This is a genomic window from Micromonospora sp. NPDC005257 (genome assembly GCF_042872445.1).
Lineage (GTDB): Bacteria > Actinomycetota > Actinomycetes > Mycobacteriales > Micromonosporaceae > Micromonospora.
In genome coordinates this window covers 111723-168233 of sequence record NZ_JBIAKL010000002.1, presented here as the reverse complement: position 1 = coordinate 168233, position 56511 = coordinate 111723, and the positions used below count along the sequence as shown (strand labels likewise).

The following is a 56511-nucleotide window of genomic DNA, read 5'->3' as shown; positions in this document are numbered from 1 at the left end:
TCCGGCTCGGCGCGCGGGTCCGGCCGGGACACTTCTCGCAGACCCACGACCGGCCGGAGCTGATGGCCAAGACGCTCGTCGAGGTGCTGTGGCGCGGCGACGACCACCGGGCCGGCATGGACCGGCACGCGGCCATGGCGGCGCTGTCCCGGTACGAGCTGGCCGCGCAGGGCGACCAGCGGTTCGGCACGCTCTCCGGCGGGCAGCAGGCCCGGTTCCTGGTGCTGCTGCTGGAACTGTCCGGGGCCACGCTGCTGCTGCTCGACGAGCCCACCGACAACCTCGACCTGGCCTCGGCCGAGGCGCTGGAAGCCGGCCTGACGGCGTTCGAGGGGACGGTGGTCGCGGTGACCCACGACAGGTGGTTCACCCGCACCTTCGACCGGTTCGTGCTGTTCCGCGGCGACGGCGACGTGGTGGAGACGCCGGAGCCGGTCTGGGACGTCGGGTGATCGGCCAGGACCTGGCCGAGCGGCTGTGCGCGGTGGACGGCGTGGTCGCGGTGGCGCTCGGCGGCAGCCGCGCCCGCGGCGACCACCGGCCCGACTCCGACTGGGACCTGGGCCTCTACTACCGCGGTGAGCCCGACCTGGCCGGGCTGCGCGCGGTGGCCGCCTCGGTCGCCGACGGGCCGGTGGACCTCACCGCCCCGGGCGGCTGGGGCCGTGGGTCGACGGTGGCGGCTGGCTGCGCGTCGGCGGCGTGCCCGTGGACTGGATCTACCGCGACCTGGACCGGGTGCACCGGGTCTGGGCGGACTGCCGGGCCGGCCGCTACAGGGTCGAGGTGCAGGCCGGGCACCCGCTCGGCTTCTACTCGCACGCGTACGCCGGGGAGGTGGCGCTCGGGCGGGTGCTCGGCGACCCGACCGGCGAGCTGACCGCGCTGCGGGCCGAGACCGTCGACTACCCGCCCGCGCTCGGCGCCGCGCTGGTCGCCGGTGGCTGGGAGGCCGGGCTGCTGCTCGACGGCGCCGCGAAGGGCGCGGCCGGAGGTGACTCCGGCTACGTGGCCGGCTGCCTGTTCCGGGTGGTCGGGGTGCTCGTCCACGCGCTGCACGGCCGGGCCGGACGATGGCTGGTCAACGAGAAGGGCATGATCGCCTCGGCCGGGCGCCTGCCGGGAGCGCCGCCGGAGTTCGCCGAGCGGGCGCAGGCACTGCTGGGCGCGGTGGGGCGTACCCCCGAGGAACTGGCGGCCACGATCGGCGCCGCCCGGGTGCTGGCCGCCGAGGTGCTGGGCTGAGGTGCTCGCCCGTTGGGCGCCCGGCCCGCGGGCATAGAGTGGATCTCGTGAGTGAGATGACCTATCGCCGGCTGGGCGACTCCGGGCTCGTGGTGTCAGTAGTCGGTATCGGCTGCAACAACTTCGGCCGCAAACTCGATCTCGACGGCACCCGGGCGGTGGTGGACGCGGCGCTCGACGCCGGGATCAACTTCTTCGACACCGCCGACATCTACGGCGAGCCGCAGGGCGCCTCCGAGGAACTGCTCGGGCAGGCGCTCAAGGGCCGCCGCGACGACGTGGTGGTGGCCACCAAGTTCGGCATGGCCATGAACGGCGCGAACGGGCCGGACCACGGCGCCCGGGGCGCCCGCCGCTACATCGCCCGCGCGGTCGAGGCGTCGTTGCGCCGGCTCGGCACCGATCACATCGACCTGTACCAGATGCACGAGCCCGACCCGGGCACCCCGATCGACGAGACGCTCGCCGCGCTGGACGACCTGGTGACCGCCGGGAAGGTGCGCTACCTGGGCAACTCCAACTTCGCCGGCTGGCAGATCGCCGACGCCGACTGGACCGCGTCGTCGCAGGGGCGCACCCGGTTCATCTCCGCGCAGAACCACTACTCGCTGCTGGAACGCGGCGTGGAGGACGAGGTGATCCCGGCCTGCGAGCGGTTCGGCCTCGGCATGCTGCCGTTCTTCCCGCTCGCCAACGGGCTGCTCACCGGCAAGTACACGCGCGGCGAGGCGGCCCCGGCGGGCAGCCGCCTGGCCGGTGGCGGCCGGTACGCCGAGCGGCTCGCCGCCGCGCGCTGGGACGTCATCGAGGCGATCGAGGCGTACGCGGCCGAGCGCGGGATCAGCATGCTCCAGGTGGCCATCGGTGGCCTGGCGGCGCGTCCCGCGGTGACGTCGGTGATCGCCGGTGCCACCACCCCCGAGCAGGTGAGGGCGAACGCCGAAGCCGGCACGTGGCAGCCCACCGACGAGGACCTGGACGCCCTGGACGCCATCCTCTGACGTCCCTGCCCGCGCGGACGCGCCCGCCTGCGCGTCGGGCCCGCGCGCGTTCGGCCCGTCCGCGCGTTCGGTCCGCCCGCGCGTTGGGTCCGCTCGCGCGTCGGGCCCGCTCGCGCGTCGGGCGTGCGCTCGCGCGTTCGGTCCACCCGTGTTCGGTCCGCCCGCGCGTCGCAGGTGCGTCCGCTCGTCGGCGTGCGAGCGTCGGGGCTTGCCCCGGCTCGGCGGGCGTGCGCACACCGGGGCCGCCCGCGCGCGCAGGCACCCATGGCGTTCCACTCAGAGGCAGCGCCCACGATGGGTGGAACGGTATGGGTGTCAAGGAGGCATTGAGACACTCATGGCGTTCCACTCGTCGCCAGATTCAGTCGCGGGTGGAACGCCATAGGTGTCTGCGGGCGGCCTCCTGACGCCCGTGGTGTCTCGGCCGGCCCGGCCCGGCCCGGCCAGACACCGGGTGGCGGTGGCCGGGCCGGGGGCGCGGCGGGGCGAGACTCGGGGCTGCGGGCTGCGGGCGGCGAGCTGGAGGGTGCGGAGGGCGGCGAGCCGAGGGCGCGGATCAGTGGTTTGCTGCGGTGGCACGACGTTCGGCCAGGGCCTGGCGTACCAGGGCGACAGTGGCGTCGGGTCGGCGTAGCACGTCGTCGGCGGTGAACCGGAGTACGACCCACCCGGCCGCGCGCAGCGCGTTCAGGCGCGCCACGTCCCGCCGGAAGTTTGCCCGCTCCCGGTGGTGGTCGCCGTCGTACTCGACCGCGAGGCGGAGAGCCGGCCAGGCCAGGTCCACCCGGGCCACGAAGCGTCCGCCGGCGCGCACCTCGTGCTGGGCGGTGAGCGGGCCGAGACCGGCGTCGAGGAGGAGCAGCCGCAGTCGCGTCTCCATCGGGGACTCGCTCAACGGCTCGGCCAGCGCCAGCACCTCGCGCAGCAGCGGAGCGCCCGGCCAGCCCGGCCGGTCGGCGGCGTAGGCCCGCAGGGCGGGCAGCTTCACGACCCGGCGACGCAGCAGCGCGTCGACGGCGACCAACGCCTCGGCGAGTGAGCCCTGTCGGCCCAGGTCGAACGCGGTACGCAGCGGGGTGGTGACCGGCAGACCGCCGACGAGGGTGCGGTCCCGCTCCGGCAGCGGCGACCGGACCAACCGCAACCGTGGGTGCGGTCGCAGTCGAGCAGCAGTCGGCAGCAGCACGGTGACCGGCGCGTCGCGGGTGAGCACGTCCGCGCCGAACAGCCAGGCGGCGCTGCGCCCCGCCAGCACGCCACCCGGAGGCAGGCGCAACGCCACCGCCTCGCACCACATCCGGTGGTCGTCGGCGCGGTGTCCGTCCCGGTGCACGTACACGTCCGGCAGCAGGCGGATCCACGTCGGCCCGCGCAGCATCGTCCAGGTGAGCAGCCCTTGGGAGACGGCGCGGCCGCCCCGGAACGGCAGGATCGCAAGGTTGCGCGGAACGCGGGCGGGAACGGACATCCGGGCAGCGTGTCGTGAGGAGACGGTCACCCGCTGTCCCAATCCGGCGGACGGCTGGTTCCTGGAAAAACCTCACCCGGCCTTCCGTACGGGCGGGAGGCGTCGTACGGTAGGCCGCAAGTAACCCACGGGAGCCCGGTGCGGACCGGGCTGAGAGGGGGGCTGGGAGCCCCCGACCGTCGAACCTGATCCGGGTAATGCCGGCGCAGGGAGGAGCGTTGCCGTGCTGTCCCTGGGACGACTGCATCTCGTCACCGACACCCGGCCGGGGCGTGACCCGCTCGCCGTGCTGCGTGCCGCCCTGCCGGTGGCCGGCGCCGAACTCGTCGTGCAGGTGCGCGTGGAGGACGACGCCACCGACCGGGAGGCGTACGAGCTGGCGTGCCGGGTGGCGCAGGAGTGCCGGCCGTACGGGGCACAGTGCCTGGTGAACGACCGGCTGCACGTGGCGCTGGCGGTGGGCGCCGCCGGTGGCCACGTCGGCGCGGACGACCTGCCCGTGGCCGCCGCGCGCCGGGTGCTCGGCCCGGACGCCGTGCTGGGCGCGACCGCCCGGGAGCCGGTGGGCGCCCGCGCGGCGGTGGACGCGGGCGCGAGCTACCTGGGCGTGGGCCCGTGTCACGTCACCACGACCAAGTCCGGCCTGCCGGATCCGATCGGCCCCGAGGGGGTACGCGCGGTCGCCGAGGCGGTGGGCGTGCCGATCATCGCGATCGGTGGGGTGACCGCCGCGGGTGTGCCGGCACTGCGGGCGGCCGGGGCGTACGGGGTGGCGGTGGTCGGCGCGCTCAGCACGGCCGCCGATCCCGCACACGCCGCGGCCGAGTTGATGCGGGCGCTGACGTGGTGAGAGAGGGCCCTTCCGCTACCGGAGGCGTTGACAGAGGGCCCGACGTGGCGGTGGTGGGCGCCGGGCCGGTCGGACTCGCCGTCGCGTGGCGGTGCGCGCAGCGCGGACTGCGTGTGGTGGTGCACGACGACCGGCCCGGTTCGGGCGCCTCGTCGGTGGCCGCCGGGATGCTCTCGCCGGTCGCCGAGGCGTACTTCGGTGAGCACGAGCTGACCGCCCTGCTCGTCGGGTCCGCCGCCCGCTGGCCCGGTTTCGCCGCCGAGCTGGCCGAGGCGAGCGGCGTCGACCTCGGCTACCGCACCGAGGGCACGCTCGTCGTCGGGCTCACCGCCGACGACCTGGCCGAGGCGGGGCGGCTGTGGTCGTACCAACGGGGTCTGGGACTGCCGATCACGCCGCTGCGCCCCTCGGAGCTGCGCGACCGCGAGCCGGCGCTGGCGCCGCGCGTGCGCGGTGGCGCGGTGGCCCCCGGCGACCACCAGGTCGACCCGCGCCGGCTGGTCGCGGCGCTGCGCACGGCCGCCGGACGGGCCGGGGTGGAGCTGCGCCCGGCCCGCGTCGGCGCGCTGTCCGAGGTGGACGCCCGGGTCACCGTGGTCGCGGCCGGTTGCGGCGCGGCGGCGCTGACCGGTCTGCCGGTCCGCCCGGTGAAGGGCCAGGTGCTGCGGCTGCGCGCGCCCGGTGGCGGTCCGCCGGCCTTCCGGCACGTGATCCGGGGGTACGCGGACAGCGAGTCGGTCTACCTGGTGCCCCGGGACAGCGGTGAGGTGGTGGTCGGGGCGACAGTCGAGGAGCGCGCGGACACCGAGGTCACCGCCGGCGGGGTGCTGACGCTGCTGCGCGCCGCCGCGGAGCTGGTGCCGGAACTCGTCGAGTACGAGCTGGTGGAGGCCGTCGCCGGGCTGCGCCCCGGTACGCCGGACAACGCGCCGATCATCGGGCCGCTGCCCGGACGGCCGGGGGTGCTCGTGGCCACCGGGCACCACCGGCACGGCATCGTGCTCACCCCGGTCACCGCCGACCTGGTCACCGAGCTGATCGTCACCGGCGAGCCGGATTCCGCGCTCGCCCCCTTCACCCCGGACCGCTTCGGGAAGGAGCGCACGTGGAACTGATCGTCAACGGCACCGGCCGCACGCTGCCCGACGGTGTCACGGTCGCCGAGGTGGTGCGCGCCGTCACCGACCGGGAGCGCGGGCTCGCGGTGGCGGTGAACGGCGAGGTGGTGCCGCGCGGCGGCTGGTCGGCGAGCGTGCTGCGCGACGGCGACCGGGTCGAGGTGCTCAGCGCCACCCAGGGCGGGTGAGCGGCATGTCCACGCTGGAGATCGGCGGGGTCACGTTCGGCTCCCGGCTCGTCCTCGGCACCGGCGGCGCGGCCAACCTGCACGTGCTGGAGCAGGCGATCCGTGCCTCCGGCACCGAGCTGGTGACGCTGGCGCTGCGCCGGGTGGACACCACGCCCGGCGGGTCGGGCGGGCTGCTCGACCTGGTGGAGCGGTGCGGCGTACGGCTGCTGCCGAACACGGCCGGCTGCCGGACCGCCGTGGAGGCGGTGAAGACGGCGCACCTGGCCCGGGAGGCGTTCGACACCGACTGGGTGAAACTTGAGGTGATCGGCGACGAGCGCACGCTCCTGCCCGACGGGGTGGAGCTGCTGCGCGCCGCCGAGGAGTTGGTGGCGGACGGGTTCACGGTGCTGCCGTACACCTCGGACGATCCGGTGCTGGCGCGGCGGCTCGCCGACGTGGGATGCGCGGCGGTGATGCCGGCCGGCTCGCCGATCGGTTCCGGGCTGGGCATCGGCAACCCGCACCACATCCGGCTGATCCGGCAGTCGGTCGACGTGCCGGTGGTGCTCGACGCGGGCATCGGCACCGCCTCCGACGCGGCGCTGGCGATGGAGTTGGGCTGCGACGCGGTGCTGCTGGCCAGCGCCGTGACCCGGGCCGCCGACCCGGTGGCGATGGCCACGGCGATGCGCTACGCGGTCGAGGCCGGCCGCCTCGCGTACGGCGCGGGCCGGATCGCCCGCCGCTTCCACGCGCTGGCCTCCACCCCCGACGACGGACGGCCCGACCTGTGACCGCCGCCCGAGCTTTGGACGATCTTGGTACGGGGGCGCACTCCAAGGGGCGGCCAGATATCAAGAACTACACCGGCCCGACCGGGGTCGTGCTGCTTACCGATCGAAGGGTGGCCCGGGGGGCGCTCGTCGATGTGGTGGCGCACGCGGTGGGCGGGGGAGTGCGGTGGGTGGTGCTGCGGGAGAAGGACCTGCCCCGCGCCGAACGCCTCGCGCTCGCGGTCGACCTGCGCGCGATCCTCGCCGAGGCGGGCGGCACGCTGATCGTCGCCGGACCCGATCCACTCGACGGGGACGCGGTGCACCTGCCCGCCGCCGGCCCGTACCCGCCGCCCGTCGTCGGACTGGTCGGCCGATCCTGCCACGACACCGCCGAGCTGGCCCGGCTCACCACCGAGCACTACGCGACGCTGTCGCCGGTCTACGAGACCCGCACGAAACCCGGCTACGGCCCGGCGCTGCAACCCGATGGACTACACGAGCTGATCGCGGCGAGCCCGGTCCCGGTGCTCGCCCTCGGCGGCATCGAAACCCCGGCGCAGGTCACCGCAGTCGTCGAGGCAGGCGCCACAGGAGTAGCAGTGCTGGGCGCGATCATGCGCGCCCAGGACCCCGCCGAAACCGCCACCACGCTGGGCAGAGCCTTCCAGGAGGCGGTCACCGCAACCACCGGAGAAGACAAGTGACGCCGAGAACAGTCCTCACCATCGCCGGCTCCGACTCCGGCGCGGGAGCAGGCATCCAGGCCGACCTCAAGACGTTCGCCGCGCTCGGCGCGTACGGCACCAGCGTGCTCACCGCCGTCACCGCGCAGAGCACCCGGGGTGTGGACGCCGTCCTGCCGCTGCCCCCGCAGACGGTGCGCGACCAGATGGACAGCGTGCTCGGCGACTTCGACGTGCGTGCCGTGAAGACGGGGATGCTCGGCACGCCGGCGGTCGCCGACGCGGTGGCCGAGGCGGCCCGGGGCGGGCGCCTGCCGCACCTGGTCGTCGATCCGGTGCTGGTCGCCACCAGCGGGCACCGGCTCGGCGTGGTGGAGGCGGTCGAGCGGCTGCTGCCGTACGCGGTGGTGGCGACACCCAATTGCGCGGAGGCCGCTGCCCTCACCGGAGGCCCGGTGGGCACCGTGGCGGAGATGGTCGCGGCGGCCGAGGCGCTCGCCGCGCGCGGACCGGCGTTCGTCGTGGTGACCGGCGGCGACGTGGACGCCGACGGCGAGTCGGTGGACGTGCTCGCGGGCGGCGGAACCACGCGCCTGCTGCGCGCGCCCCGGGTGGACACCCGGCACAACCACGGCACCGGCTGTTCGTTCTCGGCCGCCGTCGCGGTCCGGCTCGCCGCGGGCGACGCGGTGCCGGTCGCTGTGGAGGCCGCCAAGGAGTACGTCACCCGCGCGCTGACCGGCGCGCAGGGCTGGGAGCTGGGCGCGGGCCGCGGGCCGCTCGACCACTTCGGCTGGTCCGCATGAGCGACAGGAGGCTGTCATGCAGGCACGTCGCAAGGTGTACGTGGAAGGGTCACGCCCCGACATCCGGGTGCCGTTCGCCGAGGTGACGCTGACCGGGGACAACCCGCCGGTACGGCTCTACGACACCTCCGGTCCCGGCTCCGACCCGGAGGTGGGGCTGCCCGCGCTGCGCGGGCCGTGGATCGCCGAGCGCGGCGACGTCGCCCCGGTACGCGGCGCCGGCACGCCGCTGGCGGGGGACCCGTCCGACTCAGCTCGCCCACGCGCGGGCCGGGATCGTCACGCCGGAGATGGAGTTCGTGGCGATCCGTGAGTCGGTGTCACCGGAGTTCGTCCGGGACGAGATCGCGGCCGGTCGGGCGGTACTGCCGCTGAACGTCAACCACCCGGAGTGCGAGCCGGCCATCATCGGCAAGGCGTTCCTGGTGAAGGTGAACGCCAACATCGGCACCTCGGCGGTCACCTCGTCGGTGGCCGAGGAGGTGGAGAAGCTGACCTGGGCGACCCGGTGGGGCGCGGACACCGTGATGGACCTGTCCACCGGCAAGCGCATCCACGCCACGCGCGAGGCGATCGTGCGGAACGCGCCGGTGCCGATCGGCACGGTGCCGATCTACCAGGCGCTGGAGAAGGTCGGCGGTGACCCGGTGAAGCTGAGCTGGGAGGTGTTCCGCGAGACGGTCATCGAGCAGGCGGAACAGGGCGTCGACTACATGACCGTGCACGCGGGCGTGCTGCTGCCGTACGTGCCGCTGGCCGTGGACCGGGTCACCGGGATCGTCTCCCGGGGCGGCTCGATCATGGCGGCCTGGTGCCTGGCGCACCACGAGGAGAACTTCCTCTACGCGAACTTCGCCGAGCTGTGCGAGATCCTGGCCCGGTACGACGTGACGTTCTCCCTCGGTGACGGCCTGCGCCCCGGGTCCATCGCCGACGCCAACGACGAGGCGCAGTTCGCCGAGCTGCGCACGCTCGGCGAGCTGACGAAGGTCGCCTGGGAGCACGACGTGCAGGTGATGATCGAGGGCCCCGGGCACGTGCCGATGCACAAGATCAAGGAGAACGTGGACCTCCAGCAGGAGTGGTGCCACGAGGCGCCGTTCTACACGCTCGGACCGCTGACCACCGACGTCGCGCCCGCGTACGACCACATCACCTCGGCGATCGGCGCGGCGATGATCGGGATGTTCGGCACCGCGATGCTCTGCTACGTCACCCCGAAGGAGCACCTCGGGCTGCCCGACCGGGACGACGTGAAGGCGGGCGTGATCGCATACAAGATCGCCGCGCACGCGGCCGACCTGGCCAAGGGGCACCCCGGCGCGCAGGCGTGGGACGACGCGTTGTCGAAGGCCCGGTTCGAGTTCCGCTGGTCCGACCAGTTCAACCTGGCGCTCGACCCGGAGACCGCGCGGGCGTACCACGACGCGACGCTGCCCGCCGAGCCCGCGAAGACCGCGCACTTCTGCTCGATGTGCGGGCCGAAGTTCTGCTCCATGAAGATCACGCAGGAGCTGAAGGACTATGCCGCGCGGGGGCATGCGCGGCAAGTCGGAGGAGTTCGTCGCCTCCGGCTCACGGGTCTACCTGCCGCTGGCCTGAGCGAGGCCGGGGCGGGCCGTCACGATCCGGCCCGCCCCGGCCGCCGTTCAGTCGCGGTGGTGCCGCCCGGTACGCAGCGAGCGGGAGTCGTCGGCGTTGTCGTCCGAGGCGAGACCGGCAACCCAGTCGACGTACTCGTCGTCGGCGGCGGCATCCGGCTCGGCCGTACCGTCGGCCGGCTCCGGGTCGGCCTTGGGCCGGTTACGCCGGAACAGGCCGCGCCGGGTCTTCGTCTTCCCGGCGGGCACGTCGACGTCCTCCGGGCCGGCGTGCCGCCCGCGCCGCAAGTCCGGCTCGCTCGCCTCGGGCAGCGCGGTGTCGGCACCGGCCTCGGCCGGTACGGCGGTCGCCGGCTCCGGTCGGGCGACCGGCAGTGCGGCTTTCGCCTCCGGCCGGGAAACCGGCCCGGCGGGACGGGCGTTCGTGGCGAGCGCGTCCCAGCCGGCGCTCGCGCCCGGCTCGGGCAGACCCCGATGGCGGGGCCGCGGCGCCGGCTCGGCGGGGGTGGTCGCCTCCGCGCCGTCCCGGGTCGGTGCGTCCGGTTCGGCGGTGACGCGCTGCGGGCGGCTCGCCCGGGTGATCGGCCAGGCCGGTCGTACCTCGCCGGGCGCGCCGGCGACCTCCTCGAACATCGGGAACCGGGGCCGGGACGACGGGACCGGCGCCGGGTCGTCGTCGAAGAAGAAACTGCTCCGGGTACGCCCGGCCGATGCGTCCTCGCCGGCTGGGGAGCCGGTGCGGGGCGCCGGGCCGCCGAGGGAACCGTCGGGAGTGCCGGAGTTCACGCGGCCCGGCGTCGAGGCCGCGCTCGCGTCGCCCCGGGCCGGGTCCGCGGCCGGTGGGATCGGGGCGGTGTTCGCGGCGTCCGGGGCCGGGCGGCCCGGCCCGCCGGTCACCGTCGGCGGGACCGCGGTCGAGCCGGACCGCGCGCTGGTGGCCGTGGGCGCGGCTTCGGTCCGTCCGCCCGGCACGTCCGGCCTGGCGGCGGCCGGGTTGCTCGGCGTGGTGCCGGCCGGGTTGCTCGGCGTGGTGCCGGCGGGGCGGCTCGGCGTCGTCGGCATGGCGTCGGTCTGCTCGGCCGGCGTCGTCGGTGTGGCGTCGGCCGGGGCGGCGTCGGCCGGGGCGGTGTCGGGTGCGGCCGGGCCGGCGGCGCGTGGCCCGGCCTTCGGGGTGCGGCCGCGCCGGGAACGGGCGGAGCGACCGGTCCCGGCAGTGGACTCGGCCGGTGGCACGGCGGCGGTGGTGCCGTCCGCGTCGGCCGGGACCGGTCCGGCGAGGTCACCGCCGTCCGTCCGCGGGCCGGGGACGTGGCTCTCGGTGGTGCCGCCGGTGGCCGGCGACGCGTCCCCGGCTGTGGTGCCCGGGGAGGTGGCATCCGCGGTGCGGGGTGCGGTGGAAGCGTCGGCGGGTGACACCGGCCCGTCGGTGGACCGGCCGGCGCGGGTACGCCGGGGCCGGGTCACCCGTGGCGTGGTCGCCGTCGGTTCCTGAGCCGGCCCGGCATCGCCCCTCCCGGCGGCCGTGCCGGCGGTGCTGTCCGCGTGGGCCGTGTCCGTGCCGCTGTCCGCGCCCGGTCCCGCGCCCGAACCCGGGATCGGGCGGCCCGCGGCGAGGACGTCGATGGCCGAGGTCCGGCGCCCCGGGGGCAGCAGCCCCGGCATGGGCTGGCCGTGGGTCGTCCTGTCAACGGTGGCCGGACGGTCGCCCGCCGGCTGATCGGCGGTGGGCAGACCGGGGACGGCGGGCCGGTCGGCGGCGGGAAGATCGGCGCCGACCGGCGCCGACGTCGTGGTCGAGCCGCCGGGCTCCGGCCAGTTCCAGTGCGCGGGCGCGGCGGCGCCGCTCGTCACCGGAGGTGTGGGCGGGGCGGCCGGCGCGACCGGGGTGGACGAGTGCGGCAGCGGCGCGAGGATGTCGGTGGCCTCGACGGCATCGGGGTCACCGGTGACGGTGACCGGTCGCGGCAGCATCGTGGTGGCGGTCGAGCCGAGCGCGCCGGCGATCACGGCGATCAGCGCGCCGTAGTAGGGCGCGACCTGGTAGCGGTCGGTGGCCGAGCCGGGACCGGCGGTCAGGTAGGCGAACGCGACGAGCACCGGGCCGGCTGCCCCGGCCGCGCCACCGACCAGCGGCGGCCACCCGGCCCGGCGGGCGAGCACGCCGACCGCCCCGCCGGCGAGCAGGGCGAGCACGGGCAGCAGCAGCATGGACAGGCGTTGGGCCGCCGCCGCATCCAGCCAGGAGGGTTCGAGCACGCCGAGCCGTACCGTGGCCAGCGGGCGGCTGGAGACGATCGTGGGCGCGACGGAGAGCAGCGCCAGCAGCCAGACGATCCCGGCGGTGATCGCCACCCCCCAGCCGAACGGCGGCTTGAGCAGCACGGCGATCGCGGCGCCCGCCCCGACCACCGCGCCGAGTGCGGCGCAGATGCCGGCGGCCCAGGCCGGGTCGACGGAGCCGCCCAGCTCGGCCGCGCGGGCCGGCTGCATGCACAGCGGGGCGACCACCATCGCGCCCAGCGCGCCGACACCGGCGACGGAGAGCAGTTCGGTGGTGCCGGCGGGACCGTCGTCGCGGCGGGCGATGCGCTCGGTGAGGACGGCTCCGGCGACCGTGGCGACAGCGGCGAACCAGCCCACCCAGACGAGCTGGGCGGGCCACCGGTTTGCCGAGACGTCGACGAACGCGCCGTCGAGGCGTACGACTCCGAAGCCGTACGCGATGCCCAACTGGCCGGCCCCGGCCAGTACGCTCACGCCGAGCGCCGTGAGCAGCAGCCTGCCCCACGTCCGAAAGGCCATGTCCGGCACGTTACGGCCCGGTGACCCCGATCGCCACCTTGCCGCCGCGCGGCGCGGCGAACCCGCCGGCGTGGCTACTTCAGCTCGACCAGGCGCGCGAGGTATGTGGTGTCGCCGACATTCGTGAGCATGTGCACCGCGCCCGGATCCCGGTAGACCACGCCGCCGGTCGGCTCGTCGGCGTCGATGGTGGCGCCGTCGATCGTCTGCACCACGTTCTTCGCGCCCTGGATCGCCACCACCAGGTACGGGTGGTCGTGGCGGTGCAGCGGCTGCCGCTCACCCGGCTCCAGCCGGATGTGCCAGACACGTACCCGGTCGTTCTCGTACACGATCTCCTGGCCCACCGGCCCGAGTTCGAGGTCCGCGGAGAGTTCGGTCATCGTGGTCCGTCCAGTCGGGGGAGCACCTCGGCGGCGATGAGCTCCACGTGGTCGAGGTCGTCGAAGTCGATCAGGCGCAGGTGCACCCGGGTGGCCCCGATCGCGGCGAACTCGCCGATCCGGTCGACGAGCTGGGCGGGGGAGCCGACCACCGGGTCCTCCGGCGGCAGCGCGCTCGTGACGTGCAGCGGCGCGGCCCGGCGCTGCGCCTCGGCGTCGGTGCGCCCGATCGCCACCACGATGCCGGCCGAGAGCGTCAGCGGCGCGCGGCCGGTATCGGCCCGCCCGACGCGGTCGCATGCCTCCCGCACCCGCTCGTACGCGGCGGCGGTCTCGGCCACGCTCTTGAACGGCATGTTGAACTCGTCGGCGTAGCGGGCGGCCAGCTCGGGCGTGCGCTTGGGTCCCCGACCGCCGACGATCACCGGCGGGCCGGGCTGCTGCACCGGCTTGGGCAGCGCGGGGGCGTCGGCCAGCCGGTAGTGCTCGCCGGTGAAGCTGTACGTCTCGTCGGACGGGGAGCGCCACAGCCCGGTGACGATCTCCAGCTGCTCGGCGAGCCGGTCGAAGCGTTCGGCGACGGGCGGGAACGGGATGCCGTACGCGGTGTGCTCGCGCTCGTACCAGCCGGCGCCGATGCCCAGCTCGACCCGGCCGCCGCTCATCCGGTCGACCTGGGCGACCATGACCGCGAGCGGCCCGGGGAGCCGGAACGTGGCGGACGTGACAAGCGTGCCGAGCCGGATCCGGGAGGTCTCCCGGGCCAGCGCGGCGAGCGTCAGCCAGGCGTCGGTGGGGCCGGGCAGCCCCGGCTCGTCCCCCATGGCCCGGTAGTGGTCGGCCCGGAAGAAGCCCTCGAAGCCGGTCTCCTCGACCAGCCGGGCGAACCGGAGCTGGTCGTCGTAGTCCGCTCCGCGGTGGGGTTCGGTGAACACCGAGACCCGCATGGTCACCGTCCTCCCACGGGTACGCCCGGGGCGTCCCGCTCCATCAGCAGTTCGTGCAGTTCGGCGCTGATCCGCGCGACGTCGGCCAGGTGTTCGTGGCGACCCAGCGTGCGGGGCCGGGGCACGTTCACCTCGACCACCTCGCGGATGCGCCCGGGGCGCGGGCTGAGCACGACGACCCGGTCGGCGAGCAGCACCGCCTCGTCGATCGAGTGGGTGACGAAGACGATCGTCGCCTTCGTCTCCATGTGCACCCGCTGGAGTTCGCCGGAGAGTTCTTCCCGGGTGAGCGCGTCGAGGGCGGAGAACGGCTCGTCCATGAGCATCACGCGGGGCGAGCCGATCAGCGACCGGCACAGCGACACGCGCTGCTGCATGCCGCCGGACAGCTCGTGCGGGAGGCGCTTCTCGAAGCCGCCCAGCCCGGCCATCTCCAGCAGATTGCGGGCCCGGTCGCGGTGCTCGGCGCGGCGCCAGCCGAAGATCTCCACCGGCAGCAGCACGTTGTCCAGCACCGAGCGCCAGGGCAGCAGCGCCGGCCGCTGGAACAGCATGGCCACGTCGCGTCGGGGTTTCGTGATCGGCTTACCGGCCACGGTGATCTCACCGTCGGTGACCGGCAATAGGCCGGCGATCATGCGCAGCAGCGTGGACTTGCCGCAGCCGGACCGGCCGAGGACGGCGACGAACTCACCTTCGGCGACGTCGAGGTCGATGCCGCGCAGCGCCTCCACCCGTCCCGAACGGCCGTCGAAGGTGCGGGACACCCCGGACAGTCGAATCATCTCCCGCCGGCTCCCTTCCACATCGTCTCGTCCACGTCGTCTCGAACGCGAGCCGGGCTAGCGTAGCGGGGCGGTGTGCTTATAGCACCGTCCGGGGTGGACGTCAGTCCACTTTCCGTCACGCAACTTCGTTTCCGTTCCGAAACCGGGACGGCGGCGGGAGGTCATCTGCCTTCTCGTACTCTGTTGCGCGCGAAGAGTCCCCTCACGACGGCCCAGTCGGCCCAACTCAGCTGCCGACCCCGTCGGACCCACGACCCGACCGGCGAAGAAGTCCTGGTCGGAAAGGACATGGTGCACTGATGAGAAGGCTGACCCGTACGGTCGCCGCCGCGGCTCTGGCGACCGCCCTCGCCCTGGTGGGCGGCTGCAGCAGCGACTCGGACAAGTCCGAGAGCGGCGGCGGCAACGGCGCGGCGCTGGAGAAGGTGACGTACCTCACCTCGTTCGGCAACTTCGGCCGTGACTCCTACGCCTGGGTGGCGAAGGACAAGGGCTTCTTCAAGGAGGCCGGGTTCGACGTCGACATCAAGCCCGGCCAGGGCACGGGTGGGGTGGTTCAGGTCGCCGGTGGGCAGGCGGACTTCGCCCCGGTCGACCTGACCGGCGCCATCCTCCAGCTCGCCAACGGCCAGGCCCAGGGCTTCGTCGCGGTGGCGGCGATCCAGCAGCGCACCATGGCCGCCATCGCCTCGGTCGAGGGCAAGAACATCGCCACCCCCAAGGACCTCGAGGGCAAGAAGCTCGCCGACACCCCGACCTCCGTCGTGCGCAACCTCTTCCCGACGTACGCGCGGCTCGCCGGCATCGACGCCAGCAAGGTGACCTGGGTCAACGGGGAGGCGCAGACGCTGATCGGCATGCTGGGTTCCGGATCGGTGGACGGCATCGGCCAGTTCGTCGTCGGCCAGCCCACCATCGAGACGGTCACCAAGAAGAAGGCCGTCCTGCTGCCGTACAGCAACGTGATGCAGGACCTCTACGGCAACGTGCTGGTCACCTCCACCAAGAACGCCAAGGAGAAGCCGGAGATGGTGAAGAAGTTCACCGCCGCGCTGCTCAAGGGCCTGGAGTACTCCCTGGCCAACCCGGACGAGGCGGGCGAGATCCTGAAGAAGAACGTGCCCGCCGCCGTCCCGGCCGCGGCCTCCGCCGAGCTGAAGCTGATGGCCGCGTACGTCCGGTCGAGCAACTCCGGCACCGCTATCGGCACGCTCGACAGTGGCCGGGTGGCCAAGAGCATCGCGCTCCTGCAGGGCGCGGGCGCCATCAAGCAGAACCTCACCCCGGACCAGATCATCGACTTCAACCTCGCGCCGAAGGCCTGACCGGCCCGCTCGGGCCAACGGGGTGCGACCCGCCGGACACCCCGGTGGGGCGCACCCCCTTCGCGTGCCGGTCGACCGACCGGCGCAGAGAGGAGGACACGTTGACACAGTTGACCGAGGCCCGGCCGGAGGTGCCGCAACCGCGCCCGGCCGCCGCCCGGCGTGGGTTCGCCGTACGCCCGGCCGCGGTCGGGCTGCCGGCGCTCGGCCTGGTGATCGCGGTGGCCGCCTGGTGGCTGGTCACCTCGGGGCTGAGCCTGGTGCACCCGGCGGCGCTGCCGCCCCCGCAGGCGGTGGGGGAGTCGCTGCTCGGGACCACCGAGGTGCTGGTGCCCGCGTTGGGCATCACCACCTGGATGACCCTGTTCGGCTTCCTGCTCTCGTCGGCAGCCGGCGTGCTGATCGGGATGGCGCTGGCCGCCTCCAGCCGGGTGGAGCGGATGTTCGCGCCGCTGCTGGTGGCGGTGAACGCGGTCCCGAAGATCGCGTTCGGGCCGCTGCTGGTGGTGGCCGTCGGCTGGGGGCAGAAACCCATTCTGACCATGGTGTTCCTGCTCTGCTTCTTCCCGATCGTGCTCTCCACCGCCACCGGGCTGACCACCACCCCGGCGGACCTGGCGGAGCTGGGCCGGTCGCTGAACGCCTCGTGGTGGCAGTCGTTCCGCAAGGTGCGTTTCCCGGCCGCGCTGCCGCAGATCTTCGTCGGGCTCAAGGTGGCCATGCCGCTGGCCGCGATCGGCGCGGTGATCGGCGAGTTCTACTCCGACCGCCCGGGTCTGGGCTACCAGATCCTGCAGTACAACGGGGTTGGCGACACCGCCACCGCGTGGGCGGCGATCGTGCTGGTGGCCCTGATGAGCATCGTGCTATACGCCGCGCTGAGCCTGGTCGAGCGCCTGGCCCTGCCCTGGGTCCGGGCCACCACCTCAGCCCGCTGAGAGCGCGGGGGCCGGCCACGACAGGCGTGGCCCCACCGCAACCGGCGCGGGGATCAAGCCTGTCCGCCCGGAGCCGGTTGCGGTGGGGCCACGCCCCCCACGGCGACTAACCCGCGAGCCGCCAGCGACCACCACGGGCCACGAGCGTCGTCAACGCCTGCGGCATCAACCCGGAGTGGTTGTCCGGCGTCATCCGGATCGGTCCGGACAGCCCGTCGAGCTGGGAGGTCTCCAGCACGTCGCGCAGCGCGTCCCGGTCGACCTTGCCCGGCTCGCCGCCGGCCCGCTGCTCGGCGTCGGCGATCAGCTGGACCGCGTCCGCGGCGAACGAGGAGAAGCCGTTGTAGCCACCGAACCGGGCGGTGTAGTCCTGGAACCACTGCCGCCGCGCGGCCTTGGCCGGGGTGGTGGCGATCACGTCGTCGATCACCATGGTCTGGGTGAAGATCAGCGTCGCCTCCTCGGTGGATCGGGCCGACGGGCCAAGGAAGAGGTCACCGGCGGCCGAGGAGTCGAAGAACAGCGACCCGCGGAACTTGCTCTGCCGGGCGGTGGTGGCGGCGAGCGTGGCCTGCTCCGGCGTGGTCCACAGGACCAGCGCCTGCGGCTTGCGCTCGATCAGCTCGTTGATCTGCGTGGTGACCTCGGTGTCGGTGGACCGCACCGACTGGTTGCCGACCAGCTTCACGCTGGTCTTGCTCAGCTCGCGGCGCAGGGCGGTGAGCCCTTCCTGGCCGTAGCCCTCGGCGCTGTGCAGCAGCGCCACCTTGCGGACGTTGCGCCGGTCCAGTTCGGCGGCGAGCGCGGCGGCGCTGTCCGCGGCGTTCGGGGCGAGCTTGAAGACATATCGCCGCTCGGCCACCGGCTCGGTGACGGCGCTCGACGACGCCAGTGCGATCGTCGGAATGCGCTTCTCACCGATCGTGCGGGCCGCACCGACGGCGCATTCGTTGCAGCCGCCCATGATGACGGCGCTCACCCGTGAGTCACTGCTGAAATCATTGATGTTCCGCAAGGATTCCGCGGCGTCCGAGCGGTTGTCCTTGACCCTCAGATCGATCTTCCGGCCGCCCAGCGCGCCGGAGGCGTTCAACTGCTCGACCTTCAGTTCCAGAGCCCGTTGGTAGACCTTGCCGACGGGCGCCGAAGCGCCGGAGAGCTCCAGATCGGCGGCGATCACGATGGGGCTGGTGTCCTGCGGATCCCCGCCGATCCCGCAGCCGGTGAGCGTGGTGGCCAGCACGGCCGATGCGAGCGCCGCGATGCTCGCGGAGCGGATGGGGCTCAACTCAGTCCTCCAGGTGCGGCGCGGGCCGACGCCCGATCACCGCCGCTAGTCCGTCCTCAGTGGAGGAACGGGATTGGTGTGCCGTACGGTGTGCGCGAAGCCTGCAAAACCTTGCCAATGCCGGGGCCTGTGGTCAAGCCGGGGCCCGGAGTCCTGTTTCGGGACGGCTATCCCACATGCTGGGGACACGGAACATTAACCGACAATTACTGCACAGAAGCGCTCGACCACTCTGGAGTGACATCCCCTGTTCAGGGGGTTGGAGAAAAGAAGGTATTAGGTGATCGGGTCCCGGGTTGCGCCACCCCCGACCGTTTCCTGCCCCACTGCGGCTTCCCAAAAACGATCTCGTCTGATGAAATCGCGGCCGTGCCGCGTGCGGCGCTGGCCGCTGCACCAGGCACGGGTCAGTGGGTCGCGCGTGGAAGAAACGACGGAGGCGATGTCGTGAGCACCGGACCTACGACCCTGCCCGGGAGCCCAAACGCCGAACAGCGGAACCGCCGACGGCGCCTGCCCAGGCTGCGCGACGCGCGGATCCGATCCAAACTCGCCCTCATCCTGGTCGTCCCGGTGGCAGCTGTCATCGCACTGGCAACTATCCGACTCATCTCGGTGGGCCAGGGCGCGTACGAGGCGGACCGGATCCGGTCGCTGAGCGCGGTGTCTGTCGACATCTCGGCGCTCACCCAGGACCTGCACAAGGAGCGGATGGCGGCGGCGGTCTTCCTGGCCGACCCGAATCAGAAGCCGGACGCGTACAACCTGCGCGTGCGTCAGACCGACGAGCGCATCGACGCGTACCAGAAGGGGCGGGCCGATCTCGGCGACCTGCCGGCGGCGATCAGCAACCAGCTCAAGGTGATCGACGCCCACCTGTCCATGTTGAACGGCACCCGGCAGGAGGTGCTGGACCGGCTCCAGATGCCGGTGGCCGAGGCGAGCCTGCGCTACGGCATCGTCCTGGGCGACCTGGTCGCGTACAGCGACGCGCTGGCCCAGCAGCCGGGCGCGGAGAGCCTGGCCGACGCCCGCCGCGCGGTGGCCGCGTTCGCCCACGCCAAGGCCGCGGTGGCCGAGGAGCAGGCGGTGGCCTTCACCGCCCTCGGCGGCGGCCGGATCGACGGCGAGCAGTTCTCCTCCTTCGTGGCCACGCTCACCGGCCAGCAGGAGGCGCTGCTGACCTTCTCCCGGACCGCGACGCCGGGCCAGCGGGCCCTGGTGGACCGCACCGTCTCCGGTGACGCCGTCCAGCTCGCCGACCGGGTCGCCGGCGACATCTCCCGCTCCGTCGAGCGTTCCTCCCTCGTCACCCGCGACGAGGCGTCCGCCGCCATCGGCGCGGTCGACGACCTGATGCGGTGGGCCGAGATCCAGCTCCTGGACGAGATGCTGGCCGACGCCGACGAGGTACGCGCCGACGTGATCCGGCAGGCGATCGTGGAGAGCCTGCTCGTGCTGCTCACGCTCGCCATCGCGGTGACGCTCGCCGTGGTGCTGGCCCGCTCGCTCAACGACTCGCTGCGCCGGCTGCGTGAAGGCGCGCTCGCCGTGGCCAACCACGACCTGCCGGACGCGGTGAGCCGGCTGCAGAACGTCAACGCCATCGGCGACGGCGGCGTGGACGAGATCGTCCAGCAGGTACGGGACCCGATCAAGCTGAGCAACCGCGACGAGGTCGGCCAGGTGGCGGTGGCCTTCAACGTGGTCCACCGCGAGGCGGTCCGGATCGCGGCCGAGCAGGCCGCGCTGCGGACCAGCGTCTCGGCGATGTTCCTCAACCTCGCCCGCCGTTCGCAGAGCCTGGTCGACCGCATGATCGGCGAACTGGACGCGATCGAGCGCTCCGAGGAGGACCCGAAGCGGCTGGCGCAGCTCTTCGAGCTGGACCACCTGGCCACCCGGATGCGCCGCAACGACGAGAACCTGCTGGTGCTGGCCGGTGCCGACTCGGCCGTGCCGCGTCGCGACGACGCGCTCCTGGTCGACGTGCTGCGCGCCGCCCAGTCCGAGGTGGAGCTCTACAACCGGATCGAGTTCGGCACCGTCGACACCGACATCTCGGTCGCCGCGCACGCCGTCAACGACGTCGTCCGGCTGGTCGCCGAGCTGCTCGACAACGCCACCCGGTTCTCGCCGCCGAACACCTCGGTGGTGGCCGACGGCCGCCGGATCCGCGACTACGTGCTGATCCAGATCGAGGACCGCGGTCTGGGGCTCAGCGACGACCAGCTCGACTCGCTCAACCGGCGCCTGGCCGCGCCGCCGACCGTGGACGTGGCCGCGTTCCGGCTGATGGGTCTGGCCGTGGTGAGCCGGCTCGCCTCCCGCTACGGGATCCGCGTCGAACTGCGCCGCAACGTCGAGGGCGGCACCGTCGCCCAGGTCACGCTGCCGAACTCGACTGTGGTGCTGCCGGCCAACCGGGGCCAGGCCCCGCTGACCCGGCCGCGTCAGCCGCTCGCGGTCGAGCAGTCACCGCTCAGCCAGGTCGGCGCCGCCGACGCGCTGGCCGGCGCGGGACGGGGTGCGGCCACCGCGACGCTCGCCGACCAGTGGCGCGGGGCGCCCACCGCCCCGCCGTCCAGGTGGCAGACGCCCGCCGAGACGCGTGACACCACGCCCGCCGTACACCTGGGTGGAGCGACCGGCGCGCTGCCCACGGTGGCGGCGCCCGCCACCGCCGCGCCGGCTCCGGTCTCCGGCGCGGGCTGGTCGGCCGGCCCGACCGTGGCGTACCCCGCGCTCGCCCCCCTGCCCAAGCGGACGCCGGGTGTCGAGGCGGCGCAATCCGCGACCCAGGCCGCACCTCCGGCCTACCAGCCACTCGCCGCGGCGCCGGCGTTGGAGAGCACCCCTGCGACGCCCGTGGTGGCCCGGCCCGAGCAGCGGGCCGAGGCGCCGATATTCCGGGAGATGGAGGCGGTCTGGTTCCGTTCGCACGGAGAGGACGAGACCACCATCTTCAACCGTCCCACGTTCGACGAGCCGCCCGCGCCGGCACAGCCGGCTGTGGCGCCCCCCGCGGCGTCGGCACGTCCGAAGCTGCCCACCCGTACCCCGGGCGCCCAGGCGTCGGGGCTGACCACGCCGCTGGCGTACAGCCCGCCGGAGGTCCCGTCCACGCCTCCGGCGGCCGCGACGCCGCCCCCGGCGCCGCCCGCCGCCGAGCCCGCGCCCGCGCCGTCGATCGACCCGGAGGCCTGGCGTACGGCGGCCGACGAGGGCTGGTCGCGGGCCAGCCGTGCCGCGGATCCCACCACCGGTGGCACCACCCGCTCCGGCCTGCCCAAGCGGGTGCCGCAGGCCCAGCTCGTGCCCGGCGGCATAGAGCCGAAGGGTGGCCGGGACCGCAGCCGGCGCACGCCGGACGAGGTACGCGGCCTGCTCTCCGCCTACCACCGTGGCGTCCAGCGGGGCCGTACGGCCGGCGCCGACCCGAACAGCACCTCGAACAAGGAGACGAACCGATGAACAGGCCGGCGGCCATGCAGGACATGGGGTGGCTCCTCACCAACTTCGCCGACAGCGTCGCGGGCATCGCGCACGTGGTGGCGGTGTCCGCGGACGGACTTCTGCTCGCCTCCTCGCGGGACCTGCCCGGCGACCGGGCCGACCAGCTCGCCGCGATCACCTCCGGCGTGGTGAGCCTGACCGAGGGTGCGGCGCGGATGTTCAGCGCCGGCGGTGTGCTGCAGACCGTGATCGAGATGGACAGCGGCTACCTGTTCCTGATGTCCATCAGCGACGGCTCGTCGATGGCCGTACTCGCGGCGCGTAGCTGCGACGTCGGCCAGGTGGGTTACGAGATGGCGCTGCTGGTGGAGCGGGTCGGCCAGGCATTGGTCCCGCTGCCGAGGGACGCGGTCCGGTCCTGATCGGGCCGGGGTGCTGACGACTGGAGCCGGTGCGGCTCCGAACGAGGGGAGGTGATCGCGAGTTGGAACCGCGACGTGATCCACGTGGCGCGCTGGTAAGGCCGTACGCGGTCACCCGGGGTCGCACCGAGCCGTTGCAGAACATCGCGCTCGAAGCAGTGCTGTCGAGCACGCCTACGCAGTCGGCCGAGGCGCGCTTCGCCGGCCACGACAAGTACCGCATCTCCTCGGTCTGTGAGGGCCGGGCGCAATCGCTTGCGGAAATCGCCGCTTACACCCGGATGCCGCTGGGCGTCACCCGGGTGCTGGTCGCCGACATGGTGGCCGAGGGCCTGCTGACGCTACACACTGCCGCTCCCGCGACGGGTTTCGCGGCGCGGATGAACCTGCTTGGAAGGGTGCTAAGTGGACTTCGCGAACTATGACCCCGACGGGGTGAACCGCGGCCGGGAGATCATCTCCGCGAAGATCGTGATCGCGGGTGGCTTCGGCGTGGGCAAGACAACGCTCGTCGGGGCGATCTCCGAGATTCAGCCGCTGACCACCGAGGCGCTGATGACCGCGGCCGGCGTGGGCATCGACGACGCGTCGAAGGTGCCGGGCAAGGAGACCACCACGGTCGCCATGGACTTCGGCCGTATCACCATGGCCGAGGACCTGATCCTCTATCTGTTCGGCACTCCCGGCCAGACCCGCTTCTGGTTCATGTGGGACGAGATCATCAGGGGCGCGGTGGGTGCGGCGGTGCTCGTGGACACCCGCCGGATCACCGACGCGTTCGCGCCGCTGGACTACTTCGAGAACCGCAAGCTGCCGTACGTCGTGGCGTTGAACCGCTTCGAAGACGCGCCGCACTACGAGCTGGAGGAGATCCGGGAGGCGCTCGCCATCTCCCCGGACGTGCCGATGGTGCTGTGCGACGCCCGGCGGCGCGACTCGGTCAAGCAGGTGCTGGTGACGGTGGTCGAGCACGCCATGCTCCGACTCCAGGCCGAGCACGGCTACCCGGCCTCGGTGGGCTGACCGCCTGCGGGTCAGTCGACCCGCAGGCGGTATCCCCGCTTGACCACCGTCTGCACCACGCGCGGCGCCCTCAGGCCGGCCCGCAGGCGGGCGACCGCCATCTCCACCGCGTGCTCGTCGGCGCCGCGCGGAAGCGTACGCAGCAGCGCGGTGCGGGAGAGCACCTTCCCGGGCGAGGCGGCGAGCGCCCGCAGCACCGCCATCGGGGCCGGCGCCAACTGGCGCAGTTCCCCGTCCACCACCGCGGCGTGCCCGCGCAGCGTCAGCACGTGCCCGGCCGCCTTCACCGAGACGGTGCGCCGGGGCAGCTCCTCGACGATGGTGCGGACCAGCGCGCCCAGCCGGGCCCGGCTCGGCGCGCTCACCGGCACCCCGCGCCGTACCAGCGGCTCGGCGGTGACGGTGCCGACGCACCCGGCCAGCACGTCGCCGCGCAGCGCCTCCAGCACCGTCTCGGTACGGTCCCCGGCCGCCCGCAGCAGCGCCTCGGCCGCCGGGGCCGAGGTGAACGTGACCGCGTCGACGAGCCGCCCGGCCACCAGGTCGATGAGCCGGTGCAGCGGCGCCGGGTCGGCCGGCGGCGCCCACCGGTAGACCGGCACCTCGATCACCGTGGCGCCGGCCGCCACCAGCGCGTCGGTGCACTCGGGCTGCCGCTCGCCGTGCAGTTGCATCGCCACGACCTGGCCGGCCACCCCGCGCCGGACCAGATGCTCGATCACCTCGTCGCAGCTCTCCGACTCCGGGGACCAGTGCTCACGCAGCCCGGCGGCGCGGATGGCCCCGGTCGCCTTCGGGCCCCGGGACACCACGTACGCGTTGGCGAGCGTGGTGCGCAGCGGCTCGGCCAGCCCCCAGCCCTCGGCCGCCTCCAGCCAGCCACGCATGCCGATGCCGGTGTTCGCCATCAGCACGTCCGGTGGGTGTTCCAGGCAGGCCCGGGTGGCCTCACGCAGGTCGCTGTCGTCGGCCAGCGGGACGATCCGCAGTGCCGGGGCGAGCACCACCCGCGCCCCACGCCGCTGGAACAGCGCGGCAAGTTCGTCGCGCCGCCGGTCGGCGGTGACCCCGATGGTGAAGCCGGCCAGCTCGTCCCGCATCATTCCTCCTGCCGTAACCGCACCTCGACCAGGCCGTCCCGGCAGCGCACCGGATGCCGGCGCAGCGTCACGCCCGGAAGGTCCAGGCACCGCCCCGTGGTGAGGTCGTAGACCTGCTTGTGCAGCGGTGAGGCGAGCGTGGGTACCCCGCCCCGGCTGCCGACCAGCCCTCGGGACATGACGTACGCGCCGCCGACCGGGTCGAGGTTGTCCACCGCGTACAGCCCGCTCGCGGTGCGGAAGACGGCCACCTGTACGCCGTCGACGAGCGCCGCCACGCCCCGGTCGGGGTCGAGCCGGTCCAGCGGGCAGACGGGGGTCCAGGTCAGCGTGACGACGGGGCTCATCGGCGTACCTCCGGCAGGCCCAGCACGACGGGCTGGCGGCGGTGTCCGTCGTCCGGGGGCGCGCCCCGGGCCGGCACCGGCTGGCCCCGCTCCTGGGTGAACGTGATGGACGGGTCGGGCACGTCGGGCGCGTTGACGAAGGAGGTGAAGCGGCGCAGCCGGTCCGGGTCGTCCAGCACGTCGCGCCACTCGTCGGAGTAGCTCGCGACGTGCCGGGCCATCGCCGCGTCGAGGTCGGCGCAGAGCCCGAGCGAGTCGTCCACGAGCACCGACCGGAGGTGGTCCAGACCGCCGTCCATGGCCTCGATCCAGGCGGCGGTGCGTTGCAACCGGTCGGCGGTGCGGATGTAGTACATGACGAACCGGTCGATCAGTGTGACCAGCTCCGCCGTGCCCAGGTCGGTGGCGAACAGGTCGGCGTGCCGGGGCCGGAAACCGCCGTTGCCGCCGACGTACAGGTTCCAGCCGGTCTCGGTGGCGATGATCCCGAAGTCCTTGCTCCGGGCCTCGGCGCACTCCCGGGCGCAGCCGGAGACCGCCGACTTGAGCTTGTGCGGCGCGCGCAGCCCTCGGTAGCGCAGCTCCAGCGCGACCGCCAGCCCGACCGAGTCCTGCACGCCGTAGCGGCACCAGGTGTCGCCCACGCAGGACTTCACGGTGCGCAGCGCCTTGCCGTACGCGTGGCCCGACTCGAAGCCCGCGTCGACCAGCCGGCGCCAGATCTGCGGCAACTGGTCGACCCGAGCGCCGAACAGGTCGATCCGCTGCCCACCGGTGATCTTCGTGTACAGCCGGAAGTCGCGCGCCACCTCGCCGATCGCGATCAGCTTCTCCGGGGTGATCTCCCCGCCGGGAATCCGGGGCACCACCGAGTAACTGCCGTCGCGTTGCAGGTTGGCCAGGAAGTGGTCGTTGGTGTCCTGGAGCGACGCCTGCTCGCCGTCGAGCACGTGCCCGGTGCCGAGCGACGCCAGGATCGAGGCCACCACCGGCTTGCAGATGTCGCACCCGCTCCCGCGCCCGTGCTCGGCGACGAGCCGGGAGAACGTGCCGATGCCCCGCACCCGGATCAGGTCGAACAGCTCCTGCCGGCTGTGGTCGAAGTGCTCGCACAACGCTGTGGACTGGCGTACCCCGGCGGCGTCCAGCAACTGCTTGAGCATCGGCACGCAGGAGCCGCAGCTCGTACCGGCCCGGGTGCACGCCTTCAGCGCCGGCACGTCGGTCGTCCCGCCGGCGATCGCCGCGTCCAGGTCGGCCCGGGTCACCGCGTTGCAGGAGCACACCTGCGCGGTGGCGGGCAACGCGCCCGCACCGGCGCCCGCGCCGCCGGCCGGCGCCAGCAACGCCAGCGGGGGACCGGGCAGCGGCCCGCCCACACTGGCCCGCAACGTCGGGTACGCGCTCGCGTCCCCGACCAGCACGCCGCCGAGCAGCGTCCGCGCGTCGTCGGAGAGGACCAGCTTCGCGTACGAGCGGGTGGCCGGGTCGGTGAACGTCACGTCGAGGCAGCCGGGGGTGACGCCGTGCGCGTCACCGAACGAGGCCACGTCCACGCCGAGCAGCTTGAGTTTCGTCGCGGTATCCGCGCCGGGGAACGTGGCCGCGCCGCCGAGCAGCCGGTCGGCGACCACCTCGGCGGTGGCGTACCCGGGCGCGACCAGACCGTGGCAGACCCCGTCGACGGCCGCGCACTCGCCGACCGCCCAGATCCGCTCGTCGGCGGTCCGGCAGGCCGAGTCCACCAGCACGCCGCCACGCGGACCGAGTGGCAGTCCGGCCGCGCGGGCCAGCTCGTCGCGGGGCCGGATCCCGGCGGCCACCACCACCAGTTCCGCGTCGACCGTGCGGCCGTCGGCCAGGTCGAGCGCGGTCACCGTGCCGTCCGTTCCGGGACGCAGGGCCGTGGTGGCCACCCCGAGGTACGGCGTCACGCCCAGCTCCTCCACGTACCGCCGGAGCATCGCCCCGCCCGCCTCGTCCACCTGCACCGGCATCAGCCGGGGCGCGAACTCGACCACGCTCGTGGCGAGCCCGAGCAGCCGCAGCGCGTTCGCCGCCTCCAGCCCGAGCAGCCCGCCGCCGATCACCGCGCCGGTGCGGCGGCCCCGGGCGTGCTCCCGGATCGCGGCCAGGTCGTCCAGCGTCCGGTAGACGAAGACACCCGGCAGGTCCGTGCCGTCCACCGGCGGCACGAAGGCGTACGAGCCGGTGGCCAGCACCAGCGCGTCGTACGGATGTTCACCGGCCGCCGTGGTCACCACCCGCCGCGCCCGGTCGACGCCGGTGGCCGGCTCACCCAGGCGCAGGTCCACCCCGGCGTCGGGGGTGTGCACCGTCAGCTCGTCGGCGTGCGTCCCGTCGAAGACGGCGGAGAGCCGCACCCGGTCGTACGCCGGACGCCGTTCCTCGGCCAGGACCGTGACATGCCACCGCCCGTCGGTGTCCCAGGCCCGCAGCGCCTCGACGAAGCGTTGCCCGACCATGCCGTTCCCGACCACGACCAGCTGCCTCATGACGCCACCTCCACCGTCTCGCGTACCTCGTCGGTCGTGGGCGGGTCGACCTCGGTGAGCCAGGCGGCGATGCCGGCCACCGCGTCCCGGCAACTGCCGCAGCCGGTGGCGGCCCGGGTCGCCGTGGACAGCGCCGCCGCCGTCCGGGCGCCCGCCCGCCAGCACGCCACCAGCGCGCCCTTGCTCACGTCGTTGCAGCGGCACACGGTCGCGGCGTCCGGCATCAGCGCCGGTGACGCCGCCGGTCCGGCCGGCGCCTCGCCGAACGCCCGGCCGAGCAGCAGCGCGCGCCGGTCCGCCGGCACCGGCGCGCTTCTGTCGAAGAGCTGCACCACGGTGCCGACCGCCGGGTTGTCGCCGAGCAGGATCGCGCCGGTCAGCCGCTCGTCCCGGATGCGCAGCCGGGCGTACGTGCCCCGGGCCGGGTCGGCGAAGGTCAGCTCCTCGACCGGGCCGCTCCCGTCCGGGGCGCCGGACCCGGCCATGTCGCCCATCGCGGCCAGGTCGATGCCGGCCGCCTTGAGCCGGGTCACCGCCGGCCGGGGCCGGTAGCGGGCCAGCGGATCAGCGCCGGTCAACACGTCGGCCACCACCCGGGCCTGCGCCCAGGCCGGCGCGACGAGCCCGGTCAGCGTCCCGTCGTGCTGGGCGCAGTCGCCGATCGCGGAGACGTGCCGGTCGCTGGTACGCATCCTGTCGTCGACCACCACACCCCGGTCGACGGCGAGCCCGGCCGCCGTGGCGAGCGCCGTGTCGGGACGTACCCCGCAGCAGAGCACCAGCAGGTCGGCGTCGAGCGGTTCGGTGTCGCCCAGGTGCAGGCGGACGCCGTCGGCGTCGGCGCTCACGGCGGTCGCCGGCGCCCCGAGCCGGGACCGGACGCCCAGGCCGGCGAGCGTGCCCGCGAGGACCGCGCCGGCCGACGGGTCGAGCTGCCGTTCCATCAGGTGCCCGACCGGGTGGACCACGGTCACGTCGAGACCGCGGGCGGCCAGCCCGCGGGCCGCCTCCAGGCCCAGCAGCCCGCCGCCGAGCACGACGACGCGGCGCGCGCCCTCGGCGGCGGCGAGGATCCGTCGGCAGTCGCCGAGCGTGCGGAACGGGACGACCCGCTCGGGCAGCGGCGCGAGACCCGGCAGCGGCGGCACCACGGCCCGGCTGCCGGTGGCGAGCACCAGGTGGTCGTACCCGTGCCGGTCGCCGTCGGCGGTGACCACCTCGCGGGCGGCCCGGTCCACGGCGGTGACGGCCGCGCCGGTGCGGACCTCGATCCCCGGCCCGACTGCTTCGACCAGCTCCACGTCCGGCTCGCCGATGCGCCCGGCGAGCAGCGTGGAGAGCATGATCCGGTTGTACGCGCGGTGCGGCTCCGCCCCGAGAACGGTGATCCGCCGGTTCCCGCCGCGCGCGTGCAGCTCGGCGGCGAGCCGGGCGCCGGCCATGCCGTAGCCGACGACGACGATGCGCTCGTTCATGCCGGCTCCACCCGGACCGCGCAGATCTTGAACTCGGGCATGCCGGAGACCGGGTCGAGGGCGTCGTTGGTGACCGAGTTGGCGCGTTGCGCGCCGGGCCAGTGGAACGGCGCGAAGACGGTGTCCGGCCGGATCGCCGTGCTGAGCCTTGCCGGCGCGCGCAGCTCACCCCGGCGGGAGACCACCCGCACCGGTGTCCCCTCGGTCACGCCGATCCGGGCCGCCAGGTCGGGATGCAGCTCGACGAAGCCGCCGGGCGCGGCGCGGCGCAACGCGGCCACCCGCCGGGTCTGCGCGCCGGACTGGTATTGAGCCAGCACCCGGCCGGTGGTGAAGTGCAGCGGGTAGTCGGCGCACACCGGCTCGGCGGCCGGCCGGTGGGTCACCGGATGGAACCGGGCCCGGCCGTCCGGGGTGGGGAAGCGGTCGGCGAACAGCCGGGGCGTGTCCGGGCCGTCCCGGTCCGGACAGGGCCAGAAGACGCCGGTGTCGGTGTCGATCCGGTCCCAGGTGATTCCGGCGTAGTCGGCCGGCCCGCCGGCCGAGGCCCGGCCCAGCTCCGCGAAGACCTCGCGGGGGTCGGCCGGCAGCGGCGTCCCGCCGCCGGTCAGCCGTGCGGCGAGCGCGGCGAGGATCGCCAGCTCGGTACGGACTCCGGCGGGTGGTTCGCGCAGTGCCCGGCGGCGCAGCACCCGGCCCTCCAGGTTGGTCATCGTCCCGTCCTCCTCGGCCCACTGGGCGACCGGCAGCACCACGTCGGCCAGCTCGGCCGTCTCGGAGCGGACGAAGTCCGCCACCACCAGCAGGTCCAGGGCGCGCAGCCGGGACTCGACCCGGGCGGCGCGGGGCGCGGAGACGACCGGGTTGGACCCGAAGACAAGCAGTGCCCGCGCGCCGGACGGCGTGCCGAGCGCGTCGAGAAGCTGGTACGCCGGCACCCCCGGCCCGGGCAGCGCGTCCGGTTCGACGCCCCACACCCCGGCGACGTGCGCCCGGGCCGCCGGGTCGTCGATGCGCCGGTAGCCGGGAAGCTGGTCGGCCTTCTGCCCGTGTTCCCGGCCGCCCTGCCCGTTGCCCTGCCCGGTCAGGCAGCCGTAGCCGGAGCCGGGGCGGCCGGGCAGGCCCAGGGCGAGCGCCAGGTTGATGAAGGCGGTCACCGTGTCGACGCCCTTGGCGTGCTGCTCGGCGCCCCGGGCGGTGAGGATGACCGCGTGGTCCACTGTGGCCAGCGCGCGGGCGGTCGCATACAGGTCGGCCACCGGCACGCCGGAGAGCCGTTCCACCTCCGCCGGCCAGTAGCCGGCCACCGTCCGTCGCACCTCGTCGAAGCCGGTGGTCCGCTCCGCCACGTACGCCCGGTCCAGCCAGCCCTCGGTGAACGCGATGTGCAGCAGCGCGTTCGCCACCGCGAGGTCGGTGCCGGGCAGGGGTTGCAGGTGCAGGTCGGCCTGCCGGGCCGTGGCGGTGACGCGCGGGTCGACCACGATCACCCGGCCGCCGCGTGCCCGCAGGTCGGCGACGTGCCGCATCAGCGGCGGCATGGTCTCGGCCGGGTTCGCGCCGACGAGCAGCAGCGTGTCCGCGTGCCCGAGGTCGGCGAGCGGGAACGGCAGTCCACGGTCGATCCCGAACGCCCGGTTGCCGGCCGCGGCGGCCGACGACATGCACCAGCGCCCGTTGTAGTCGATGTGCCGGGTCCGCAGCGTCACCCGGGCGAAGCGGCCGAGCGCGTACGCCTTCTCGTTGGTGAGGCCGCCGCCGCCGAAGACGGCGACCGCGTCCGGCCCGTGCCGGTGCTGCACGTCCCGAAGGCCGGCGACCACGCGGTCGAGCGCCTCGTCCCAGGTCGCCAGGCGCAGTTCGCCGCCGGGCCGGTCGCGCAGCAGCGGGGTGGTGAGCCGGTCCGGATGGTCGAGCAGGTCGGCGGCGGTCCAGCCCTTCTGGCACAGCCCGCCCCGGTTGGTGGGAAACTCGCGGGCGCCGACCTCGACACCGTCGCCGGTGGAGCGCAGCGACATGCCGCACTGCAAGGCGCAGTACGGGCAGTGCGTGGCGACCTCGACGGGACGTGGCCCCGTTCGCGTCGCCGGGCGTGCACCGTCTGTCATGTCGGAAAAGCGTGCCGTCGGGCGGTTTCCGGTCCGGGTCTGCTCTGTTTCGGTCCTGTCACGAGCGCTTCACACCGCACGTAGGTGACGAGACCGGCCGCAGGGTTTAGAATGTGGGACAATAATCTCATATTTTGGGAGGCGCCATGAGTGTGACGGACGCGTTCGACGCGGTGGCCGGCACCTACGACCAGGCCCGACGCCGCCTGGTGCCCTGCTTCGACGCCTTCTACGGCGCCGCCGTCGAGGTGGCCGCGCCGCCGCTGCGTGCCGCGCTCGCCGCCGGGCGTACCCCCGAGGTGCTCGACCTGGGCGCGGGCACCGGCCTGCTGTCCCTCCTGCTGACCGCGGCCGTCCCCGGCGTCCGCCTGACGCTTGTGGACGGCGCCGCCGGCATGCTCGCGGTGGCCGCCGGGCACCTGGAAGAACGCGGCGTGCCCCATCGCACGGTCCACGCCGACCTGGCCGACCCGCTGCCCGAGGGGCGGTACGACGCGGTGGTGTCCGCGCTGGCCATCCACCACCTCGACGACTCCGGCAAGCGGGCGCTGTACCGGCGGGCGGCCGACGTGCTGGTCCCCGGCGGGGTGTTCGTCAACGCCGAGCAGGTGGCCGGGCCGACCCCGGCGCTGGACCGCCGCTACGACGAGGTGTGGACGGCGCGGATCACCGAGATGGGCTCCGACGCCGAGGAGATCGCCGGTGCCCGGGAGCGGATGCGGCACGACCGCCCGGCCCCGGTGGCCGAGCAGTGCCGCTGGCTGGCCGAGGCGGGCCTGGTGGACGTGGACTGCTTCTTCAAGGAGTGGCGTTTCGCGGTGTTCGGTGGTCGGCGGCCCTGAAGGCCCTGCCCGATTCCCTGATCGGCGGGAACGAGGATGACTGGCGGTCATACCGTTGGGTAGTCTTCTCGGCATGACCGCCAAGGTGACGCTGTCGTTCTCCGACGAGACGATCGAGGAGGCACGCCGGTTCGCCAAGCGGGAAGGGCTCTCCCTCTCCGCCTGGATGGACCAGGCCGCCCGGGAGAAGGCGCTGCGCGAGGTCTTCACCGCGCACGCCGACGCGGTCGGCCGGGCCGGCCTGGACCTGGAAGCCGCCTCCCTGGCCGACGCCCAGGAGGTCGCGCTCGTCCACGACGCCCTGTTCGGCGGACGTCCGCGTGCTGCGTAGAGGCGAGATCTGGCGCATCTCCGGCGCCCGGGAACGACTCGGTCTGGTGATCAGCTCAGACGTCTACAACGCCACCGCGGTGCCCATCGTGATCGTGGCCGAGGTGGTCGAGGAGTCGCTGCTGCGCGACTCGCCGCTCGCCGTGCGGATGGGCGCGTACGTGGTGATGCCCGACCGGATCTCCGCACCGATGAAGAAGTGGTTCGCCGAGTGCGTGGACGTGGCCGACACCGAGACCATGCAGCGGGTCGGCCGGGCGCTGCGGATTCTCCAGGAGTTGTGACCGTCTCACCGGTGCCGCCCGGCGGACGTGCGGTCTCCGTTGCCGGGCCGACGCGCGCGGGGCACGCCGGGGAAACCACCGGCTCCTAGCGTCGCCTCGTCGCCGACGAGGAGGAGTCGCCCGTGAGCACGCTCGTTTCCGCACCCACCACGCCGCCGGCCGCCGACGCCGGCCGGCTCACCGAATGGCGGCCGGAGGACCCGGCGTTCTGGGCCGCCGGTGGCGCCCGGGTGGCCCGGCGCAACCTGTACGTCTCGATCTTCGCCGAGCACGTCGGCTTCTCGGTGTGGAGCCTCTGGTCGGTCATGGTGCTGTTCCTCGGCCCCGGGTACGGCATCGACCCGGCCGGGAAGTTCCTGCTCACCGCCGTGCCGGCCGCGTTGGGGGCGGTGCTGCGCCTGCCGTACACGCTGGCCGTGGCGCGCTTCGGCGGCCGGAACTGGACCATCGTGAGCGCCCTGCTGCTGCTGGTGCCGGCGGTGCCGATGGCACTGCTGATCGAGCCCGGGGTGTCGTACGCCACGCTGATGGTGCTCGCCTGCCTGTCCGGCGTCGGCGGCGGCAACTTCGCCTCCTCGATGGCGAACATCAACCTGTTCTTCCCGGAGCGGCTCAAGGGCCGGGCGCTGGGGCTCAACGCCGGTGGCGGCAACCTGGGCGTACCGGCCGTGCAACTGGTGGGGCTCGCGGTGCTGGCGACCGTAGGCGCCGCGTACCCCCGGTTCGTGCCGGCTGTCTATCTGCCGCTGATCGTGCTGGCCGCGCTGGCAGCGGCCCGCTGGCTGGACAACGTGCCGGGGGCGCGCAACGAGCCGGGCGCGCTGCGCGCGGCCGCCCGCGAGCCGCACACCTGGGTGATGTCGCTGCTCTACGTGGGCACGTTCGGCTCGTTCATCGGCTTCGGCTTCGCCTTCGGGCAGGTGCTCCAGCTCCAGTTCCACGACCGGTTCCCGACGCCGGTGGACGCGGCCTGGCTGACCTTCCTCGGGCCGCTGATCGGCTCGCTGATCCGGCCGGTGGGCGGTCAGCTCGCCGACCGGCTGGGCGGGGCCCGCGTCACGTTCTGGAACTTCGTGGCGATGGCCGCCGGCGCCGGGCTGGTGCTGTACGCCGCCCGGGACCGGTCGTTTCCGCTCTACCTGGCCGGGTTCCTGGCGCTGTTCGTGTTCTCCGGGATCGGCAACGGCTCGACGTACAAGATGATCCCGGCGATCTTCCGGGCCCGGGCCGTCGCGGAGGGGGAGCTGACCGGCGACCCGGAGGCGGCGCAGCGGCGTTCCCGGCGGCTGGCCGGCGCGGTGATCGGCATCGCCGGGGCGGTCGGCGCCTCCGGCGGGGTGCTGGTGAACGTGGCGTTCCGGCAGTCGTTCCTGACCTCCGGCACGGCCGACGCCGCCTACCTGGCGTTCATCGGCTGGTACGCGCTCTGCTTCGTGGTGACCTGGGTGGTCTACCTGCGTCCCGGGTCGCGTACGCTGGTCGGTGTGTGACCTGCGCCATGACGAACCCGCAGGCCACGCGCGGCTCGACCCCGTTTTGACCTGCCACCGGGCGGCCGGGTATCGTTGCCTGCTGTTGTACGACATTCTTAGGCGTGCCGCTCAGGTACGCTTGGTCGTTCGTGCGCGCTGGTCCGGCCGGGAACTCCCGGTCACCTCGGCGCGCGACCCCAGACCGACGACGAGACAAGGTAGACCTGTGCGTACGTACAGCCCGAAGCCGGGTGAGATCGAGCGTCAGTGGCACGTCATCGACGCCTCTGATGTCGTGCTGGGCCGCCTGGCGACCCACGCCGCCACGCTCCTGCGTGGCAAGCACAAGCCGACTTTCGCGCCGCACGTCGACACGGGCGACTTCGTCGTCATCGTGAACGCGGGCAAGGTCGCGCTGACCGGCAACAAGCGTCAGACCAAGGTCGCTTACCGCCACTCCGGTTACCCGGGTGGTCTGAAGCGGGTCGGCTACGACGAGCTGCTCACCAAGCGGCCCGAGCGGGCCATCGAGCTGGCCGTGAAGGGCATGCTCCCGCACAACAAGCTGGGCCGTCAGCTGATCAAGAAGCTGAAGGTCTACGCCGGTGCCGAGCACCCGCACACCGCGCAGCAGCCGGTGCCGTTCGAGATCAAGCAGATCGCGCAGTGAGCGCGGGCGAAGGAAGCAGCATGACCGACATCACCGCCACCGAGGTCGCCCCCGAGGCCACCGAGGCGCCGGCGCCCGTCGCGCGCGCGCCCCGTGGTGACCGCCCGATCCAGACCGTGGGTCGGCGCAAGGAAGCCATCGTCCGGGTCCGGATCGTGCCGGGCACCGGCAAGATCACCTGCAACGGCCGCGACCTCGAGGCCTACTTCCCGAGCAAGGTGCACCAGCAGCTCATCAAGGACCCGCTGGTCACCGCCGAGAAGCCCGAGGCCTTCGACGTGATCGCCAACCTGCGTGGCGGCGGCACCACCGGCCAGGCCGGCGCGCTGCGGCTCGCCATCGCCCGGGCGCTGATCGTCAACGAGCCCGACGACCGCCCGGCCCTGAAGAAGGCCGGCTTCCTGACCCGTGACGCCCGGGTCAAGGAGAGCAAGAAGTACGGCCTCAAGAAGGCCCGCAAGGCTCCCCAGTACTCGAAGCGCTGATCATCACAAGCGTCTTGTACTTCTGACGGACGGCCGGTTCGCCTTCCCTTCCCGGGAGGCGGACCGGCCGTTCCGCGTTTCTCCTCTCATCGGCAGTTCCACGGAGGTTGGCGGGTATGGGCCGGTTGTTCGGCACGGACGGCGTACGCGGGCGGGCGAACGCGGATCTCACCCCGGAGTTGGCGCTGGCGGTCGCGGTGGCTGCGGCGCACACGCTGGCCGAGACCGACAAGAGTCATCCGCCGCTCGCGGTGGTCGGCCGGGACACCCGCGCCAGCGGCGAGATGCTGGAGGCGGCGGTGGTCGCCGGGCTCACCAGCGCCGGGGCCAACGTGGTCCGGGTCGGCGTGCTGCCCACCCCGGCGGTGGCGTTCCTCACCGCCGAGATCAAGGCCGACCTGGGCGTGATGCTCTCCGCCTCGCACAACCCGATGCCGGACAACGGCATCAAGCTGTTCGCCGCCGGCGGGCACAAGCTGCTCGACGAGATCGAGATGCGGATCGAGGCGGCGGTGAAGGCGAACGCCACCACCGCCTGGAAGCGCCCGATCGGCGCCGGTGTCGGCCGGGTCAACGACCTGCTCGACGGCGCCGACCACTACGTGCAGCACCTGGTCGGCACCGTGCCGCACCGCCTCGACGGGATCAAGGTCGTGGTCGACTGCGCCAACGGCGCGGCGGCCGACGTCGCCCCGGTCGCCTACCGGGAGGCCGGCGCCGAGGTGATCGCCATCCACGCCGAGCCGGACGGGCTCAACATCAACGACGAGTGCGGCTCCAACCACATCGACGCGCTGCGCGCCGCGGTGGTCGAGCACGGCGCCCACCTCGGCATCGCCCACGACGGCGACGCCGACCGCTGCGTCGCGGTCACCGCCGACGGGGACGAGGTCGACGGTGACCAGGTCATGGCGATCCTCGCGCTGGCCATGCGGGACGCCGGCGAGCTGACCCAGGACACCCTTGTGGCCACCGTGATGAGCAACCTCGGTCTCCGGCTGGCCATGTCCGAGCAGGGCATCCGGCTGGTCGAGACGAAGGTCGGCGACCGGTACGTGCTGGAGGAGCTGCGCGCCTCCGGCCTGGCGCTCGGCGGCGAGCAGAGCGGCCACATCGTGCTGCCCGCCTACGCCACCACCGGCGACGGCGTGCTGACCGGCCTGCACCTGATGGCACGGATGGCCGCCACCGGCACCTCGCTGGCCGAGTTGGCCGCCGTGATCACCAAGCTGCCCCAGGTGCTGATCAACGTGCCGGTCGGCGACCGTACCGTCGGCGCCGCCGCACCCGCGGTCCGGGCCGAGGTGGAGCGCGCCGAGGCGGAGCTGGGCGAGACCGGCCGGGTGCTGCTGCGCCCCTCCGGTACCGAGCCGCTGGTGCGGGTCATGGTCGAGGCGGCCACCGAGGACACCGCGCGCGAGGTCGCCGAGCGCATCGCCGAGCAGGTCCGCACCGCCAGCCCGGTCGCCTGACCGGGCGCGGAGCGCCGCTTCAGAGTCGCAGGCGGGAGGCCCGGTCGAACGTCTCGGCCGGGTCTTCGCCGTCGGTGAGGTCGATGTCCTCGACGAGCCGGCCGTCGCCGAGCCGGATCAGGCGGTCGCACCGGGCGGCGATGGCCCGCTCGTGCGTGGCCAGCAGGATCGTCATGCCGTGCCGCTCGCGCAGGTCGAGGAGCAGGTCCAGGATCTGCGCGCCGGTGGCGGAGTCCAGGTTGCCGGTGGGTTCGTCGGCAAGCAGCAGCCGTGGTCTGCCCATCAGCGCCCGGGCGATGGCGACCCGCTGCTGCTGACCGCCGGAGAGTTGCGCCGGCAGGGCCCGTTCCCGCCCCTGGAGGCCGACGGCCGCGAGCAGTTCCCGGGCGCGGGCGGCGTGGTCGGCCCGGCCCGGCAGCGGCAGCACCGGTGCGATCACGTTGTCGAGCACCGTCAGCGCCGGCAGCAGGTGGTACCGCTGGAACACGAACCCGACCCGCTGCCGGTAGCGGGCCAGCGCGCCCCGGCGCAGCGCGGTGACCTCCACGTCGTCGACGGTCAGGCTGCCCCGGTCGGCCCGCTCGATCGCGCCGATCAGGTGCAGAAGCGTCGACTTGCCCGAGCCGCTCGGCCCGGTCAGCGCCACCACCGAGCCGCCGGCGATCTCCAGGGAGACCTCGTCGACGGCGGTGAGCCGCGCGGTGCCGGTGCGGAACTCGCGGACCAGCCGGTCCGTGCGCACCGTGCTTCCGGAGGTCGGGTCCATTGTCACTCCTCTGCCAGTAGGCGTGCGGTGGGCAGGCGGTGCAGCAGCGCGGCGGGAACGAGCGCCGCGAGGCAGGTGACCGCCACCCCGGCCCCGGCCACCACAGCCGCGACGGTGACCAGGGCGGAGGGCACCTCACCCACCAGCCAGGCCGCTCCGCCGAGCCCGAGACCGGCCCCGGTGAGCGCGCCGATCCCACCGAGGAACAGGGCCTGGCAGCCGACGAGGCGGGCGAGGGCGCCGTCGGTCCAGCCGGTGGCGCGCAGCGTGGCCAACTCGGCGGCGCGATCCCGGATGTCCAGGTAGAGGACGTCGGCGACGGCGGCGGCACCCAGCAGCACGGTGGCCGCCGCGGCGAGGGTGTCGGCGCCGCGCACACTCAGCGACACGGTGTCGCCGAGCAGGCTGCCGACGACCGCGCCGCGGAAGGCGTAGGTGACCGCTGCGACCAGGGTGAGGGCGGCCACGCCGATGGCCAGCGCGGCGGCGCCCAGCAGGGTCCGCCCCGGGGTGCGGGCCAGGTTGACCAGGGCCATCCCGGCGACGGTCCGGGCCCGCCGGGCTCGGAAGACGCCGGCCACCTGGGGCCGCAGGGCCGCGACGGGGTGGGTGCGGGCGGCCCGCAGCGCCGGCGGCAGGCCCGCCGCCAGCGACAGCAGCAACGCCACCGGTACGGCGAGCAGCGCCTGCCGCCAGTCGACGCCAATGCCGAGGGCGCGGCCGAGGGGTGCCGCGAGACCGACGGCGAGGAGCCCGGCGACCAGGCCCAGAACGGCGACCTCACCGAGGACGAGCGCTCCGATGCGCCGGGCCGACCAGCCGAGACAGGCGAGGACGGCGAGCTCGGAACGGCGGTCCCGGACCGCCGCGGTGACCGCGTTGCCGAGGAACAGGGCGCAGACCACCAGCACCAGGGCGAACAGCACGGCGCTCTTGCGGTCGACCGCCCTGGTGATGACCGACGCGACACCGAGCGCCGACCAGTTCTCGGCCAGTCGCAGGCCGGGGCGGCCGAAGTCGCCCGCGGGCAGGTCGACTGTCTGCGGGGCGGGGGAGGAGCCGAGGGTGATGTCCACGTCGAGACCGGTGGCCACGGCGATCCGCTCGGCGGTCAGCCGGACCCGCTCGGCGGCGCGCTCGCTGTAGCCGTCCACGTCGTCCACCCGGACCCGGATCGCGCTGATCGGGGCGGCGCGTTGCGGGCTGTTGCCGGCCGCGAGCAGCCCGGGCAGGCTGGCCAGGTTGGTGAGCAGCAGTGGGGGCGCGGACAGGTAACCGGACGGGTTGCCGCTGGGCTCCAGCGGCCGTCCGCCGAGCGCGTCCCGGCTGCGCGCGTCCGCACCCTCGGCACGCGGCGGCTCGTACGTCTCCAGCGGCACCCTGCCCACGTCGCTGAAGCCGGTGAGCTTCTCCGGGTCGAACAGCCCGACGGCCTTCCACTGCCGGACGTCCTGTCTGCCGGTGCCGAGCCGCAACGAGGTCAACGGGCGGTGGCCGGTGTCCTCGCTGAGCCATGGGCGGGGCATGGTGACCAGGTCCCGCGAGCTGCCGTACACGGCGGGGTCGGCGGTGACCGGGCGGACCCGCAGGCTGCCGTCGGGCATCCGGTCGTACGTCGCCTGCCCCGGCTGCACGACGACCTGGAGCTGGCCGTGGCAGCAGGCGTCGGGTCCGAGCCCGGCGGCGAGCTGCGACCGGTACGCGCTCACCGCGTCGCGTTCCGCGCCGCCGGCCGCGGTGGACGGCAGACCGCGCAGCCGTTGTGCCAGTTCCCGTGGCGGGACGCCGGCGATGCTCGCGTCGAGCCGGGTGCGGGTGAACGTGGCCCGGACCGCGCCGTCGAGGAACGGCCGGCTGGTGGCGAGCACCGGCACGGTCCGGCTGGACAGCCCACCGCCCAACCTGGCCACCACGGTGGTCTCGGCGGCGGTGAGCGGCCGGCCGTCGACCACCGCGTCGTCCAGGCCCACCAGCTCCTGTTCGGCGGCCGGGTCGACGGCGGCGAGCAGGAACGGCACGGTGAGGCGCACGGTCACGGTCAGGCGGGACAGCGGCGCGAGCGACTCGCCGGCGGTGGCGGGCGACCGCACGTCCGGCCGTTCGAAACGACCGCCGGGCAGCATCCGGAACGCCTCGACCTGCCAGATCCGCCGGTCGCTGAGGTCGTGCAGCAGTTCGCCCCGCAGGTCGCAGATGGGTGCGGTACGCCCACCGGGCAGCACCTCGCGGGGCAGCAGCCCGCAGTCGTTGGTGTCGTACGTCCGCCCGTCGGTGTACCGGACCGCGTCCGGGTAGTACTGGTCGCCGGTGACCGGGTAGGCCAGCGGGCGGGTGGTGACGTACACGTATGTCGGTTCGGCGGCGGCATGGCTGAGGCCGCGTTCGGCGAGGAACTCGCGGTCGATCCGGATGAGTTGCCGGTCGAGGGACGGATCCACCGTCGCGGTCACGTCCAGTGACATCGCGATGGAGGTGGTGGAGTAGCCGAGCATGGCGATCGGGGCCGCGACGTCGACTCCCTCGATGGCCCTGACCTGGTCGTACTGTGCGGTGGTGATTCCGCCGTAGGTGCCGGACAGGTAGTTGGGCCGGACGAGCCCGCGTTCGGACTCCAACGGGGTGCGGGTGCCCTTGGGCCGCACCAGGATGTCGTAGGCGGCGCGGGTCTGGCGTTCCACCGCGCCGGTGACGGCGAGGCGGGAGGTGGTCGTGGCGCCGGTGAGGACCACGAAGCCGGTGGTGGCCACCAGCACGCCGGCCAGCAGCGCGACCGACCGTCCGGCCCGGCCGCGAAGCTGACCCCAGATGAACCCGACCATCGCGCCTCCCCGTGTGCTGAGCACACTGTGCGCGATACATTGTGACAATGCAAGGCCCCGCCCGGGTGCCTGTCCGAACCGGATCGGAGACGACTGTGGCTATCCAGCACGCGGTCCTGGCCCTGCTGGCCCGGGGCCCCAGCCACGGCTACGAGCTGAAGGGCGCCTTCGAGGCGGCGGTCGGGCCGCAGTGGGGGCCGCTCAACATCGGGCACCTCTACCAGATCCTCGACCGTCTCTCCCGGGACGGACTGGTGGTGGCCGAGCGGCAGCCCCAGCCGGTCAAGCCCGACCGGGTGGTCTACGAGATCACCCTCGACGGCCGGGCCGAACTCGACCGCTGGCTGTCCGAGCCCAGCCCGCGCAGCGGCGGTTTCCGGGACGACTTCTTCCTCAAGGTGACCTCCGCCGCCCGCTCCGGCGCGGCAGAGACCGTCCGGCTCGTGCTGGCCAACCAACGCGGCCATCTCATGCGGGAGCTGCGCAACCTCGACGGATCGCGCCGGCACGCCGACGACCCCGTGGTCCGGCTGCTGCTCTCGGCCGCCATCCGGCACGTCGAGGCCGACCTGGCCTTCGTGGACGACGCGGAGGCGGCGCTGCTCGCCGACGACGGCGTCACCCTCGCCGGTCTCGCCGCGGCGGCGTCCAGCGGGAACGGCGTGCCTGGGCGGTCGGCCGCGGACCGGCCGGAACCCGGCGCCGCGCGGGCCGCGGGCTGAGCGACCGGCTCGACGCGCCCGCCGGCCCGGACGGTGGCATGGGAACGGCCGGCCGGTGCGTCGGTAGCCACGGCGGCAAGGTGGACAGGCGGCGCGATCAGGTCGTGCGTACCCGGCGCAGGAAGCGGGCGGCCAGGTCGGCCACCGCGTCGGCGTCCAGCTCCCGCGCCGGCCCCGCCACCGTCACTTCGGCCAGCGCCAGCCCGGACACGTCGGTGTCCCGCCAGCCGCCGACGAACCAGGCTCGCTCCTCCTCGGCCAGGGCGAGGTTGGCCGCGTCCAGCGCCGCCGCCGGATACGGCAGCCAGAACCGGAACTGGTGGGTGTGCGGCGGCGCCGGGTACACCCGGGCGCCGGGCAGGGCGGCCAGCGCCGCCGGCCACTGTTGGAACAGCGTGCCGCCGTAGCGGTGCCGCCAGGCCCGCGCATACCGCAACTCCAGCTCGGCCACGGGTCCGCCCTCGCCGTACAGGTCGGGCAGGTCGTCACCGGCCGTCGCGCCGAGCGCGGTGAGCTGCTCCCGTACCGATGCCGGGCGTACGCCCGAGAGCATCGTGTCGCTGCGGCGCTGGGCGGCGAGCCGTCGCAGCCGCGCGGTGTACCCGTCGCTCATCCGTCTTTCCGGATCCGCCGCAGCCGGGCCACCGCCTCGGCCAGCACCTCCGGCCGCTTGCAGAACGCGAACCGGATCAGGTGCCGGCCGGCCGCCACGTCGTCGTAGAACACCTGCGTCGGCACCGCCACCACGCCGCAGCGCTCCGGCAGCGCCCGGCAGAACTCCAACCCGTCCCGGCCGCCGAGCGGCGTGACGTCGGCGGTGACGAAGTAGGTCCCCTCCGGCGTGAGCACGCTGAACCCGGCGTCGGCGAGCCCGGCGACGAGCTGGTCCCGCCGACGTTGCATGTCGTCCCGGAACCCGGTGAAGTACGCGTCCGGCAGCCCGAGCGCCACCGCGACCGCGGGTTGCAGCGGCCCGGCGTTGACGAACGTCAGGAACTGCTTGACCCGCAGCACGGCGGCCACCAGCGGCGCCGGCCCGCTCACCCAGCCGACCTTCCAGCCGGTGCAGGAGAACGTCTTGCCGGCCGACGAGATGCGCAGCGTCCGCTCCCGCATGCCGGGCAGCGTGGCGAGCGGCACGTGCGGCTCGGCGGCGTCGGTGAAGACCAGGTGCTCGTAGACCTCGTCGGTGACCGCGTACACGTCGTGTTCCCGGCACAGCTCGGCGACCGTTGTCAGCTCGTCGGCGGTGAAGACCTTGCCGGTCGGGTTGTGCGGCGAGTTCAGCAGCACCAGCCGGGTACGAGGCCCGAACGCGGCGCGCAGCGCGTCCGGGTCGAAGGTGTACCGGCCGTCGGCACCGGGACGCAGCGTCACCGGGCGGCGCACCGCACCGGCGAGCGCGATCGAGGCGGCGTACGAGTCGTAGTACGGCTCGAAGCAGATCACCTCGTCACCCGGCTCGCAGAGCGCGAGGATGCTCGCCGCGACCGCCTCGGTGGCGCCGGCCGTCACCACGATCTCGCCGTCCGGGTCGTACTCCAGGCCCCAGAACCGCCGCTGGTGGGCGGCGACGGCGGCGCGCAGCACGGGGATCCCCGGACCGGGCGGGTACTGGTTGTGGCCGGTACGCAGCGCCTCGGCGGCGGCGGCGAGCATCTCCGGCGGGCCGTCGGTGTCCGGGAAGCCCTGCCCCAGGTTGACCGCGCCGGTACGCACGGCCAGCGCGGACATCTCGGCGAACACGGTGGTGCCGAACGGCCGCATCCGGGCCACGAGCGGATCGGTGGTTGTCACGGCGCCCACCCTACGACCCGCCGCCGACGGCTCACGGGATGAAGACGGCTCACGGGATGAAGCAGTCCACGCCGTACCGGCCCGAGTGACTGACGACCACCTGGCCGTCGATGGTGATCTGGCAGGTCACGTTGCCCGAGCCGATCGAGGTGGCGACGAGCCGCACCTGGTCGCGGTTGTTGGTGGTGAACTTCAGCCGCCAGGGCATGGCCACGTTGTCGGGCTGGAGGAACTTGGCGTCGGCGTCGTGGAACAGCACCACCGCCTCACGGGCCGTGCCGGTGACCTCGTACAGCACTGTGAACCGGCCGGGACCGCCGGACGGTGTGGTCGCCGGCGTCGAGAACCGACGCTCCGGCGTGACGGCCCGCTCGCTGGACCGCACCGGCGTCGGGGCGTCGTAGCTCCCGCCCGGGGCTGTCCCGCCGTTGATGGGGCTGTTGATGTAGAACATCCAGATGCGGCCGACGGCGAGGATCGCCAGGACGGTGACGATGCCGAACGCCCAGCTACCGCCGCTGCGGCGGGTCGGCGGGGCGGGATGCGCGTACAGCGGCGGGAGGGAGCCGGGCACCCGGCCCGGCCGCGCCGACGAGCCGGGTACGCCCGAGGCGCCGGGCCGGAACGGCCAACCGGGTGCGCCCCGGACAACTGACGACTGCGGATTGCCGGAGCCCGCCGGGACGGCCGGACGCGACGGCTCGGCCGGTTTCGCCGGTTCCACCGCTTCCACCGGGGCGGCCGGTTTCGCTGCTTCGGCTGGCTTCGCCGGTTCCACCGGTCTGGCTGGTTTCGCCGGTTCGGCCGGTTTAGCTGGTTCGGCGGGGTCGGCGGGTTCGGCCACCGCGCCGCCCGGGGAGGTGGCGGGGTCGGTTCCGGGCGGGCTCTCCGGGCCCGGCTCCGGCCAGGGGGCCGGAGCCGGGGACGGCGACCAGGGCTCGGGCGGAGCCCAGGGTTGCGGAGCGGCCAGCGGGTCCGGCGGCGTCCACATGGAGGGCTGCGGGGCGGTCGGGTCGACCGGCCCGGCGGCCGGCTCGGGGGTGGGGGTCGTCTCGGACATCGGCTCAGCTCACAGGGGTAAGGCGCGGACGACTGCGGGACGGTGGGCCCGGGGGACGGGCACCCGGCCTCAATGTAGGCGGCGCGGGCCACGGTGCGGTCCCGGCCGACGGTCCGCGTGCCGCGTCCCGGACCGGTCCGGGAGGGTCCGAACGACCCGTATGGTGGCCTTGTCCGGCAATGGTCGTCCCGGCGTCCGGTTCGCTCAAATTCAGTGTTCGTTAACCCGCCTTCCGAGCACGCGCGATGAGCGAAACTCGGTTAGGCTGCGGACCATGTGTGGAATCGTGGGTTACGCCGGCGCCCGCCCGGCGCTCGGCATCGTGCTCGACGGACTGCGGCGGCTCGAATACCGCGGCTACGACTCGGCCGGTGTCGCCGTGGTCTGCGAGGACGAGCTGCTGATCGAGAAGAAGGCCGGCAAGCTCGCGAACCTGGAGAAGGTCCTCTCCGAGCGGGCGGCGGACAACCCCGAGGACTGCGCCGCCAGCCCGATCGGCATCGGCGACGGCACCACCGGCATCGGCCACACCCGCTGGGCCACGCACGGCGGCCCGACCGACCGCAACGCCCACCCGCACCTCTCCCCGGACGGCCGGGTCGCGGTGATCCACAACGGCATCATCGAGAACTTCGCGAAGCTCCGCGCCGAGCTGGAGGACGAGGGTGTCGAGTTCGCCAGCGACACCGACACCGAATGCGCCGCGCACCTGATCGCCCGCGCGCTGGCCGACCTGCGCGCGGTCGGTGAGACCGACAGCCCGCAGCTCCTCACCGCCGCCATGCGCGTGGTCTGCGGGCGCCTGGAGGGCGCGTTCACGCTGCTCGCCGTCGACGCCGGCATCCCCGGCGCGGTGGTCGGCGCCCGGCGCAACTCGCCGCTGGTGGTCGGCCGGGGCGACGGCGAGAACTACCTGGCCAGCGACGTCGCCGCGTTCATCGAGCACACCCGGGACGCGGTCGAGCTGGGGCAGGACCAGATCGTCCTGATCACGCCGGACAGCATCGACATCACCGACTTCGCCGGTCAGCCGGCGAGCGGCACGGACTTCCACATCGACTGGGACTCGTCAGCCGCCGAGAAGGGCGGCTACGACTGGTTCATGCTCAAGGAGATCGAGGAGCAGCCGCAGGCCATCGCCGACACGCTGCTGGGCCGGCTCACCGAGACCGGCGAGATCGCCCTCGACGAGGTCCGCCTCAGCGAGCAGGACCTGCGCGACGTCGACAAGATCTTCATCGTCGCCTGCGGCACCTCCTACCATGCCGGCCTGGTCGCCAAGTACGCCATCGAGCACTGGACCCGCATCCCCTGCGAGGTGGAGCTGGCCAGCGAGTTTCGCTACCGCGACCCGGTGCTGGACCGGTCCACGCTGATCGTGGTGATCTCGCAGTCCGGCGAGACGATGGACACGCTGATGGCGCTGCGCCACGCCAAGGAGCAGAAGGCCCGCGTGCTGGCGATCTGCAACACCAACGGCTCGACCATCCCGCGCGAGTCCGACGCGGTGCTCTACACCCACGGCGGGCCGGAGATCGCTGTCGCCTCCACCAAGGCGTTCCTCACCCAGGTCGTCGCCTGCTACCTGATCGGCCTGCACCTGGCCCAGGTGCGCGGCATCAAGTTCGCCGACGAGGTGGGCGCTGTGGTGGCCCAGCTCCAGGAGATGCCGGGCAAGCTGCGGGAGCTGCTGGACCGCATCGAGCCGGTCCGCGAGCTGGGCCGCGAGCTGAAGTCCGAGCCGACGGTGTTGTTCATCGGCCGGCACGTGGGCTACCCGGTGGCGCTGGAGGGCGCGCTGAAGCTGAAGGAGTTGGCGTACATGCACGCCGAGGGCTTCGCCGCCGGCGAGCTGAAGCACGGCCCGATCTCGCTGATCGACAAGGGCACCCCGGTGATCTGCATCGTGCCCTCCCCGGTCGGCCGGGGCATGCTGCACGACAAGGTCGTCTCCAACATCCAGGAGGTACGCGCCCGCGGCGCCCGCACCATCGTGATCGCCGAGGAGGGCGACCAGGCCGTGGTCCGCTACGCCGACCACCTGATCTACGTGCCGCGTACGCCGACGCTGCTGGCGCCGCTGGTGACCACCGTGCCGCTACAGGTGCTGGCCGCCGAGATCGCCGCCGCCCGCGGGCACGACGTCGACCAGCCCCGGAACCTGGCCAAGTCGGTCACCGTCGAGTAGCCCGGTCTCGTCCACGGTCCCTCCGCCCCTTCACCGGGCGGAGGGACCGCGCCGTTGCCGGCCTGCCTCGCGGGCGGTCGCCGGAAGGCTGCGGGCGGCTGCCGGAGGGGGCGCCGGTCACCGGCCCAGCACGATCCGGGCCATGCCGTCCAGCGCCGGGTTGTCCGGATCCCAGTAGCCGGTGTGGCCGTGCGGGGCGCTCGGGAAGCGCCGGCCGCCGAAGCCCGGCGCGCTCGGGTCGGCGCCGAACCAGAGGCGCTCGCCGTGCCCGTCCAGCGCGGCGAGCGCCGGACCGAGCGGCGTACCCGCCAGGAGCGCGCGGCGGGCCAGCTCGTCCGGCGGGCGCGCCAGCCGGATCACGTCGTCCGGCGCGGTCGACGACCAGACCTGGCCGGCGGGCATCCGCAGGTCGGCGGCGTGGTCCACGCCGACTCCCGGGGAGCCCACGAAGACCAGGGCGTCAGCGCTCAACCCGTGGTCGCGGGCGGCGGCGCCGACCACGAGCGAGCCGTAGCTGTGCCCGAGAACCGTCTGCCGGGCCGGCGGGCCCTCGTGCGCGGCCCGCAACCCCTCCTGGAACCGGTGCAGCGCCGGACCGGCCTCCTCGGCCTGCCGGGTGCCGGCCGCGTCGGTGAGGAAGTCCGGCGCGTCGTAGTCCAGCCAGAGCACCGCCGCCACCTCGTCGCCCGGCCCGAGCGCCGCGCACCGCCGCAGCACCCGGGCCGCCCGGCCCAGCTCGGCCGGGGCGTCGGCGAGATCCGAGGTCATGCCCGGGACGTAGGTGAGCACCGAGGCGGCGCGGTCCGGGTTCCCGAGCGCCACCACCGCGCGGCCGTCGCCGGCCGGGTCCAGCCCCAGCAGGTACGCCCGGGGCGTCCCGCCCGACGCCAGCCGCTCGCCGAGCCCGTCCAGCCCGCGTAACGCCGCCTCGACACCGGCCAGCCGGACCCGCCGGGACGCCTCCAACGGGCCGGCCGGAAGCGGGCGCAGCAGCGCGAGCCGCCGGACGCGCAGCTGCTCCCGCCGCTGGCCGAGCAGCAGCCGGTTGGCCTGGTCCCGCGCGGCGGCCGGCAACCCGTCGAGGCGGCCGATTCGATCCGGTTCCCGCCCCACCAGCCAGCGCCGCTCGGCCGCGCTCAGCGCCGCCCACCAGCGGCTCACCTCGGCCGGCCCGGCACCGGGGCCCGGCCGCCACGCGGACGGGACGCTGACCCAGCCGGTCACCGCCGCGGTGGTCAGTTCCGCCAGCCGGACGGCCGCCTCCCGGTCGGCGGCCCCGGCGAGCGTGAGCGCGCCCCGGATCCCGGCCCGCGCGTCGACCACCGCCGGCCCGGCCCGCGCCACCGGCCGGGCCGGATCGGGCCGGACCGCTCCGGTGCGGTCCACGAGCAGGCCACCGGACTCGGCGCGGGCCACCTCGGCGCCGAGCCGGGCCTTCGCCGCGCCCAGGCGCGCGCCGAACTCGGCGAGCACCTGGTCGACCTCGAACAACGCCGGCAGCACGTCGGTGAGCTCGGTGCGCAGGTCCCCGATCCGCCGTTGTGCCGCCGTCGAGGCCGTACCCGACCACCCGGGGCGGAGCGTGCCGATCCGGGTGGCCAGCGCGTCGGCGCGCCGCCGTACCGGCCCGGCGAGTCCCCGCCATGCCGTCGCGGCGGTGAGCCAGGAGGCCGGGTCGGCCCGCCAGAGCTGCGCGTAACCGGCCGGCACGTCGGCGGCGCCGCCGTTCACCGGAGCACCCCGGCGAGCCGACGGGCGGCGCGCTCGTCCGCCGCCTCGTAGCCGTCCGCCCCGCGACGCAACGCCTCGGCGGTGTCGGCCACCCGGGTGCCGAGCGCGCCGGACCAGCGCCGCACCGCCGCCTCCAGGTCGGCCAGCGCCGTCCCGGAGCGCCAGCCGTCCGGCGCCGCCACCAGCAACGACTCCGGCGCCGCACCCGGCCCGCTGGCCAGTCGGTACGCGTCGTCGGCCAGCTCGCGCGCCACCGTGCGCAGCAGCCCCGGGTCGACGTCGAACGGTTTCTCCACCACGTGCCCTCCCTCGCCCGGCACCACCGGCCGGCCCCGGACACCGGGAGGCTAGGCGGCACTGGACAGCGTCCGCCGACCCCTGTGGACAACGTTCCGGGTTATCCACAGGGGCGCTCCGTCAGCCGGTCCGGGCCGCGTACCGCCGGTAGGCTGAGGCCGTGATCGGGGGAGCCGCGGGCGGAAGCTGAGCCGGCGCGACGAACGGGGTGGGGTGGCATGAGACGGGTGTGGCGGGTCGCCGACGTTCGCGCGGCGGAAGCGGGCCTGATGGCCACCCTCCCGCCCGGCACGCTGATGCAGCGGGCCGCGGCCGGGCTGGCCCGCCGCTGCGCGTTGTCGCTCGGCGACCGGGGTGGCGTCTACGGAGCCCGGGTGCTGCTGCTCGTCGGGTCCGGCGACAACGGCGGTGACGCCCTCTACGCGGGCGCGCACCTGGCCCGCCGGGGCGCGGCGGTGACCGCGCTGCTCCTCACGCCGGGCCGGGCGCACGCCGAGGGCCTGACCGCCCTGCGCGCCGCCGGGGGGCGGGTGGCCGACCGGCCACCCGCGGTGGTCGACCTGGTGCTCGACGGCATCGTGGGCATCGGCGGCACCGGCGGGCTGCGGGAGACGGCAGAGCAGCTGGCCGCGAGCCTGACCGGGCAGCGTGGGCGCGACGGCACGCCCGCCACGGTGGTCGCTGTCGACGTGCCGAGCGGCGTCGCCGTCGACACTGGCCACGTCCCGCTCACCGACTCGGGGCGGCCCCGCGCGGTGCGCGCCGACGTGACCGTCGCCTTCGGCGCGCTCAAGCCGGCCCTGGTCGTCGGTCCGGCCGCCGAGCTGGCCGGAGAGGTCGAGCTGGTCGACATCGGGCTGACGCCCTGGCTGCGTGGCACTCCGGCGCTCCAGGTGATCGAGCGGACGGACGTGGCCGACTGGTGGCCGGCGCTCGGCGCGTCCTCGGAGAAGTACTCCCGGGGCGTCGTCGGCGTGGCCACCGGCTCGGCCACCTACCCGGGCGCGGCGGTGCTCTCGGTCGCCGGTGCGCTCGCCGGTCCCACCGGCCTGGTCCGCTACGCCGGGAGCGCCAAGGGCGAGGTGCTGCACCAGCACCCGTCGGTGATCGCCACCGGCCGGGTCGCCGATGCCGGCCGGGTGCAGGCGTGGGTCTGCGGCTCCGGGCTCGGCACCGGCGAGGAGTCCGCGGCCGAACTGCGCGCGGTGCTGGCCGCGCCGGTGCCGGTGGTGCTCGACGCGGACGCCCTGACGCTGCTGGTGGACGGCAAGCTGGCCGACCGGCTGCGCGGCCGGGACGCGCCGATAGTGGTGACGCCGCACGACCGGGAGTTCGCCCGGCTCTGCGGCGAGATGCCGGGGGAGGACCGGGTCGCCGCCGCGCTGCGGCTGGCCGCCTGGATGAACGCGGTGGTGCTGCTCAAGGGGGACCGCACGGTCATCGGCACGCCCGACGGCCGCGCGTACGTGAATCCGACCGGCACCCCGGCACTGGCCACCGGAGGCACCGGTGACGTGCTGGCCGGGCTGCTCGGCTCGCTGCTCGCCGCCGGGCTGGCGCCGGAGCGGGCCGCCGCCGCGGCGGCGTACCTGCACGGGCTGGCCGGCCGGGAGGCGGCGCGCGGCGGTCCGGTGACCGCGCCCGACGTGGCCGCCGCGTTGCGTCCGGTACTGGCCCGGCTGGGCTGATCCGGGCGGCGACGTCAGGTAGCGAGGGCGCCGCCCATCCGGCTCGCCGCTCTGATGATCATTGACGGAAGTAGGCTGAGGACATGTGGCAGTCGGAGGTGCGCGTCGACCTGGACGCGATCCGGGAGAACGTGACCCGGCTCAAGGCCGGCACCAGCGCCGAGCTGATGGCGGTGGTCAAGGGTGACGGGTACGGCCACGGCATGGTGCCGGCCGCCCGCGCGGCGCTCGACGCGGGCGCGGACCAACTGGGCGTCTGCACGCTCGACGAGGCGCTGCGCCTGCGCGAGGCGGGCATCACCGCGCCGGTGCTGGCCTGGCTGCTCGACCCCGGTCTGCCGCTGCACGACGTGATCACCGTCGGGGTCGACCTCGGCTGCGCCAGCCTCGCCCAGCTCGACGAGATGGTCGAGGCGAGCCGCCGGGCGGGCCGCGCGGCCCGGCTGCATCTCAAGATCGACACCGGGTTGGCCCGGGGCGGCGCCACCGTCGCGGACTGGCCGACGCTGCTGGAGGCCGCCGCGAAGGCCCAGGCCGAAGGCCTGGTCGAGGTGGTCGGCGTGTGGAGCCACTTCGTGTACGCGGACTCGCCCGGCCACCCCACCACCAGCCGCCAGCTCGCCGTCTTCCAGGAAGGGCTGGAGATGGTGGCCCGCGCCGGTCTGCGTCCGCGCTATCGGCACCTGGCCAACTCGGCCGCCACGCTCACCCGGCCGGACACCCATTTCGACCTGGTCCGCCCCGGCATCGCCGTCTACGGCCTGTCGCCGGTCGCGGGCGAGCAGTTCGGTCTGCGTCCCGCCATGACCGCCCGCGCCCGGGTGATGCTCACCAAACGCGTAGCGGCCGGCACCGGTGTCTCCTACGGGCACACCTACCTCACCGAGCAGGAGACCAACCTCGCTGTGGTGCCGCTCGGCTATGCCGACGGGGTGCCCCGGCACGCCTCCAACACCGGCCCGGTGCAGCTCGCCGGCAAGCGCCGGACCATCTCCGGCCGGGTCTGCATGGACCAGTTCGTGGTCGACTGCGGCGACGACGAGGTGGCCGCGGGCGACGTGGCGACGCTGTTCGGCAGCGGCGCGGACGGCGAGCCCACCGCCGACGACTGGGCCGAGGCGGTCGGCACGATCAACTACGAGATCGTGACCCGCTTCGGTGGCGTGCGGGTGCCCCGGGTCTACGACGGCGAGCGCGCGTGAACGTCCGGTTGCCGCGTCCGCGTACCGCCGCCGGGAAGGTGGCCGGCCTGGTCGGCGTGGCCGCCGCCGGGCTCGCCGCGGGCGTGGTCGGCGAGCGGGTGCTGGTCCGCCGGCTCAAGAACGACCCGGCCGACCGGTACGCCGGCGAGGTCTTCGGCGAGCAGCGCCACGACGAGGCGTACCGGCTGGAGATGCCGGACGGCACCGACATCCACGTGGAGGTGGTCGAGCCGACCCGACCGGTCGCCGGGCACCCGACGGTGGTGCTGGTGCACGGGTTCTGCCTGGACATGGGCACGTTCCACTTCCAGCGCAAGCGGCTCGCCGAGCGCGGCGACTACCGGGTGGTCGCGTACGACCAGCCGGGGCACGGCCGCTCCGGCCGGCTGGAGAGCGGGGAGTACGACCTGACCGCGCTGGGTCGCACGCTGCGCCGGGTGCTCGACGAGGTGGCCCCGGACGGCCCGCTGGTGCTGGTCGGGCATTCGATGGGCGGCATGACGATCATGGCGCTGGCCGAGCTGTACCCGGAGCTGTTCGGTGACCGCGTGGTCGGCACCGTGCTGATGGCCACCTCGGGCGGCCTGGCGGCGGAGGCCAAGCTGGTGGCGCCCGCGCTGCTCGGGCGCGTCGGCTCGCCGGTGCTCTACATGATGAGTAACGCCACCCGGTACGGCGGCACGGTGATCGATCGGGCCCGCCGGTCGACGGCGAACGTGGCCTGGCTGCTCACCCGCAAGTACGGCTTCGGCACCTCGAAGCCGAGCCCGGCCCTGGTGTCGTACGTCGAGATGATGAACTCGCGCACCTCGGCCGACACCGTCACCCGCTACCTGCGCACGATCGTCACCCACTCCCGGTTCCCCGCGCTGGCCGCGCTGGCCGGCGCGCCGGTGCTGGTGATCGTGGGGGACAAGGACATGATCACGCCGGTGACGCACTCCGAGGAGCTCGTCCGCCGGCTGCCGCACGCCGAGTTCGTGAAGATCCACGACAGCGGGCACGTGGTGATGTTGGAGCACGCAGACGAGGTGAACACGGCGCTGGAGAGGTTCCTGGATTCGCTATGACGGTGATCGTGGAGCTGAAGACAGTCGACGACACCCACGAGTTCGGGCGGCGGCTGGCCGGTGTGCTGCGCGCCGGCGACCTGTTGCTGCTCAGCGGGCCGCTCGGGGCCGGCAAGACCGCGCTGACCCAGGGCATCGGCGCCGGCCTGGGCGTACGCGGGGACATCACCTCGCCCACCTTCGTCATCGCCCGGGTGCACCGGCCCGACCCGGCGCGGGGCGGCCGGGTGACGCTCGTGCACGCCGACGCGTACCGCCTGGGCGAGGCCGCCGACCCGCGGGCGGAGATCGACGACCTCGACCTGGACGCCTCGGTGGACGAGGCGGTCACCGTGGTGGAGTGGGGCGAGGGGATGGTCGAGCAGTTGACCGACGCGCACCTGCGGGTCCGCATCGACCGGCGGGACGACGACACCCGGGCGGTCACGCTGGAGCCGGTCGGCGGCGACTGGGCCGCCCGGGTCGCCGAACTGTCCTAGGGCTGGAGTGGCATCGTCCAGCAGTTGGAGTAGGCAGTGCGACCGGCGAGCCGGTCGGTCAGCCAGGCCACCGCGTCACCCTGGTCGGTGATGAGCGGCGCCAGGTGATTGGTGAGGAGCTTGTCCCCGAGGTTGGGCAGGCTGACGGCCTGGTAGGTCACGTTGGCGCCCTTGCGGCACCAGTCGACAGCCAGTTGGCGGGCCTGCCGGTGCGGCACGATGTCGTCCTGGACGCCGGTGGCCACGCGTACCGGGCCGGCCGGCTTGAGCGTGCCGATGCGCTGCCGGTCGAGCACGGCGCTCGCCTCGGGGGAGGCGGCGATGACGGCGGTGAGGGACCGGCCGCCGGTGATCCATCTGCTGCTCCTGGTGAACGCGTACCGCAGGATCGCGTCACCGACGCACATGGTCGAGGTGTCCGTGAGCGCCGCCCGGCCGGCGTCGTTGACGTTCGCCTCGATGACGTCCCGCACCGCCGGGTCGGACTGGGCGAATCCGTTGAGCGACCAGCCCAGCGCTCCCGCCAGCGCGCTGCCGTCGATGCCGCCGAGGACGGCGGTCAGGTCGGCCGGCGGCGCACCGACGTAGGTGCCGGCCAGCGGCACGTCGGGTGCGTACGTGGGCTGGAGTTCGGCTGCCGCGGCGCTGGCGCCGCCGCCCTGGCTGTAGCCGTACAGGCCGACCCGGGACTGGGCGGTGACCGACGCGCCCGGCACGGCGCGGGCGGCGCGGGCCGCGTCGAGCAGGGCCCGCCCCTCGTCGAGCCGGTTGACGTAGGTGTGCAGCCGGTCGGTCGCGCCCAGACCGACGTAGTCGGTGACCACGACGGCGGCGCCGGTGGCGAGTAGGCGGTAGACGGCCAGCGCCTCGTAGCCGACGGACAGGGTGTCGCCGGTGAGCGTGAGCGGGTGTTGCAGGGCGAACGAGGGCGCGCACTGGTCGCCCTGCCCCATGGTGCCGGAGGCGAGGGCCACCAGCGGACGCGGCCCGGTGCCCCGCCACTGCGCCCACGGTTCGATGTAGGCGCCGGTCACGCCGACGGCCTGGCCGTTGGAGTCGGTGGACCGGTACATCAGCCGGGTGGCCGTGCCGGGCATCGGGCGGCCGTCGAGCCCGGGGATGCTCAGGCCGAGCGGCAGCGGCTCGGTGCGGATCAGCGTGCCGTTGGCGGCGGGCAGGTCGGCGGGCGGTTGGTAGAAGGCGGGGATCGTCACGCCTCGGGAGACCACCGGCGTGGTTCCGGCTACGGCTGCGGTTGCGCCGGATCCGGCCAGGTAGGTGGCTGCCGCCGCGGCGACGGCCAGCATCCGGAGGCCGATCGCGCGGCGGGGGGAGAGGGCAGCGGAGGGCGTGCGGGGACGGGTGTTTCTCCTGCTCACGGGCACTCCTAGCGAGCATCGATGGTGGTGGATGCAAGCTAGCAGTGGTGGTGTGGCGCAAGTAACTTGCCAGTAGGTTACGCTCCGGTAACTTTTCCCGCCAGTGCCCGGACCGCCGCCGCCCGGGAGTGTCGGTCGAGGCTGGTATGAAGAGGGCGACCGACTAGGAGAGGTTGCCGATGCCCGACGCCCCCACCCTGGACCTGCCGGCCCTGCTGCCGGAGGACTGGCGTGCTGTGCTCACCCCCCACCTCGATCCGGCCCGCACCGCGGCGCTGGCCGAGTTCGTCGCCCGGGAATACGCGACAGCCACTGTCTTCCCGCCGCTGGAGGACCTGTTCTCCGCCTACCGGCTGTGCGGGCCGGGCGACACCCGGGTGCTGATCCTCGGGCAGGACCCGTACCACAAGGCGGGCCAGGCGCACGGGCTGAGCTTCAGCGTGCGCGAGGGGGTGGCCGTCCCGCCGTCGCTGCGCAACGTCTTCAAGGAACTGGGCGAGGACCTGGGCGTGCCGAAGCCGCGCAGCGGCAACCTCGACGGCTGGGCCGCGCAGGGCGTCCTGCTGCTCAACTCGGTGCTGACCGTCCGGCAGGCCACGCCCGGCTCGCACGCCAACAAGGGCTGGGAGGAGTTCACCGACGCCACCATCCGGGCGCTCGACGGGCTCGACCAGCGCGTGGTCTTCCTGCTCTGGGGCGGCTACGCCCGCAAGAAGGCGGCGTTGGTGACCAACCCGCGGCACGTCGTGCTGGAGGCCGGGCACCCGAGCCCGATGAACCCGCGCGGCTTCCTCGGCAGCCGCCCGTTCAGCGCGGCCAACAAGGCGCTGGCCGACGCGGGGCTGCCCACCGTCGACTGGGAGCGTTCAGCCGGCTGACCCGTCCGGCGCCTCGCCGCCGCCACCGGTGAGGCGCCGGCGGTGCTCGCCCAGCGGCTCGACCTCGATCCGTGGTTGCCGTCCGAGCGCGGCGAACAGGCGTTCCGCGGTGGTCAGGCTCGGCAGCCGGTCCCCGCGTTCGATCCGGACGCTACGTCCAGCCAGAGCGACCGGGACGGCCAGCGTACTGTGACCGGGCGAGCGGCGAGGGCGTGCCGGAGGCGGGCGGAGCGGACGGCTAGGCTGGCTTACCGTGCTCGTACTCGTGGTGGACTCCTCGACGCCCGCGGTGACCGCGGCGCTGGCCGAGGTCTCGGCGGACGGCGTCGCGCTCCGCGCGTCCCGGTGCACGGTCGACGCCCGCGCCCACGGCGAGCTGCTCGCGCCGCAGGTCGACGCCGTGCTGGCGGACGTCGGCGCCCGGCCCGCCGACCTGGCCGCGATCGTCGCCGGCCTCGGTCCCGGCCCGTTCACCGGGCTGCGGGTCGGGCTGGTCACCGCCGCCACGATGGGTCAGGTGCTCGGCGTGCCCACGTACGGCGTCTGCTCGCTGGACGGGCTCGGCCACCCGGCGGCCGCCGGCGAGCCGGTGCTGGCCGCGAGCGACGCGCGGCGCCGGGAGATCTACTGGGCCGTCTACGACGGCGCCGGCCGGCGCGTGGCCGGGCCGGAGGTGGCGGCCCCGGCGGTGGTCGCGGACCGGGCGCGCGACCTGGCGGTCACCGTCGCGGTCGGCGACGGCGCGCACCGGTACGCCGACGTGCTGGGGCTGCCGGTACGCGACGAGCCGCGCTATCCGGACCCGCTGGCGCTGGTCCGTCTCGCCGGGCCACGGATCCGCGCGGGCGCGCCCGGTGAGACGCTCACCCCGCTCTACCTGCGCCGTCCGGACGCGGTCGCGGCCACCGGCCACAAGCCGGTACTGCCGTGAGGCTGGGCCGGTTCCGCTGGTGGCACATCGACGAGGTGCTGCCCATCGAGGCGGACCTGTTCGGCGCCGAGCAGTGGTCGGCGGGGATGTTCTGGAACGAGCTGGCCAACGGGCACTACTACCTGGTCGCCACCGACGACGACGGCGCCGTGCTCGGCTACGCCGGGCTGGCCGTGGCCCCGCCCGACGAGGCCTGGGTGCAGAACGTCGCGGTCCGCCGGGACGCGCACCGCCGGGGGATCGGCCGGCTGCTGCTGGAGGCGCTGCTCGCCGAGGCGGCCCGGCGCGGCGTCCGCAGCACGCTGCTGGAGGTCGCCGCCGACAACGCGCCCGCGCAACGGCTCTACGCCACCTACGGCTTCGAGCCGATCGGCGTACGGCGCGGCTACTACCAACCGAGCAACACCGACGCGCTGGTCATGCAGCGCAACGAGGACTGACGCGCATGGCTGACGAACCCCTGGTCCTCGGCATCGAGACCTCCTGCGACGAGACCGGCGTGGGCATCGTGCGCGGGCACACGCTGCTCGCCGACGCGCTCGCCTCCAGCGTCGAGGAGCACGCCCGGTTCGGCGGCGTGGTGCCCGAGGTGGCCAGCCGCGCCCACCTGGAGGCCATCGTGCCGACAATGGACCGGGCGTTGCGCGAGGCCGGAGTCACCATCGCCGACATCGACGCGATCGCGGTGACCTCCGGGCCGGGACTGGCCGGCGCGCTGCTCGTCGGGGTCGCCGCCGCCAAGGGGTACGCGGTGGCGGCGGAGAAGCCGGTGTACGGGGTGAACCACCTCGCCGCGCACGTGGCGGTGGACACGCTCGAACACGGCCCGCTGCCCGAGCCCGCGATCGCGCTGCTGGTCTCCGGCGGCCACTCCTCGCTGCTGCGCGTCGACGACCTGGCCCGTGACGTCGTACCGCTCGGCGCCACCATCGACGACGCGGCCGGGGAGGCGTTCGACAAGGTGGCCCGGCTGCTCGGGCTGCCGTTCCCCGGCGGACCGTACATCGACCGCGAGGCGCGCGCCGGTGACCCGGCGGCGATCGCCTTCCCGCGCGGGCTGACCGCGGCGAAGGACCTGGCCCGGCACCGGTACGACTTCTCCTTCTCCGGCCTGAAGACGGCGGTGGCCCGATGGGTGGAGGCGCGGCAGCGGGCCGGTGAGGCGGTGCCCGTCGCCGACGTGGCCGCGTCCTTCCAGGAGGCGGTCTGCGACGTGCTGGTCGGCAAGGCGATCGATGCCTGCCGCAGCAGCGGCATCGACACGCTGGTCATCGGCGGCGGGGTGGCGGCCAACTCCCGGCTGCGGGCGA

At 74.2% G+C, this 56511-nt stretch carries 51 protein-coding genes, 2 pseudogenes and 1 riboswitch (2 of these 54 running past the window's edge); of the genes and pseudogenes, 34 read left to right on the top strand and 19 right to left on the bottom strand.

What is annotated here, in order from left to right; genetic code table 11:
• The 4 genes and pseudogenes from ACFYO8_RS04245 to ACFYO8_RS04230 all read left to right on the top strand — a co-directional run.
• Positions 1-452: the 3' portion of an ATP-binding cassette domain-containing protein gene (locus ACFYO8_RS04245; protein WP_354870424.1), read on the top strand. It extends 1228 nt beyond the left edge of the window; the window shows 452 of its 1680 coding nt (coding positions 1229-1680); its start codon lies beyond the left edge, outside the window; its stop codon occupies positions 450-452.
• Positions 449-529 (top strand): annotated as a pseudogene (locus ACFYO8_RS04240) (DNA polymerase subunit beta); the annotation flags it as partial. The gene ACFYO8_RS04245 and the pseudogene ACFYO8_RS04240, both read left to right, overlap by 4 nt.
• A 173-nt stretch (positions 530-702) precedes the next feature.
• Positions 703-1245, top strand: a complete 543-nt coding sequence (locus ACFYO8_RS04235; protein WP_355095067.1) for a hypothetical protein — start codon at positions 703-705, stop codon at positions 1243-1245.
• A gap of 38 nt (positions 1246-1283) precedes the next feature.
• The gene (locus tag ACFYO8_RS04230) at positions 1284-2246 is read left to right on the top strand and encodes an aldo/keto reductase (RefSeq protein ID WP_354870429.1); all 963 of its coding nucleotides are present in this window, start codon (positions 1284-1286) and stop codon (positions 2244-2246) included.
• Between the two features lie 556 nt (positions 2247-2802).
• Here ACFYO8_RS04230 and ACFYO8_RS04225 read toward each other — a convergent pair.
• Entirely contained in the window at positions 2803-3714 is a 912-nt protein-coding gene (locus ACFYO8_RS04225) for a DUF559 domain-containing protein (protein WP_355095063.1), read from the bottom strand.
• Between the two features lie 117 nt (positions 3715-3831).
• Positions 3832-3943: riboswitch (TPP riboswitch) on the top strand.
• Between ACFYO8_RS04225 and thiE the strand changes: the two genes are divergently transcribed.
• The 7 genes and pseudogenes from thiE to thiC all read left to right on the top strand — a co-directional run bounded on the left by thiE (position 3938) and on the right by thiC (position 9722).
• Complete coding sequence (gene thiE / locus ACFYO8_RS04220) at positions 3938-4564, top strand: thiamine phosphate synthase (RefSeq protein WP_354870435.1); 627 nt, start codon at positions 3938-3940, stop codon at positions 4562-4564. It overlaps the preceding riboswitch by 6 nt.
• Positions 4558-5679, top strand: coding sequence for a glycine oxidase ThiO (gene thiO, locus ACFYO8_RS04215; RefSeq protein ID WP_357707301.1), 1122 nt, complete (start codon positions 4558-4560; stop codon positions 5677-5679). The genes thiE and thiO overlap by 7 nt, the downstream gene beginning before the upstream one ends.
• A complete protein-coding gene (gene thiS / locus ACFYO8_RS04210; protein ID WP_354870441.1) occupies positions 5670-5870 on the top strand; it encodes a sulfur carrier protein ThiS in 201 nt (66 codons plus the stop codon). The genes thiO and thiS overlap by 10 nt, the downstream gene beginning before the upstream one ends.
• Positions 5867-6649, top strand: coding sequence for a thiazole synthase (locus ACFYO8_RS04205; RefSeq protein ID WP_354870444.1), 783 nt, complete (start codon positions 5867-5869; stop codon positions 6647-6649). Before thiS ends, ACFYO8_RS04205 begins: the two co-directional genes overlap by 4 nt.
• A gap of 59 nt (positions 6650-6708) precedes the next feature.
• Positions 6709-7335, top strand: a complete 627-nt coding sequence (locus tag ACFYO8_RS04200; RefSeq protein ID WP_354870793.1) for a thiamine phosphate synthase — start codon at positions 6709-6711, stop codon at positions 7333-7335.
• On the top strand, positions 7332-8120 hold the full coding sequence (gene thiD, locus ACFYO8_RS04195) for a bifunctional hydroxymethylpyrimidine kinase/phosphomethylpyrimidine kinase (protein WP_354870447.1): 789 nt from the start codon (positions 7332-7334) through the stop codon (positions 8118-8120). Before ACFYO8_RS04200 ends, thiD begins: the two co-directional genes overlap by 4 nt.
• A 16-nt stretch (positions 8121-8136) precedes the next feature.
• A pseudogene (gene thiC, locus ACFYO8_RS04190) lies at positions 8137-9722 on the top strand (phosphomethylpyrimidine synthase ThiC).
• A gap of 47 nt (positions 9723-9769) precedes the next feature.
• Here the strand turns inward: thiC and ACFYO8_RS04185 are convergent.
• The 4 genes from ACFYO8_RS04185 to ACFYO8_RS04170 form a co-directional block, all read right to left on the bottom strand.
• The gene (locus tag ACFYO8_RS04185; protein ID WP_354870453.1) at positions 9770-12523 is read right to left on the bottom strand and encodes a hypothetical protein; all 2754 of its coding nucleotides are present in this window, start codon (positions 12521-12523) and stop codon (positions 9770-9772) included.
• Positions 12524-12597: 74 nt separating this feature from the next.
• Complete coding sequence (locus tag ACFYO8_RS04180; RefSeq protein WP_073828925.1) at positions 12598-12906, bottom strand: cupin; 309 nt, start codon at positions 12904-12906, stop codon at positions 12598-12600.
• Positions 12903-13853 (bottom strand): LLM class F420-dependent oxidoreductase, encoded by a 951-nt coding sequence (locus ACFYO8_RS04175; RefSeq protein WP_354870456.1) that lies wholly within the window; start codon positions 13851-13853, stop codon positions 12903-12905. The genes ACFYO8_RS04180 and ACFYO8_RS04175 overlap by 4 nt, the downstream gene beginning before the upstream one ends.
• Before the next feature lie 2 nt (positions 13854-13855).
• Entirely contained in the window at positions 13856-14638 is a 783-nt protein-coding gene (locus tag ACFYO8_RS04170) for an ABC transporter ATP-binding protein (protein ID WP_354870459.1), read from the bottom strand.
• Positions 14639-14940: 302 nt separating this feature from the next.
• Here ACFYO8_RS04170 and ACFYO8_RS04165 point away from each other — a divergent pair, with 302 nt between their 5' ends.
• Positions 14941-15966, top strand: a complete 1026-nt coding sequence (locus ACFYO8_RS04165; RefSeq protein WP_354870462.1) for an ABC transporter substrate-binding protein — start codon at positions 14941-14943, stop codon at positions 15964-15966.
• 110 nt (positions 15967-16076) lie between these two features.
• A complete protein-coding gene (locus tag ACFYO8_RS04160) occupies positions 16077-16904 on the top strand; it encodes an ABC transporter permease (protein WP_387187755.1) in 828 nt (275 codons plus the stop codon).
• A 106-nt stretch (positions 16905-17010) separates the two neighbouring features.
• On the opposite strand, the gene ACFYO8_RS04155 is transcribed toward ACFYO8_RS04160, so the two are convergent.
• Positions 17011-18192, bottom strand: a complete 1182-nt coding sequence (locus tag ACFYO8_RS04155) for an ABC transporter substrate-binding protein (protein WP_387256800.1) — start codon at positions 18190-18192, stop codon at positions 17011-17013.
• A gap of 447 nt (positions 18193-18639) precedes the next feature.
• On the opposite strand from ACFYO8_RS04155, the gene ACFYO8_RS04150 reads away from it, so the two are divergent.
• The 4 genes from ACFYO8_RS04150 to ACFYO8_RS04135 all read left to right on the top strand — a co-directional run bounded on the left by ACFYO8_RS04150 (position 18640) and on the right by ACFYO8_RS04135 (position 23093).
• Entirely contained in the window at positions 18640-21666 is a 3027-nt protein-coding gene (locus ACFYO8_RS04150; protein WP_387256799.1) for a nitrate- and nitrite sensing domain-containing protein, read from the top strand.
• Complete coding sequence (locus tag ACFYO8_RS04145; protein ID WP_013288588.1) at positions 21663-22070, top strand: roadblock/LC7 domain-containing protein; 408 nt, start codon at positions 21663-21665, stop codon at positions 22068-22070. The genes ACFYO8_RS04150 and ACFYO8_RS04145 overlap by 4 nt, the downstream gene beginning before the upstream one ends.
• 62 nt (positions 22071-22132) lie before the next feature.
• A complete protein-coding gene (locus tag ACFYO8_RS04140) occupies positions 22133-22495 on the top strand; it encodes a DUF742 domain-containing protein (protein WP_030501578.1) in 363 nt (120 codons plus the stop codon).
• Positions 22476-23093, top strand: a complete 618-nt coding sequence (locus ACFYO8_RS04135; RefSeq protein WP_354870472.1) for an ATP/GTP-binding protein — start codon at positions 22476-22478, stop codon at positions 23091-23093. The genes ACFYO8_RS04140 and ACFYO8_RS04135 overlap by 20 nt, the downstream gene beginning before the upstream one ends.
• An 11-nt stretch (positions 23094-23104) precedes the next feature.
• Here the strand turns inward: ACFYO8_RS04135 and ACFYO8_RS04130 are convergent, their stop codons facing one another.
• Genes ACFYO8_RS04130 through ACFYO8_RS04110 form a run of 5 tightly spaced genes read right to left on the bottom strand, consistent with a single transcriptional unit; the run spans position 23105 to position 30639 of the window.
• A complete protein-coding gene (locus ACFYO8_RS04130; RefSeq protein ID WP_354870475.1) occupies positions 23105-24193 on the bottom strand; it encodes a uroporphyrinogen-III synthase in 1089 nt (362 codons plus the stop codon).
• On the bottom strand, positions 24193-24540 hold the full coding sequence (nirD, locus tag ACFYO8_RS04125) for a nitrite reductase small subunit NirD (RefSeq protein WP_354870478.1): 348 nt from the start codon (positions 24538-24540) through the stop codon (positions 24193-24195). Before nirD ends, ACFYO8_RS04130 begins: the two co-directional genes overlap by 1 nt.
• Positions 24537-27056, bottom strand: coding sequence for a nitrite reductase large subunit NirB (gene nirB, locus ACFYO8_RS04120; protein ID WP_387256798.1), 2520 nt, complete (start codon positions 27054-27056; stop codon positions 24537-24539). Before nirB ends, nirD begins: the two co-directional genes overlap by 4 nt.
• Entirely contained in the window at positions 27053-28531 is a 1479-nt protein-coding gene (locus ACFYO8_RS04115) for an FAD-dependent oxidoreductase (RefSeq protein ID WP_354870484.1), read from the bottom strand. The genes nirB and ACFYO8_RS04115 overlap by 4 nt, the downstream gene beginning before the upstream one ends.
• Complete coding sequence (locus ACFYO8_RS04110; RefSeq protein WP_354870486.1) at positions 28528-30639, bottom strand: molybdopterin oxidoreductase family protein; 2112 nt, start codon at positions 30637-30639, stop codon at positions 28528-28530. Before ACFYO8_RS04110 ends, ACFYO8_RS04115 begins: the two co-directional genes overlap by 4 nt.
• A 146-nt stretch (positions 30640-30785) precedes the next feature.
• Between ACFYO8_RS04110 and ACFYO8_RS04105 the strand changes: the two genes are divergently transcribed.
• The 7 genes from ACFYO8_RS04105 to glmM all read left to right on the top strand — a co-directional run bounded on the left by ACFYO8_RS04105 (position 30786) and on the right by glmM (position 36194).
• Entirely contained in the window at positions 30786-31481 is a 696-nt protein-coding gene (locus ACFYO8_RS04105) for a class I SAM-dependent methyltransferase (protein ID WP_354870489.1), read from the top strand.
• 73 nt (positions 31482-31554) lie between these two features.
• Positions 31555-31812, top strand: coding sequence for a DUF6364 family protein (locus tag ACFYO8_RS04100; RefSeq protein WP_354870492.1), 258 nt, complete (start codon positions 31555-31557; stop codon positions 31810-31812).
• Positions 31802-32095, top strand: a complete 294-nt coding sequence (locus ACFYO8_RS04095; RefSeq protein ID WP_354870495.1) for a type II toxin-antitoxin system PemK/MazF family toxin — start codon at positions 31802-31804, stop codon at positions 32093-32095. Before ACFYO8_RS04100 ends, ACFYO8_RS04095 begins: the two co-directional genes overlap by 11 nt.
• Before the next feature lie 122 nt (positions 32096-32217).
• Positions 32218-33585, top strand: coding sequence for a nitrate/nitrite transporter (locus tag ACFYO8_RS04090; protein WP_354870498.1), 1368 nt, complete (start codon positions 32218-32220; stop codon positions 33583-33585).
• Between the two features lie 208 nt (positions 33586-33793).
• The gene (gene rplM, locus ACFYO8_RS04085) at positions 33794-34237 is read left to right on the top strand and encodes a 50S ribosomal protein L13 (protein WP_354870501.1); all 444 of its coding nucleotides are present in this window, start codon (positions 33794-33796) and stop codon (positions 34235-34237) included.
• A 20-nt stretch (positions 34238-34257) separates the two neighbouring features.
• Complete coding sequence (gene rpsI, locus ACFYO8_RS04080) at positions 34258-34722, top strand: 30S ribosomal protein S9 (protein WP_102658823.1); 465 nt, start codon at positions 34258-34260, stop codon at positions 34720-34722.
• 116 nt (positions 34723-34838) lie between these two features.
• The gene (glmM, locus tag ACFYO8_RS04075) at positions 34839-36194 is read left to right on the top strand and encodes a phosphoglucosamine mutase (RefSeq protein WP_387256797.1); all 1356 of its coding nucleotides are present in this window, start codon (positions 34839-34841) and stop codon (positions 36192-36194) included.
• 19 nt (positions 36195-36213) lie between these two features.
• On the opposite strand, the gene ACFYO8_RS04070 is transcribed toward glmM, so the two are convergent.
• The gene (locus tag ACFYO8_RS04070; RefSeq protein WP_354870507.1) at positions 36214-36960 is read right to left on the bottom strand and encodes an ABC transporter ATP-binding protein; all 747 of its coding nucleotides are present in this window, start codon (positions 36958-36960) and stop codon (positions 36214-36216) included.
• Between the two features lie 2 nt (positions 36961-36962).
• Positions 36963-39779: an FtsX-like permease family protein gene (locus ACFYO8_RS04065; protein WP_387256795.1), complete on the bottom strand. Its 2817-nt coding sequence runs from the start codon at positions 39777-39779 to the stop codon at positions 36963-36965.
• 95 nt (positions 39780-39874) lie between these two features.
• On the opposite strand from ACFYO8_RS04065, the gene ACFYO8_RS04060 reads away from it, so the two are divergent.
• Entirely contained in the window at positions 39875-40501 is a 627-nt protein-coding gene (locus ACFYO8_RS04060; RefSeq protein WP_354870513.1) for a PadR family transcriptional regulator, read from the top strand.
• Positions 40502-40598: 97 nt separating this feature from the next.
• On the opposite strand, the gene ACFYO8_RS04055 is transcribed toward ACFYO8_RS04060, so the two are convergent.
• Genes ACFYO8_RS04055 through ACFYO8_RS04045 form a run of 3 tightly spaced genes read right to left on the bottom strand, consistent with a single transcriptional unit; the run spans position 40599 to position 43358 of the window.
• Positions 40599-41114 carry a hypothetical protein gene (locus tag ACFYO8_RS04055; RefSeq protein ID WP_354870516.1) on the bottom strand — a complete coding sequence of 172 codons (516 nt, stop codon included), beginning with the start codon at positions 41112-41114 and terminating at the stop codon, positions 40599-40601.
• A complete protein-coding gene (locus ACFYO8_RS04050; protein ID WP_355014808.1) occupies positions 41111-42298 on the bottom strand; it encodes a pyridoxal phosphate-dependent aminotransferase in 1188 nt (395 codons plus the stop codon). Before ACFYO8_RS04050 ends, ACFYO8_RS04055 begins: the two co-directional genes overlap by 4 nt.
• A 49-nt stretch (positions 42299-42347) precedes the next feature.
• The gene (locus ACFYO8_RS04045) at positions 42348-43358 is read right to left on the bottom strand and encodes an MmpS family transport accessory protein (RefSeq protein ID WP_355014809.1); all 1011 of its coding nucleotides are present in this window, start codon (positions 43356-43358) and stop codon (positions 42348-42350) included.
• Between the two features lie 274 nt (positions 43359-43632).
• Here ACFYO8_RS04045 and glmS point away from each other — a divergent pair, with 274 nt between their 5' ends.
• Positions 43633-45546 (top strand): glutamine--fructose-6-phosphate transaminase (isomerizing), encoded by a 1914-nt coding sequence (glmS, locus tag ACFYO8_RS04040; protein WP_354870524.1) that lies wholly within the window; start codon positions 43633-43635, stop codon positions 45544-45546.
• 117 nt (positions 45547-45663) lie between these two features.
• Here the strand turns inward: glmS and ACFYO8_RS04035 are convergent, their stop codons facing one another.
• Both ACFYO8_RS04035 and ACFYO8_RS04030 read right to left on the bottom strand, forming a co-directional pair.
• Positions 45664-47277, bottom strand: a complete 1614-nt coding sequence (locus ACFYO8_RS04035) for an alpha/beta hydrolase (RefSeq protein WP_354870527.1) — start codon at positions 47275-47277, stop codon at positions 45664-45666.
• Complete coding sequence (locus tag ACFYO8_RS04030) at positions 47274-47576, bottom strand: type VII secretion target (protein WP_354870529.1); 303 nt, start codon at positions 47574-47576, stop codon at positions 47274-47276. The genes ACFYO8_RS04035 and ACFYO8_RS04030 overlap by 4 nt, the downstream gene beginning before the upstream one ends.
• A gap of 216 nt (positions 47577-47792) precedes the next feature.
• Between ACFYO8_RS04030 and ACFYO8_RS04025 the strand changes: the two genes are divergently transcribed.
• The 4 genes from ACFYO8_RS04025 to tsaE all read left to right on the top strand — a co-directional run bounded on the left by ACFYO8_RS04025 (position 47793) and on the right by tsaE (position 52013).
• Positions 47793-49262, top strand: coding sequence for an NAD(P)H-hydrate dehydratase (locus ACFYO8_RS04025; RefSeq protein WP_354870532.1), 1470 nt, complete (start codon positions 47793-47795; stop codon positions 49260-49262).
• An 83-nt stretch (positions 49263-49345) separates the two neighbouring features.
• Complete coding sequence (alr, locus tag ACFYO8_RS04020) at positions 49346-50464, top strand: alanine racemase (RefSeq protein ID WP_387256793.1); 1119 nt, start codon at positions 49346-49348, stop codon at positions 50462-50464.
• Entirely contained in the window at positions 50461-51534 is a 1074-nt protein-coding gene (locus ACFYO8_RS04015; RefSeq protein ID WP_354870537.1) for an alpha/beta hydrolase, read from the top strand. Before alr ends, ACFYO8_RS04015 begins: the two co-directional genes overlap by 4 nt.
• Positions 51531-52013, top strand: coding sequence for a tRNA (adenosine(37)-N6)-threonylcarbamoyltransferase complex ATPase subunit type 1 TsaE (gene tsaE, locus ACFYO8_RS04010; protein WP_354870540.1), 483 nt, complete (start codon positions 51531-51533; stop codon positions 52011-52013). The genes ACFYO8_RS04015 and tsaE overlap by 4 nt, the downstream gene beginning before the upstream one ends.
• On the opposite strand, the gene ACFYO8_RS04005 is transcribed toward tsaE, so the two are convergent.
• On the bottom strand, positions 52010-53392 hold the full coding sequence (locus tag ACFYO8_RS04005; RefSeq protein WP_355014810.1) for a lipase family protein: 1383 nt from the start codon (positions 53390-53392) through the stop codon (positions 52010-52012). The genes tsaE and ACFYO8_RS04005 overlap by 4 nt on opposite strands.
• 179 nt (positions 53393-53571) lie before the next feature.
• Here ACFYO8_RS04005 and ung point away from each other — a divergent pair, with 179 nt between their 5' ends.
• The 4 genes from ung to tsaD all read left to right on the top strand — a co-directional run.
• A complete protein-coding gene (gene ung, locus ACFYO8_RS04000; protein WP_354870545.1) occupies positions 53572-54270 on the top strand; it encodes a uracil-DNA glycosylase in 699 nt (232 codons plus the stop codon).
• 253 nt (positions 54271-54523) lie between these two features.
• On the top strand, positions 54524-55201 hold the full coding sequence (tsaB, locus tag ACFYO8_RS03995) for a tRNA (adenosine(37)-N6)-threonylcarbamoyltransferase complex dimerization subunit type 1 TsaB (RefSeq protein ID WP_355014811.1): 678 nt from the start codon (positions 54524-54526) through the stop codon (positions 55199-55201).
• Positions 55198-55641, top strand: coding sequence for a ribosomal protein S18-alanine N-acetyltransferase (rimI, locus tag ACFYO8_RS03990; RefSeq protein ID WP_355014812.1), 444 nt, complete (start codon positions 55198-55200; stop codon positions 55639-55641). Before tsaB ends, rimI begins: the two co-directional genes overlap by 4 nt.
• Before the next feature lie 5 nt (positions 55642-55646).
• Positions 55647-56511 carry the 5' portion of a tRNA (adenosine(37)-N6)-threonylcarbamoyltransferase complex transferase subunit TsaD gene (gene tsaD, locus ACFYO8_RS03985; RefSeq protein ID WP_354870554.1) on the top strand. 182 nt of this gene lie beyond the right edge of the window, so only the first 865 of its 1047 coding nucleotides appear in the window; it begins with the start codon at positions 55647-55649; the stop codon falls past the right edge of the window.

Bases quoted from the DNA above. Each gene is read 5' to 3' on its own strand.
- ACFYO8_RS04145 (WP_013288588.1), top strand. From the start codon at position 21,663: ATGAACAGGCCGGCGGCCATGCAGGACATGGGGTGGCTCCTCACCAAC.
- ACFYO8_RS04105 (WP_354870489.1), top strand. From the start codon at position 30,786: ATGAGTGTGACGGACGCGTTCGACGCGGTGGCCGGCACCTACGACCAG.
- glmS (WP_354870524.1), top strand. From the start codon at position 43,633: ATGTGTGGAATCGTGGGTTACGCCGGCGCCCGCCCGGCGCTCGGCATC.
- rpsI (WP_102658823.1), top strand. From the start codon at position 34,258: ATGACCGACATCACCGCCACCGAGGTCGCCCCCGAGGCCACCGAGGCG.
- tsaE (WP_354870540.1), top strand. From the start codon at position 51,531: ATGACGGTGATCGTGGAGCTGAAGACAGTCGACGACACCCACGAGTTC.
- nirD (WP_354870478.1), bottom strand. From the start codon at position 24,540: ATGAGCCCCGTCGTCACGCTGACCTGGACCCCCGTCTGCCCGCTGGAC.
- nirB (WP_387256798.1), bottom strand. From the start codon at position 27,056: ATGAGGCAGCTGGTCGTGGTCGGGAACGGCATGGTCGGGCAACGCTTC.
- ACFYO8_RS04100 (WP_354870492.1), top strand. From the start codon at position 31,555: ATGACCGCCAAGGTGACGCTGTCGTTCTCCGACGAGACGATCGAGGAG.
- ACFYO8_RS04055 (WP_354870516.1), bottom strand. From the start codon at position 41,114: ATGAGCGACGGGTACACCGCGCGGCTGCGACGGCTCGCCGCCCAGCGC.
- ACFYO8_RS04180 (WP_073828925.1), bottom strand. From the start codon at position 12,906: ATGACCGAACTCTCCGCGGACCTCGAACTCGGGCCGGTGGGCCAGGAG.
- ACFYO8_RS04070 (WP_354870507.1), bottom strand. From the start codon at position 36,960: ATGGACCCGACCTCCGGAAGCACGGTGCGCACGGACCGGCTGGTCCGC.
- alr (WP_387256793.1), top strand. From the start codon at position 49,346: ATGTGGCAGTCGGAGGTGCGCGTCGACCTGGACGCGATCCGGGAGAAC.
- ACFYO8_RS04065 (WP_387256795.1), bottom strand. From the start codon at position 39,779: ATGGTCGGGTTCATCTGGGGTCAGCTTCGCGGCCGGGCCGGACGGTCG.
- ACFYO8_RS04225 (WP_355095063.1), bottom strand. From the start codon at position 3,714: ATGTCCGTTCCCGCCCGCGTTCCGCGCAACCTTGCGATCCTGCCGTTC.
- ACFYO8_RS04130 (WP_354870475.1), bottom strand. From the start codon at position 24,193: ATGCGGGACGAGCTGGCCGGCTTCACCATCGGGGTCACCGCCGACCGG.
- glmM (WP_387256797.1), top strand. From the start codon at position 34,839: ATGGGCCGGTTGTTCGGCACGGACGGCGTACGCGGGCGGGCGAACGCG.
- ACFYO8_RS04170 (WP_354870459.1), bottom strand. From the start codon at position 14,638: ATGATTCGACTGTCCGGGGTGTCCCGCACCTTCGACGGCCGTTCGGGA.
- ung (WP_354870545.1), top strand. From the start codon at position 53,572: ATGCCCGACGCCCCCACCCTGGACCTGCCGGCCCTGCTGCCGGAGGAC.
- ACFYO8_RS04165 (WP_354870462.1), top strand. From the start codon at position 14,941: ATGAGAAGGCTGACCCGTACGGTCGCCGCCGCGGCTCTGGCGACCGCC.
- ACFYO8_RS04110 (WP_354870486.1), bottom strand. From the start codon at position 30,639: ATGACAGACGGTGCACGCCCGGCGACGCGAACGGGGCCACGTCCCGTC.
- ACFYO8_RS04025 (WP_354870532.1), top strand. From the start codon at position 47,793: ATGAGACGGGTGTGGCGGGTCGCCGACGTTCGCGCGGCGGAAGCGGGC.
- ACFYO8_RS04175 (WP_354870456.1), bottom strand. From the start codon at position 13,853: ATGCGGGTCTCGGTGTTCACCGAACCCCACCGCGGAGCGGACTACGAC.
- ACFYO8_RS04045 (WP_355014809.1), bottom strand. From the start codon at position 43,358: ATGTCCGAGACGACCCCCACCCCCGAGCCGGCCGCCGGGCCGGTCGAC.
- ACFYO8_RS04185 (WP_354870453.1), bottom strand. From the start codon at position 12,523: ATGGCCTTTCGGACGTGGGGCAGGCTGCTGCTCACGGCGCTCGGCGTG.
- ACFYO8_RS04115 (WP_354870484.1), bottom strand. From the start codon at position 28,531: ATGAACGAGCGCATCGTCGTCGTCGGCTACGGCATGGCCGGCGCCCGG.